52 protein-coding genes and 2 pseudogenes (2 of these 54 only partly in view) are annotated in these 57,339 nt (G+C 56.8%); 14 read left to right on the top strand and 40 right to left on the bottom strand.

The window, feature by feature from the left end; genetic code table 11:
• The 4 genes in view from AB4N91_RS27100 to hflK (AB4N91_RS27085) are tightly spaced (each overlapping or abutting the next) and all read right to left on the bottom strand, a layout consistent with a single transcriptional unit that may run on beyond the window.
• Positions 1-571: the beginning of a cation-translocating P-type ATPase gene (locus AB4N91_RS27100; protein WP_460111931.1), read on the bottom strand. The gene continues 1,340 nt to the left of window position 1, outside the view; 571 of the gene's 1,911 nt are visible here — the first part of the coding sequence; its start codon is at positions 569-571; its stop codon lies off the left edge, out of view.
• A complete protein-coding gene (hflK, locus tag AB4N91_RS27095; protein WP_102594439.1) occupies positions 568-1,626 on the bottom strand; it encodes a protease modulator HflK in 1,059 nt (352 codons plus the stop codon). The genes AB4N91_RS27100 and hflK (AB4N91_RS27095) overlap by 4 nt, the downstream gene beginning before the upstream one ends.
• Positions 1,623-2,660 (bottom strand): protease modulator HflC, encoded by a 1,038-nt coding sequence (gene hflC / locus AB4N91_RS27090; RefSeq protein WP_010465405.1) that lies wholly within the window; start codon positions 2,658-2,660, stop codon positions 1,623-1,625. The genes hflK (AB4N91_RS27095) and hflC overlap by 4 nt, the downstream gene beginning before the upstream one ends.
• Positions 2,657-4,615, bottom strand: coding sequence for a protease modulator HflK (hflK, locus tag AB4N91_RS27085; RefSeq protein ID WP_200667332.1), 1,959 nt, complete (start codon positions 4,613-4,615; stop codon positions 2,657-2,659). Before hflK (AB4N91_RS27085) ends, hflC begins: the two co-directional genes overlap by 4 nt.
• Positions 4,616-4,832: 217 nt before the next feature.
• Between hflK (AB4N91_RS27085) and lpdA the strand changes: the two genes are divergently transcribed.
• The gene (gene lpdA, locus AB4N91_RS27080; RefSeq protein WP_010465410.1) at positions 4,833-6,233 is read left to right on the top strand and encodes a dihydrolipoyl dehydrogenase; all 1,401 of its coding nucleotides are present in this window, start codon (positions 4,833-4,835) and stop codon (positions 6,231-6,233) included.
• A 70-nt stretch (positions 6,234-6,303) separates the two neighbouring features.
• On the opposite strand, the gene AB4N91_RS27075 is transcribed toward lpdA, so the two are convergent.
• A complete protein-coding gene (locus tag AB4N91_RS27075; protein WP_010465412.1) occupies positions 6,304-6,777 on the bottom strand; it encodes an Lrp/AsnC family transcriptional regulator in 474 nt (157 codons plus the stop codon).
• 145 nt (positions 6,778-6,922) lie between these two features.
• Here AB4N91_RS27075 and AB4N91_RS27070 point away from each other — a divergent pair, with 145 nt between their 5' ends.
• Positions 6,923-7,552: a LysE family translocator gene (locus tag AB4N91_RS27070; protein WP_138739040.1), complete on the top strand. Its 630-nt coding sequence runs from the start codon at positions 6,923-6,925 to the stop codon at positions 7,550-7,552.
• Positions 7,553-7,555: 3 nt separating this feature from the next.
• Here the strand turns inward: AB4N91_RS27070 and AB4N91_RS27065 are convergent, their stop codons facing one another.
• The 6 genes from AB4N91_RS27065 to AB4N91_RS27040 form a co-directional block, all read right to left on the bottom strand.
• Complete coding sequence (locus AB4N91_RS27065) at positions 7,556-9,673, bottom strand: hypothetical protein (RefSeq protein ID WP_460111930.1); 2,118 nt, start codon at positions 9,671-9,673, stop codon at positions 7,556-7,558.
• The gene (locus AB4N91_RS27060) at positions 9,660-10,853 is read right to left on the bottom strand and encodes a DUF3142 domain-containing protein (protein ID WP_102594443.1); all 1,194 of its coding nucleotides are present in this window, start codon (positions 10,851-10,853) and stop codon (positions 9,660-9,662) included. Before AB4N91_RS27060 ends, AB4N91_RS27065 begins: the two co-directional genes overlap by 14 nt.
• 114 nt (positions 10,854-10,967) lie before the next feature.
• The gene (locus AB4N91_RS27055; RefSeq protein WP_077748515.1) at positions 10,968-11,795 is read right to left on the bottom strand and encodes a class I SAM-dependent methyltransferase; all 828 of its coding nucleotides are present in this window, start codon (positions 11,793-11,795) and stop codon (positions 10,968-10,970) included.
• Positions 11,789-12,946, bottom strand: coding sequence for an acyltransferase family protein (locus AB4N91_RS27050; protein ID WP_010465422.1), 1,158 nt, complete (start codon positions 12,944-12,946; stop codon positions 11,789-11,791). Before AB4N91_RS27050 ends, AB4N91_RS27055 begins: the two co-directional genes overlap by 7 nt.
• A 52-nt stretch (positions 12,947-12,998) precedes the next feature.
• Entirely contained in the window at positions 12,999-14,297 is a 1,299-nt protein-coding gene (locus AB4N91_RS27045; RefSeq protein WP_460111929.1) for a glycosyltransferase, read from the bottom strand.
• The gene (locus tag AB4N91_RS27040) at positions 14,291-15,856 is read right to left on the bottom strand and encodes a glycosyltransferase (RefSeq protein WP_304818316.1); all 1,566 of its coding nucleotides are present in this window, start codon (positions 15,854-15,856) and stop codon (positions 14,291-14,293) included. Before AB4N91_RS27040 ends, AB4N91_RS27045 begins: the two co-directional genes overlap by 7 nt.
• A 428-nt stretch (positions 15,857-16,284) precedes the next feature.
• Between AB4N91_RS27040 and AB4N91_RS27035 the strand changes: the two genes are divergently transcribed.
• From AB4N91_RS27035 to AB4N91_RS27000, 8 genes are read left to right on the top strand one after another with little or no spacing between them, the layout of a single operon-like run.
• Positions 16,285-17,199, top strand: a complete 915-nt coding sequence (locus AB4N91_RS27035; protein WP_424480504.1) for a GDP-mannose 4,6-dehydratase — start codon at positions 16,285-16,287, stop codon at positions 17,197-17,199.
• A complete protein-coding gene (gene gmd, locus AB4N91_RS27030) occupies positions 17,196-18,167 on the top strand; it encodes a GDP-mannose 4,6-dehydratase (RefSeq protein ID WP_010465433.1) in 972 nt (323 codons plus the stop codon). Before AB4N91_RS27035 ends, gmd begins: the two co-directional genes overlap by 4 nt.
• 3 nt (positions 18,168-18,170) lie before the next feature.
• Complete coding sequence (locus tag AB4N91_RS27025; RefSeq protein ID WP_077748510.1) at positions 18,171-19,613, top strand: mannose-1-phosphate guanylyltransferase/mannose-6-phosphate isomerase; 1,443 nt, start codon at positions 18,171-18,173, stop codon at positions 19,611-19,613.
• The gene (locus AB4N91_RS27020; RefSeq protein ID WP_083375406.1) at positions 19,614-20,411 is read left to right on the top strand and encodes an ABC transporter permease; all 798 of its coding nucleotides are present in this window, start codon (positions 19,614-19,616) and stop codon (positions 20,409-20,411) included.
• On the top strand, positions 20,411-21,661 hold the full coding sequence (locus tag AB4N91_RS27015; protein WP_460111928.1) for an ABC transporter ATP-binding protein: 1,251 nt from the start codon (positions 20,411-20,413) through the stop codon (positions 21,659-21,661). The genes AB4N91_RS27020 and AB4N91_RS27015 overlap by 1 nt, the downstream gene beginning before the upstream one ends.
• On the top strand, positions 21,658-23,025 hold the full coding sequence (locus AB4N91_RS27010; RefSeq protein ID WP_077748508.1) for a glycosyltransferase family 4 protein: 1,368 nt from the start codon (positions 21,658-21,660) through the stop codon (positions 23,023-23,025). The genes AB4N91_RS27015 and AB4N91_RS27010 overlap by 4 nt, the downstream gene beginning before the upstream one ends.
• Positions 23,009-24,139, top strand: a complete 1,131-nt coding sequence (locus tag AB4N91_RS27005) for a glycosyltransferase family 4 protein (protein ID WP_077748507.1) — start codon at positions 23,009-23,011, stop codon at positions 24,137-24,139. The genes AB4N91_RS27010 and AB4N91_RS27005 overlap by 17 nt, the downstream gene beginning before the upstream one ends.
• Complete coding sequence (locus AB4N91_RS27000) at positions 24,140-25,270, top strand: glycosyltransferase family 4 protein (protein WP_102594452.1); 1,131 nt, start codon at positions 24,140-24,142, stop codon at positions 25,268-25,270.
• Between the two features lie 101 nt (positions 25,271-25,371).
• On the opposite strand, the gene AB4N91_RS26995 is transcribed toward AB4N91_RS27000, so the two are convergent.
• The 6 genes and pseudogenes from AB4N91_RS26995 to AB4N91_RS26970 form a co-directional block, all read right to left on the bottom strand.
• Positions 25,372-25,746 carry a DUF6124 family protein gene (locus AB4N91_RS26995; RefSeq protein ID WP_077748505.1) on the bottom strand — a complete coding sequence of 125 codons (375 nt, stop codon included), beginning with the start codon at positions 25,744-25,746 and terminating at the stop codon, positions 25,372-25,374.
• Positions 25,747-26,225: 479 nt separating this feature from the next.
• A complete protein-coding gene (locus AB4N91_RS26990; RefSeq protein WP_042932463.1) occupies positions 26,226-28,256 on the bottom strand; it encodes a 2Fe-2S iron-sulfur cluster-binding protein in 2,031 nt (676 codons plus the stop codon).
• Between the two features lie 63 nt (positions 28,257-28,319).
• On the bottom strand, positions 28,320-28,946 hold the full coding sequence (locus AB4N91_RS26985) for a glutathione S-transferase family protein (protein WP_010465449.1): 627 nt from the start codon (positions 28,944-28,946) through the stop codon (positions 28,320-28,322).
• Positions 28,947-29,061: 115 nt separating this feature from the next.
• Positions 29,062-29,979 carry a LysR family transcriptional regulator gene (locus tag AB4N91_RS26980; protein ID WP_010465452.1) on the bottom strand — a complete coding sequence of 306 codons (918 nt, stop codon included), beginning with the start codon at positions 29,977-29,979 and terminating at the stop codon, positions 29,062-29,064.
• A gap of 259 nt (positions 29,980-30,238) precedes the next feature.
• On the bottom strand, positions 30,239-30,631 hold the full coding sequence (locus AB4N91_RS26975) for a DUF6957 family protein (protein ID WP_160767953.1): 393 nt from the start codon (positions 30,629-30,631) through the stop codon (positions 30,239-30,241).
• A 188-nt stretch (positions 30,632-30,819) separates the two neighbouring features.
• Positions 30,820-31,289: pseudogene (locus AB4N91_RS26970) on the bottom strand (N-acetyltransferase family protein); the annotation flags it as partial.
• 91 nt (positions 31,290-31,380) lie between these two features.
• Here AB4N91_RS26970 and AB4N91_RS26965 point away from each other — a divergent pair.
• Entirely contained in the window at positions 31,381-31,524 is a 144-nt protein-coding gene (locus AB4N91_RS26965) for a hypothetical protein (RefSeq protein ID WP_460111926.1), read from the top strand.
• Between the two features lie 86 nt (positions 31,525-31,610).
• On the opposite strand, the gene AB4N91_RS26960 is transcribed toward AB4N91_RS26965, so the two are convergent.
• From AB4N91_RS26960 to AB4N91_RS26935, 6 genes are all read right to left on the bottom strand, one after another.
• Positions 31,611-31,832, bottom strand: a complete 222-nt coding sequence (locus AB4N91_RS26960) for a Rho-binding antiterminator (protein ID WP_236248977.1) — start codon at positions 31,830-31,832, stop codon at positions 31,611-31,613.
• Positions 31,833-31,891: 59 nt separating this feature from the next.
• The gene (locus AB4N91_RS26955) at positions 31,892-32,434 is read right to left on the bottom strand and encodes a YkgB family protein (RefSeq protein ID WP_160767951.1); all 543 of its coding nucleotides are present in this window, start codon (positions 32,432-32,434) and stop codon (positions 31,892-31,894) included.
• A gap of 110 nt (positions 32,435-32,544) precedes the next feature.
• On the bottom strand, positions 32,545-33,081 hold the full coding sequence (locus AB4N91_RS26950; protein ID WP_056854380.1) for a carboxymuconolactone decarboxylase family protein: 537 nt from the start codon (positions 33,079-33,081) through the stop codon (positions 32,545-32,547).
• A gap of 167 nt (positions 33,082-33,248) precedes the next feature.
• Complete coding sequence (locus tag AB4N91_RS26945) at positions 33,249-34,202, bottom strand: alpha/beta fold hydrolase (protein ID WP_160767950.1); 954 nt, start codon at positions 34,200-34,202, stop codon at positions 33,249-33,251.
• A 93-nt stretch (positions 34,203-34,295) separates the two neighbouring features.
• Positions 34,296-34,811 (bottom strand): RidA family protein, encoded by a 516-nt coding sequence (locus tag AB4N91_RS26940; protein ID WP_160767949.1) that lies wholly within the window; start codon positions 34,809-34,811, stop codon positions 34,296-34,298.
• A 13-nt stretch (positions 34,812-34,824) separates the two neighbouring features.
• Positions 34,825-35,913, bottom strand: a complete 1,089-nt coding sequence (locus AB4N91_RS26935; RefSeq protein WP_460111925.1) for a quinone oxidoreductase family protein — start codon at positions 35,911-35,913, stop codon at positions 34,825-34,827.
• 76 nt (positions 35,914-35,989) lie between these two features.
• Between AB4N91_RS26935 and gcvA the strand changes: the two genes are divergently transcribed.
• Complete coding sequence (gcvA, locus tag AB4N91_RS26930; protein ID WP_177336571.1) at positions 35,990-36,934, top strand: transcriptional regulator GcvA; 945 nt, start codon at positions 35,990-35,992, stop codon at positions 36,932-36,934.
• Positions 36,935-37,753: 819 nt separating this feature from the next.
• Here gcvA and AB4N91_RS26925 read toward each other — a convergent pair.
• Positions 37,754-38,236, bottom strand: a complete 483-nt coding sequence (locus AB4N91_RS26925) for a YkgB family protein (RefSeq protein ID WP_056854291.1) — start codon at positions 38,234-38,236, stop codon at positions 37,754-37,756.
• A gap of 116 nt (positions 38,237-38,352) precedes the next feature.
• Positions 38,353-38,892 (bottom strand): carboxymuconolactone decarboxylase family protein, encoded by a 540-nt coding sequence (locus AB4N91_RS26920; protein WP_056854290.1) that lies wholly within the window; start codon positions 38,890-38,892, stop codon positions 38,353-38,355.
• Positions 38,893-39,017: 125 nt separating this feature from the next.
• On the opposite strand from AB4N91_RS26920, the gene AB4N91_RS26915 reads away from it, so the two are divergent.
• Positions 39,018-39,932: an AraC family transcriptional regulator gene (locus AB4N91_RS26915; protein ID WP_160767947.1), complete on the top strand. Its 915-nt coding sequence runs from the start codon at positions 39,018-39,020 to the stop codon at positions 39,930-39,932.
• Between the two features lie 262 nt (positions 39,933-40,194).
• Here AB4N91_RS26915 and AB4N91_RS26910 read toward each other — a convergent pair whose 3' ends face one another.
• The 9 genes and pseudogenes from AB4N91_RS26910 to AB4N91_RS26870 all read right to left on the bottom strand — a co-directional run bounded on the left by AB4N91_RS26910 (position 40,195) and on the right by AB4N91_RS26870 (position 49,247).
• The gene (locus tag AB4N91_RS26910; protein WP_056854288.1) at positions 40,195-40,815 is read right to left on the bottom strand and encodes a LysE family translocator; all 621 of its coding nucleotides are present in this window, start codon (positions 40,813-40,815) and stop codon (positions 40,195-40,197) included.
• Between the two features lie 207 nt (positions 40,816-41,022).
• Positions 41,023-41,280: pseudogene (locus AB4N91_RS26905) on the bottom strand (transposase domain-containing protein); the annotation flags it as partial.
• A complete protein-coding gene (locus AB4N91_RS26900; RefSeq protein ID WP_082557577.1) occupies positions 41,253-41,429 on the bottom strand; it encodes a transposase in 177 nt (58 codons plus the stop codon). The gene AB4N91_RS26900 and the pseudogene AB4N91_RS26905, both read right to left, overlap by 28 nt.
• A 301-nt stretch (positions 41,430-41,730) precedes the next feature.
• A complete protein-coding gene (locus AB4N91_RS26895) occupies positions 41,731-42,081 on the bottom strand; it encodes a copper-binding protein (RefSeq protein WP_460111923.1) in 351 nt (116 codons plus the stop codon).
• The gene (locus AB4N91_RS26890) at positions 42,078-45,236 is read right to left on the bottom strand and encodes an efflux RND transporter permease subunit (protein ID WP_460111921.1); all 3,159 of its coding nucleotides are present in this window, start codon (positions 45,234-45,236) and stop codon (positions 42,078-42,080) included. The genes AB4N91_RS26895 and AB4N91_RS26890 overlap by 4 nt, the downstream gene beginning before the upstream one ends.
• On the bottom strand, positions 45,233-46,714 hold the full coding sequence (locus AB4N91_RS26885; protein WP_460111920.1) for an efflux RND transporter periplasmic adaptor subunit: 1,482 nt from the start codon (positions 46,712-46,714) through the stop codon (positions 45,233-45,235). The genes AB4N91_RS26890 and AB4N91_RS26885 overlap by 4 nt, the downstream gene beginning before the upstream one ends.
• A complete protein-coding gene (locus AB4N91_RS26880) occupies positions 46,711-47,967 on the bottom strand; it encodes a TolC family protein (RefSeq protein ID WP_460111919.1) in 1,257 nt (418 codons plus the stop codon). The genes AB4N91_RS26885 and AB4N91_RS26880 overlap by 4 nt, the downstream gene beginning before the upstream one ends.
• Before the next feature lie 99 nt (positions 47,968-48,066).
• Positions 48,067-48,408 (bottom strand): hypothetical protein, encoded by a 342-nt coding sequence (locus tag AB4N91_RS26875; RefSeq protein ID WP_460111918.1) that lies wholly within the window; start codon positions 48,406-48,408, stop codon positions 48,067-48,069.
• 206 nt (positions 48,409-48,614) lie between these two features.
• Positions 48,615-49,247, bottom strand: coding sequence for an antitoxin Xre/MbcA/ParS toxin-binding domain-containing protein (locus AB4N91_RS26870; protein ID WP_460111917.1), 633 nt, complete (start codon positions 49,245-49,247; stop codon positions 48,615-48,617).
• A 221-nt stretch (positions 49,248-49,468) separates the two neighbouring features.
• On the opposite strand from AB4N91_RS26870, the gene AB4N91_RS26865 reads away from it, so the two are divergent.
• On the top strand, positions 49,469-50,017 hold the full coding sequence (locus AB4N91_RS26865; protein ID WP_056854282.1) for a 3'-5' exonuclease: 549 nt from the start codon (positions 49,469-49,471) through the stop codon (positions 50,015-50,017).
• 28 nt (positions 50,018-50,045) lie between these two features.
• On the opposite strand, the gene AB4N91_RS26860 is transcribed toward AB4N91_RS26865, so the two are convergent.
• The 6 genes from AB4N91_RS26860 to AB4N91_RS26835 form a co-directional block, all read right to left on the bottom strand.
• Complete coding sequence (locus AB4N91_RS26860) at positions 50,046-50,528, bottom strand: Mov34/MPN/PAD-1 family protein (protein WP_056854281.1); 483 nt, start codon at positions 50,526-50,528, stop codon at positions 50,046-50,048.
• Positions 50,525-52,309, bottom strand: a complete 1,785-nt coding sequence (locus tag AB4N91_RS26855; RefSeq protein WP_460111916.1) for a ThiF family adenylyltransferase — start codon at positions 52,307-52,309, stop codon at positions 50,525-50,527. Before AB4N91_RS26855 ends, AB4N91_RS26860 begins: the two co-directional genes overlap by 4 nt.
• Positions 52,293-53,543, bottom strand: a complete 1,251-nt coding sequence (locus AB4N91_RS26850; protein WP_056854279.1) for a nucleotidyltransferase domain-containing protein — start codon at positions 53,541-53,543, stop codon at positions 52,293-52,295. Before AB4N91_RS26850 ends, AB4N91_RS26855 begins: the two co-directional genes overlap by 17 nt.
• A complete protein-coding gene (locus tag AB4N91_RS26845) occupies positions 53,544-54,710 on the bottom strand; it encodes an SAVED domain-containing protein (protein ID WP_460111914.1) in 1,167 nt (388 codons plus the stop codon).
• Positions 54,711-55,125: 415 nt separating this feature from the next.
• Positions 55,126-56,757 (bottom strand): TniQ family protein, encoded by a 1,632-nt coding sequence (locus AB4N91_RS26840; RefSeq protein ID WP_460111913.1) that lies wholly within the window; start codon positions 56,755-56,757, stop codon positions 55,126-55,128.
• Between the two features lie 396 nt (positions 56,758-57,153).
• Positions 57,154-57,339 carry the 3' portion of a TnsD family Tn7-like transposition protein gene (locus AB4N91_RS26835; RefSeq protein ID WP_460111912.1) on the bottom strand. The gene runs 1,482 nt beyond the window's last position, so 186 of the gene's 1,668 nt are visible here — the last part of the coding sequence; its start codon lies off the right edge, out of view — the gene reads right to left on this strand; its stop codon occupies positions 57,154-57,156.

Below are 57,339 nucleotides of genomic sequence, written 5' to 3'. Positions count from 1 at the left end.
CACCGGTGATTGATGCCGTGTCGAGGCTTGCCTGACCGGACAACACCCGACCATCGGCCGGCACTCGGTCGCCCGCACGTACCTCGACAATGTCGCCGGTTTTAAGGGTGCCGTTGTCGACTTCGACGATGGCTCCGTCAGCCTGAACCTTGCGAGCGTGACTGCGGGTCAGTTTGCCGAGCGCACGAATCGCTTCCTGGGAACCGATCACGCTGCGCTCTTCCAGCACGTGGCCGAAGATCATGATGATCGGCAACAACGCAGCAGTCAGCAGATCACCCGTCGCCCAGGCACCGAGCATGGCGAGGGCAATCAGCTGATCGGTGATCCCGTGCAAGCTTGGATATCGCAGGCTGTACCACGCCGAACGCATCACTGGCACGGCCACCAGCAACGATGCAAAACCCAACAGCAATTGACTGACGCCCGTCTGCTCCGGTGACAGCCAGCGCCAGATCAACCCGAGGCTGAGCAAGCCAAGGGCAAGCATGGCCAAGGTCAATTGGCGTGCAGCGCTGCGTTGTTCAGCCGAGGACAACAGGCTGGGTGCGGCGGCGGTTGGGGTGGTCATTGCGCTGCTCCCTGAATGATCAGGCGGGAATCATCTTTCGGATTGACCGTCGTTACTGAGCCGGCCTGGCCGAGAATCTTCGGCATCCGCTCGCGGTAGATACGCAGCAACATTTGCGGGTCAGTGCCCTGTTGTTGCGCTTGGGCCAGGCTCAACACCGTGGCCGTATCAGCCGAAGCTTTGGCCAGCCGTTCGCTCGCCTGGGCGTGGGCGACTTGCAGTGTCCGGTCGCCTTGTTCATTGGCGGCCTGGGTCAGTTTCTCGGCCTCGGTGCGCGCATTGGCGACGGTTTTGTCCGCTTGCTGGCTGGCGGTCAGCACCGCATTGAAAGCGTTCACCGCTGGGCCGGGCAGACTCGATTGCACGTCGACTCGCGCCACTTCGATACCCAGGCCCTGTCCCGTCGCGGTCAGCTCGGCCAGACGCTGATTGATGCCCTGCACCAAATCACCGCGCAGACGTTCGCGACGTTCTGCCGCCTGATTGTCGCTACCGATCAGTTCCGGTCGCGCCACCAAAATGGTGTCCAGGTCTCGCGCGGCCGTCAGGGCAACGGCGCTGCGGGTGACCAGCCGATCGAGTGCCGGCAACACATGTTCACCTTGAAGCACGAAGGCATAAGGTTCGGTGACCTTGTAGAAAACCCGCACATCCAGCTGCACCACGCCCGCGTCACCGGTCAGCAGGTAGCCCGATCCAGCGAGCGTATCGCTCAGCGGTGTCGCGAAAGACGCCACCCGATCGGCCTGCAACGCAGCATCGCTACGAAGCAGATTCTCCACCCGACGTTCGATCACCCGATCAGCTGCCGGCAGCAAAATCACTTGCTCAAACGGGCGCGGCCAGGCCAATAGCAAACCGGCATTCTGGATGCGATCCAGCGCGCCGAAGTGCAGGACCACCGCCCGATTCTGAGGATCAATCTGCCGCACATTGGAGAATGCCCACGCTAACGCAGCCAGAACGGTCACGCCGTAAAGCGCCAAAAAAGCCAATCGCCCAGCCTGAATCCAGGGGCTGCTTAACTCATGTGTTCCACGTGGAACTAAATTCATGGCTGTGACCCGGACTTGTTATCGAGGGTCGGTGGACCGTCAACCAGCACCCGGAAAGGTGCAGCATCAGTGCGCAATATCAGCTTGGTGTCCGGGGTGACGATCGTGCCCAATGTATCGAGGGAGCGCAGCAAGTTGTAAAGCTGTGGCGAACCGGCGTAGGCACGGCCGTAAATCTGCGCGGCTTCGACGCGGGATTGGGCTTCGATATCGGCAGCTTTCACCGTCGCATCAGCTTGCACGATGCGCGCATCTCGTTCAGCCGCGGACCGGATTTGCGCGGCTTCACGCTTGCCGATGGCGGTGCGCTCGGTGGCAATTGTTTCACGCTCGGCGCGCATGCGATCGACGGTGGCGGTGAGCGTCACCGACGGCAGGGTCAAACGCTCGATGCCCACTTGCAGCACGCGAACGCCATACGTGGTCAGCAACTGCTGATCGATCTGTTTACGCAACTGCGCTTCGAAGTCGGCAATGTGCACCTGATTGGCGTCGGTGTTGACCAGATTGGCCAGGTCGAAACTGCTCGCGGTGGTTTCCAGTGCCGACCCCACAAACGTGCGAATCTGCCGCGCCGCTTCGTCCGGCTGATTCTGCACGGCGCGCATAAAGCGCTGCACATTGTCCGGGTCGCCCTGAACCTGCCACGCCACGTAGGCCTGAACAATGATGCGCAATCCGTCGCGCGTGCCCACATCCTGCAAACCGCTGGAGGTGGTGCGCAGCCGTAAGTCGACCGGAATGGCCGCTTCAAACGGTGCCGGCCAGCGCCAGCCGAGACCCGGCTCCAGCAACACCCGCGACGGATTACCGAAGCGAGTAATCACCGTGGCCTCCCCCGAGCGAACCTGCACCAGACTCGCTGCCGCGATGGCGAATGCCACGAGCAACGCCGCCCACCCCATGCGCCGCCACGGGAATGGACCGGCTTCCTGTGAATCACCGTGATGATGGTGGTGACCGTGGTGATGTCCGCCATGTCCGTGATCGTGGCCGGCGTGGTCGTCATGATCGTGAGAGTGCGACTGGCTCAATGGGTAGCTCCTGGCTGAGCGCTGTTGCGCGGCGACGCAGGATCGGCCGGCAGCGTGAAGGTACGTAGGTCGATGGTCGGTGCATTGCTGGTGCCGCCCAGACGATGATCGAGCACCAGCAATTTGGCGTTAGCCAGACCCTGGGTCAGTTGGCTGAAATACTGCTCCAGCAAGAACGCTTGGCCGGCACTGGCATAGGCTTTTTGTTCGGCGGTGAATTTCAGATCAGCCGCCTGCGCGGCGGAGTTGATTTCATGCGCGCTGGCGCTCGCCTGATCGCGAGCGATGCTGGCCTGCAACTGCGCTTGATTGGTCGCTTGCGCTGCTGCCCCGCGCTCACGCGAGATCAATGCCTGGGCACCAATCTGCGCCGCCTGAACGCCGTGATAAGCGTTGGCTGCACCGGCCGGCGGATGGATCGCCTCCACCACGGTGGCGAGAATTTCCACACCGCTGTCGAGCTTCTGCAGATCAGATTGCACGGCGCGGCCGATCTCCTCGGCCAGCCCTACCCTGTCCTCGCCAAGCAAACCGTCGAGGGTCCGCGAGGCAAAGTCGTGCACCAGAATCCGGCTGGCAGTGCTGCGAATCAGCGTCGGTACATCGGCGCTGTTGTACGTCGCAGCCAACGCCGCTTGATCGGTCAGACCGATGCGGTACACAAAACGCACGTCCATGTTAACGATCTGAAAGCTCTGCTTGTCGGCACGGCTGCTGGCGATCACCTGGGATTTATCGTTCACATGGCTGGCGTCCCACAAGCGATTGGCAATCGCCGGCGCCGGGCCTTCTGCAGGTTCCAGGACGACCGGCACCGATGTTTCGCCAACGCTTGTTGCCAACTCGTGAACCACGCCGTTTTCAACGCTCAGTACCCGGCCCAATGGCCACGGCAAACCGGCGTGCAACCCCGGACCGAACACTTCCACCGGTTTGCCGAAACGTTCGTAGATGCCCCGCCCTTGCAGGGGTATTTCGTGAACGCCGGTGAGCGACCACCCGACAATCGCCACCACCGCCATCACCGGTAAAAACGCCCGACGCATATAGGTGAAGGCCCAGATCTGCCGCAAGTCGATACCGAAGCGGTTATGCAGTTCGTGCTGCAACGCCAGCAACGGTTGTGGCGGCCAGCGCAGCATGTCGGCGACAACACTTCGTGCCAGCAACGTCGGTTCAAAGTGTTCACGGCGAGGACTGAACAACGACAACATGGCGCGTAGCAGCAACTCGGCCGCGACCAGTCCCGGCAGCAACCCGATCAACACGGCAAGGCGTACTGGCCAGACCGAAGTTTCGCTGCCAAACAACAAACACAACGCGCTGAGCACCAGGCAAATGATCGCCACCCGGCTCAGTTGCGCCAACTGCCCCGCTTCTGGCCATTGGGCGATGTTTTCCTGGGCGAGCTGACGCTCAAGCACCAGCAAACCGAAGGCCAGCAACAACGACAGCACGGCACCGACGCTTGCCGATAATCCCAACGCTGCGGGCGCCAACGCGAGGCTCCAGAACTGGCTGATGCTGTAGATCGCCAACAGTGCCCAACCGGCGAGCCATAGGGTCGGTGCGCCGATCTGCCCGAGCAAGCGCACCCAGCGCTGACCGAGCCGCTCCAGCAGTCGCTCATACCAGCCATCGGGGGCAACGGTTTCATCCGAAACAACTTCTGGCAGCGGCGGATTCATCGCTTGCCCGCGCCACTGAGTCACCCACCATGCCGATTGCAGGCCGGCAATCAGCACCAGCAAACCGGCGCTCTGATTCACCAGCAACGGGGCCCACAGCGACAACGGCGCAAACAGCCCGACAAAAAACGCCAACACCAACCCGACCGCCGCCAAGGCACTCAGGCCGATGGCGAACTGACGCAATCGCCGCCCTTGAAAAACCGCCTGCTGAAAGCGCGGCAGCCCGGCTACCTGCGTTCCATCGACTTCGAGATCGACTTGCATACCACCCCAGTGCTTATCATTGGCCACATCGCAATTCGTTACGATATAACGAAAGTGGTGAAATTTTTGTACTAAATCGCTCTATCTAAAGATGCCCAACCTGTCGCTACGCTGAAGCCTTGACCGAAATAGCCGTAAACGCACATATTACGCTCATAATTTTAATCAAAGACTACGTTTACCCAGCCCATTTCCCTTTCAGTCCAGGAGTACATCCATGAGCACTTATGACGTCGTGATACTGGGCGGTGGCCCCGGCGGTTACAACGCAGCGATCCGCGCGGGCCAACTGGGCCTGAAAGTAGCGTGCGTGGAAGGTCGGGCGACCCTCGGCGGAACCTGCCTGAATGTCGGCTGCATGCCCTCCAAGGCACTCCTGCATGCCTCGGAACTCTACGACGCCGCCATGGGAACGGAATTCGCCAACCTGGGGATCGAGGTCAAACCCACTCTCAACCTCGCCCAGATGATGAAGCAGAAAGATGAAAGCGTGACCGGGTTGACCAAGGGCATCGAATTTCTGTTTCGCAAAAACAAAGTCGATTGGATCAAAGGTTGGGGCCACATCGACGGGCCGGGCAAAGTGACGGTGACCGACAGCCAGGGCGGCAAGACCGAGCTGAGTGCCAAGGACATCGTCATCGCCACCGGCTCCGAGCCCACTCCCCTGCCCGGCGTCCAGATCGATAACAAACACATCCTCGATTCCACTGGCGCGCTGTCGCTGGCCGAAGTGCCGAAGCACTTGGTAGTGATCGGCGCCGGCGTGATCGGCCTGGAACTGGGCTCAGTGTGGCGCCGCCTGGGCGCCCAGGTGACCGTGATCGAATTTCTCGACCGGATCTGCCCCGGTGTGGATGCTGAGGCGGGCAAAACCCTGCAGCGCTCGCTGAGCAAACAGGGCATCAGCTTCAAGTTGAGCTCAAAAGTGACCAGCGCCACCCCGTCCGCAAACGGCGTTCAGCTCAGCGTGGAGCCGGCGGCGGGCGGCACTGCCGAGACGATTGAGGCCGATTACGTGCTGGTGTCCATCGGCCGTAGGCCTTACACCGAGGGTTTGGGCCTGGAAAACGTCGGCCTCACCACCGACAAGCGCGGCATGCTCGCGAACAAGGGCCATCGCACCGACGCTGCGGGCGTGTGGGTGATCGGCGATGTCACGTCCGGGCCGATGCTCGCCCACAAGGCCGAAGATGAAGGCATGGTGTGCATCGAGCAAATCGTCGGCAAGGCGGGCGAGGTCAACTATGACTTGATCCCCAATGTCATTTACACCAAGCCTGAACTGGCCAGCGTCGGCAAGACTGAAGAGCAGCTCAAGGCAGAAGGTCGCGCGTACAAAGTCGGCAAATTCCCCTTCACCGCCAACAGCCGGGCGAAGATCAACCACGAAACCGAAGGCTTCGCCAAAGTGCTGGCCGATGAGCGCACCGACGAGATTCTCGGCGTGCACCTGGTCGGACCGAGCGTCAGCGAAATGATTGGTGAGTATTGCGTGGCGATGGAGTTCAGCGCTTCGGCGGAGGACATCGCGTTGACGTGCCATCCGCATCCGACGCGGTCCGAGGCGTTGCGTCAGGCGGCGATGAATGTGGAGGGGATGGCGACGCAGATGTGAGCCCGCCTGCCAGATGATCGTTCCCACGTCGAGACGTCGAACCGTCCGCGTGGGATCGATCCTGCTCGGTCTAAAGCGGCAAATGCCCCAACGGCAACGCCCCCGGCGTCTTCACCGTGTGAATCGCAAAGTTGCTGCGGATATCACTTACACCCGGCAATTTCAGCAGGCGCTCGGTGAGAAAGCGGTCATACCCGCGTAGATCCGGCACCACCACTTGCAGCAGAAAATCCGATTCCCCTGAAACCAGGAATGCCGAAATCACCTCCGGCAGTGCGGTGACGGCCAGGCGAAAGGCTTCGGCCTGCTCATCGTTGTGGCGCTCAACCTTGACCCCGACAAACACCGTCAGCCCAAGCCCCACTTCGTCACGATCAAGGTTGGCCTGATAGCCACGAATCACGCCGGCCTCCTCCAGCATCCGCACCCGACGCAAACAGGGGGAAGCGGACAAACCGATCTCGTCGGCCAATTGCACATTGCTCAGGCGCCCGTCCCGTTGCAGGGCGGCGAGAATCTTGCGGTCGTAGGCATCCAGCTTCATGGCTTGGCAGATCCTGATGGTTTTATCGTCACAAAGTGGCAGGTTATGCCAATTACCCAGCATTTAGAAGCTGACTTCGCAAGCACCTGCCCCACCCTTCAACCCTAGACTGGCGCTACCGAATCAACAACGAATGGGGTGCAACGTGGAAGGACTCTGGCTGTTTTTCATGGCGCTGGCAGTGGTGTATCTGTTGCCCGGCCCGGACATGATTCTGCTGCTGCAAACCGGCGCCCGTCAGGGCAAAGGCGCGGCGTTGGCAACGGCGGTGGGTCTGGGCATTGCTCGTGGATGTCATGTGGCGCTGGCCGCGCTGGGGCTGGCGGCGCTGTTCAAGGCTGCGCCGTGGACCTTCGACGTGGTGCGCCTGGCGGGAGCCGCCTACCTGTTGTGGATCGGCATTCAGTGCCTGCGAACCACGATGTTGCCGAACCTGAATGGCGCAGACGCAACCGGCGAAAAACCATGCTGGCGGGCCTCCATCCAGCGCGGCTTGCTGACCAACCTGCTCAACCCCAAGGCGTTGCTGTTCTGCTCAGTGTTATTGCCCCAGTTCATCAACCCTCACGCCGGACCGGTGCTCGCGCAATTTGCGGTATTGGGCATGCTGCTGGTCGGCGTCGGTTTGCTGTTCGACAGCGCCTATGCCTTGACCGGCGCCGCGCTGGGCCGCTGGCTGCAACGCAGCCCCTCGGCCCAGCGCCTGCAACAATGGGTGTTCGGCAGCCTGTTGATCGGCTTCGCGGTGCGGCTGACCTTTGTTCAACAGGCATGAGCCTTACTGCGCTTTACGGCGGCGCCGGTTGATCAATACCAGCGCCGCGGCCGTCACCGCGATAACACCACCGATCTGCAATGGCCACTTGTACGGCCGCAGCGCCGAACGGGCGGCGTCAGTCGCCTGGGTTACATATCGTTTGCTGGCATTCTCGAAGTCGGGATACGGGCACTGGTGGCCGAAATCCACCGCCCAATCCACGTAGGGCCCTTCTTTGACATAACGCTGGTACAGCGCACTTTGGTCTTGAAGGCTGCTGTTCCACCCTGCCGCCGAACACAACACAGCAGCAAAAGCCTGGCTGGTGTGAGGCAGGTTATCGGCGGCGCGGTTGGCCAAGGCCGTGGCGACGAATCGATAGTGGTAGCGCTCGTCGGGCTTCGCGGCACTGGCTTGCTGGCGCTGGACTTCACTTTCGGCCACCAAGGGGCCGACCTTCAGTTCAGTCGTCTCCAGGCTGTAATTGCCGCCAAACGTGGCGTAGTCCGGGGCCATTTCATAACCCAGAATGTCCATGCCCCACTCGCGTGCCGTCCAGGCTGCGTTGAACAGAGCAGACGCACGCTTGGTCGGCCACCACGCTGAATCAGCGAGCTGACGCTGTTGCGCATACAACCGGGCCTTTTTCTGTAGATCGGGGTTGTCGAAATACACCAGCGCCTCGTCGTAGCGCTCTTCACGCAGTAATCGACGCCCGAGCAGATTGCGCAGTTGCGCCGCCACCGGCAACGGCACGTAGTTGTCGCGATCCTGCTGGCTGAGCGCTGGCGGCGCCGGCACCTGGGTGTCAACGTAATGCTTGAGCTCATCGACGGTCAGCACGCGCTCGGCAACGGTCGCGGCATCGAACCAATAGATACTTTGGCTGCGATAAAGCTGATCGAACGCTTGCAGGTAATCCCCGCGTTGCAGCGCCAGGATCGCGCTTTCACCCTCGACCCGGCACTTGGGTTGCAGGCTTTCGAAATCATAGTCAGGCGTGCGTCGCTCGCCCCACGATTCGTTCTGCGGGAAGGCCTGGGCCGCCTTGGCATACGCCGCAGCCGCTGCGCTTTTGTCACCCTCACGCAACGCCAGTTTCGCCCGCAGCCACCACGCCAGACCGCCGTCCCCGGCATGCTCAAGGAACGCTTTGGCGCTGGTGTAATCGCCCTGTTGATAATTCATCGCCGCCAGTCGGTCCGCGTTGTCCAGACTGCCCCGGGTGCTGCTTTGCAGGAGTTTGATCAGCTTCAGTTCATTCGGCGGTTGATCACCGAATGACCAGCCCAGGCGACTGATCAGCGACGCCGTCACCAGTTGTTGCACCGGTTTGCCCTTGAGCAACTCGGTCAACTGATCTTCAGGCATCGCCAGCAAATCCGCCATCAACAGCTTCAGCGAGGTGTAACCCACCGCCGAACCGTGGCGATTTTGCGTGGCGTACAGATTGATGGCGCTGTTCCAGTCGCCAGCGGTGCGCGCCACGCGGGCCTCCTCGCCGAGGCTGGCGACACCGAGTTCCAGCGGGTCGCTGAAGCCGTCGATGCTCAGCTGACGGGCCTGCTCGAAGGCTTTGCGCGACTGTGCCAACAGGTCAGGCGCTGCGTCTGCTTCGGCGCTCTGGGCAAACAGCGTCCGGCCCAATGAATAAGCGGCCCAGGTGCTGCGCAAGGCGCGTTGATCCGCCGGCAGCGCCAGCACTTTCTGGAAGTACTCGGCGGCCAGCGCATGATCACCGGCGTTAAACGCCACCGCACCCGCCAGATAGAAACGAAGCTCGGCCGGCAGGCTCGCGCCCTGGGTCTCGACTTGACGGGCATCGGTCAGCGCGCGCAACTGTTTGACCAGGGCTTGCTGCTCCGCCGTCAACCCGGCCTGTTCGGCCTTGTCCCGCTGCTCGGCGTAGTCGGTTGCCTCCAGGCCGTAAGGGGACGACTCGACGTTCTTGAGCCCTGCGATCACATGCCCCAGGCGATTGATCTCGAACTGGAAGTTGCCTTCCGGCAGCTCCGCCAGCGACTGGGCGCGGTTGTCCAGCAAGCGCATCGGGAAGTCCGGCCCGCAGGCCAACGCCGAACCCAGCGGCAGGCTGAGGCTCAGGCAAAGCACATGGCGGGGCCAGTTACGGGTGAACATTCGAACCTCCTTGATCAATGTGTGCGCAGCGAGCCCAACCGATGGCGCGCTGCTCGCCGGCCGGTATCCGGCCGTCGCGCAGGCGGGTGAAGGTAAGCAGATCCGGGCTTTGTTGCAATGCGTAACCGGCCAGCGCATCGGCACCGTCGCAGCCGCGAACCGCCAGCGTGACGCGTTCGGGCCAGGCGTTGTCGAGGTTGCCTTGATTGCTGACGCTGATGTCATAGAGGTCGTCTTGCGCGATGAGTTTCAAACTTAACCGACTATTGAGCGAATCTCCGCGAGCAACGGCCCTCAGCGTGTTCAGGCTCCAGGCCCGACGATCACCCGCCAGCGGCAGACGAAACCAGATCAGACCGGTCAGATGCGCCGGTGGATCGGCGCGCAACTCGGCGGCGAGTGCGCTCAGTTGCAAGGGATCCGCCAGCAATTCCCGGCGTTGGCCGGCTCGCCCGACAGGCACTTCGCTTTCCACGACCGGCGCACCGCTGGCGCCCGGCAACAGGGCCACGCCATAGGCGGGCAGCGCCAGGTAAAAGGGTTTTGAGGTGATGAGGCTCCAGGCGTTTACCCATTTCCTGGCTTGTTCCGGATCAAACAGACCACGACGCGGATCACTCACCGCATGCACCTGCAACACGCTGCTGTCGACGGTCGCCAAGAGTGCCGGCAATTCAGGGCTGTCGAGCCAGGCAGGCAATGCGGTGATGCTTAACGGCAAAGCGGTGGGTAAAGCCGTGCGCAGGTGAGTAAGAAATTCGCGGTAAGCCGGTAGCCGGGCGCTACCGGCGTCGTGGTCGATTTCCACGCCAGAGAGCGTCAGCCCCTGCCCTTGCCACTCGCTGAGCACTTGCTGGATGTGCGTCGTGACGTCGTCCTGATCCAGCGACTTGAGCTGGCCGTCGAGGCGAATCACCGCAATCAGCGGTCGGCCATCGCGCTTGAGCAGCGCCGGATCGACTCGCGCCCGGCTCCAGCCCGCCTGAGGAAACGCCTGCAAGGCCAGCACCCGCAAGGTCGAAAAGTCCGCGCGACTGTCTTGCAGGGCGGCGTCATGGGCTGACGTCCATTGCCGTTGCCAGACGTAGAGTTGCTGATCGAGCGGCGGCGCGTCTGTTTGCTCGCAACCGTTGAGCAGTGCCAGAGCAACAAGCAGGACAGAAAGACGAACTAACAACATGAAATCCCTGATCCTGGAAACACAGGGCTACAGGGTACACAAAACCTGTGGGAGCGAGCCTTTGTGATGAGGGGATTTATCCTCTCACCACAAGGCAGCGGCTACAGAGAGTGGCTACACCAAGGGCTTGCGGGCAATGATCACCTGACTTTTCGCCACGACCGCGTCCAGCGCCTGTTTGATCTGCGCGCCACGGGGCGACGCCAGAATGGCCTGCCAGGTGTCGGCCCAGTGGTTGAGCAACGGGTGGTCAGGATTGCTGAAATCGACCTTGGCTTCCCAGAACAACAGCATCCACATCGACCAGTAAAACCCGTACTGGCTGTGGCTGAGCACTTCCAGGCCAGCGTCGCTGACCATCGCCTTGAACTGCTCTTCGCTGATGATGCGAATGTGGTTGGGCTTCTGAAAATACTCGGGCGCGGCGATGTCTTTTTGCAGGTCTTCGGAGCTTGGGTGCGGGACGCTGAGCAAATACAACGCGCCCGGTTTGCCGACACGCACCAGTTCAGCAAGGAACTGCGCCGGATCGTCCACGTGTTCGATGACTTCGGTGGACACCACGCGAGTGGCCGTCGCATCGGCAATCGGCAGCGGGTTGCAGTCGGTGACGTGGCATTCGATGTCACGCGCCGGTGTGTCGCTCAGGCGCTGTCGGGTGGCTTCGACCTTGGCCGCGTCGATGTCGGCGATGATGATCTTCGCCCCGCGCATGCCGCAGAAATGCACGTTACCGCCGTCACCGCAGCCGACGTCCAGTAGCGTGTCTTCGGCGGTCACCGGGAACCCGGTGAACAGCTCGCCGGTTTGCTGATTGAACCAGCCGCTGAGCATCGCGTCGTGCAGGCCGAGCATGTACGGATCGACCTTCTCGACCGTGTCCGCCACAGGCGCCACGGGAACGGGCGTACCCGCCGTGAGTTTCTTCAAAAGGCTCAGCATGAGGTAGCTCCAGAGGTTTGGGCGGCTGTTCGGGACGTGCCCAGGCGTTTGACCAGCGAGGCACCGCGGTTACGCATGGGCATTTCGATGAAGCGGTAGTTGAGTTCGCTCAACAAAGCGATCAAACCGCCAGCAATCATCAGTGTCAGGATCGGATGGCCGCCGGGATTGGGCAGACCGGCGCCCTGCAAGCGGAACGTGAATTCGCGCACCAGCAAATAAGCCGGTATGTGGATCAGATAGATCCCGTAGGAGCGACTGCCGACCCACGTCATCAGGTTCTTCAACACGCCCCGTGGCAGCAGGTAGTCGCGATTGTAGGAAGCGATCCAGACCAGCACCGCGCACAACAACGCGATCGTGCCGATGCGGTAATGAGTGAACGTGAAGCGATCCGTCGCCATGAAACTGAGCACCAGCGACAGCGCGACCAATGCTGTCACCCCGGCCCATGGACGGCGCAGGAACGTCGGCTCCCAGCGCAGATACGAGGGTTGCGCGCTCCACATCGCCAACAGGATGCCGAGTGCCAGCGCATCGGTGCGAACCACCATCAAGATCGGTGTGCGCAACGTGAACAACTGCACCGCGACCAGCGCCAGCAAGGCCCAGACCAGGTGCTTGCGACAGATCAGAATCAGCAGCGGAAACAACAGGTAGAACTGCTCCTCCAGCGACAGGCTCCAGTACACGAAACTGGTGCCGTACTCATAGTTATAGAAGCTGTCGGCGAAGCGGAAGTTCGCGTACTGCGCGACCCCGGCCAGGGTCGCCTGAAGGTTGGCGTGCAGCGTGCCGAACGCTCCGGAGCGATTGAGAAAAATGCAGCCCAGCAACATCAGCGCCAGCCACAACCACGCCGACGGCAGCAATCGAAAGGCCCGGCGCAGCCAGAAGTTACGCGTCTGCTGCCAGTACTCCTGACGGGTACTGCAACCCTGCAACGCCGGGATCAGGCTGCGCGCGATGACAAACCCGGAGATGGCGAAAAACAGATCCACGCCCCACCACGGCTGACCCCACGCGGTGATGGCTTGCAACAGCGGCACCGGGGCCGCAAACAGGCTGTCTTGCAGGTGATGAAACAACACACCGAGCACCGCAATGCCGCGCAACAACTCGATGTCCATGATCCGTCTGTCGTTATTCATGCCGTCCTCCTGGACGTTGCCCTGTTTTCCACCCCATTCAACACTGCGCGGATCATGCTTCGCGGGTATCCGGAGCGACGCGGGTTTCAAGGAGCTGCGCGAAGAAGGCTTTCAGTCGTTGCTCGGCGGTGGCCTGGCTGCAGAATTTTTCGAGGCTGGCCACCGAATGCGCGGACATCTGCGCGTAACGCTCCGCGTCGTTTTTGGCGACGTCATAGCTGGCCCGATAAGCGCGGCACAACGATTCCCAGTTCGTCACGTAACGCAGGGTTCGGAACGCCCTGCGCGGGTCGTGGGGCCAGGCCGTCAGCTCGTCGGTGGAGTCGATCAGAAACGCATTATCGGCATCCAGGTAATCGATCATCGCCGTGGTGCGTGGCGCGACCGCCGGTATACCGCAGGACATGAACTCCATCAGCGGCAGGCACTGGCCTTCGCCGTAAGAGGTGTTGACCACAAAGCGGGTTGCCTGCACCAGGTGCTCGTAGTCCGAATCCGCGAGGTAGCCGTAGATCAGCACGATGCGGCAGCGATAGGACTGGTTTTTGTACAAATGGTGAAGGATGTCGGTCAGCGCTTCTTCGGCATCGTGGTGGGTCAGTTTGAGCACCAGCGTCGCGTCATCCACCTCGCGGAACGTCACGCAGAAGGCACTGAGCATGTCTTCCCAATTCTTGCGCCCATCACCCGGGTTGAACACCGAGGTGTAGATCACGCCGTCGAGCACCAGTTCGTGTTCACGGGGCGGTGCTTCGAAATCGATACCTTCGCCTTCGCGTAACGACGCCGGCCCAAAGGCTCGCAAGTCCAGGGTGCGGCTGTCGGCCACCAGGCCTTTGATCTTCAGGCGCACCTGACTCGCCAGTGGCTGACGTTGCAACTGGGCGCCGCGTGCCGAGAATCGATCCCACACCGGCGCCGGCACCGCGACGATCGAATAGTCGGCGCCCATCGCCTCGCGCACGGCGTTTACCGTGTAGCTGGAATGGGTAATCGCCGCGCCTGAAGCGCGCAATACCGTGCGCCAATCATTGCGCGGCTCACCCGCGAAGGGTTCGTTGGGAATGGTGCTGAATTCCCACGCAAACACCGGCAAGGTCGGACAGGCGAAGTGCACCGGCGTGCAATGCGGCGGCGAGAACGACAGGAACACGCAGTCTTCACCTCGGGACAGCGCGTCGCGGTACAAGGCATCGACTTCGGTCTGCGGGTCTCTGACTTCCACCACGCGCCCCAGACGTTCCAGCACCGGCCGGTATTCCTTGAGCACGAAGTAATAGCTGTACTCCGAACGGCCAAGGTTCTGGGCGATGGTGTGCTGGTTGGTTTCCGAATGAATGATGATCAGCATGAGGCGTTATCCGTCACGGCCGCTGCCGGCAAAGCCTGCGGCGTCAGCCCGAAAAAATCCGCCAGGCGCTTCTGCACCGGGGCGAAGGCGCAGTAGTCGTGCATGCGCTCGACCGCATCGCCCGACATGCGCCGGTACTCCAGCGGTTGCTCCTTGGCCGTCCGGTAGCTGTTTTCGTAGGCGGTTTTCAGCGAGCCCCAGTCCGGGCGATAACGCAGGGTCCGGTAAATGATCCGGGTGTCTTGTGGCCAGATGGTCAGCTCTTCGCTGGACTTGACCACAAACGCCACACGCTCATCGATGTAATCCTCCATGGCGGTGTGGTCCGGGGCGATCACCGGCTTACCGCTGGCCATGAACTCCATCAGCGGCAGGCACAACCCCTCGCAGCGCGACGCGTTGACGTAATAACTGGCGGCTTCGTACAACCGGGCGTATTGCGGATCATCCAGGTAACCGTGCATCACCACCACCCGACAGGCGAACGGCGAGAGTTGCGCGAGCAAGGTCATCAGCTCGTCGTAGTAGGACGACAGGTCGCTCTGGGTAATCTTCAGCACCAGCGTGGCATCATCCGTTTCGCGAAAGGCCCAGCAGAATGCGGTGATCAATTGATGCCAGTTCTTGCGACCGTCACGGGGGTTGAACACCGTGACGTACACCACGCCATCCACCTGGGTTTCAACCCGGGAAGTGGTGTCCGGCCAATCCCGCGGTGCAGGCTCCGGCACGGCCATCGTCTGCGGGCCAGCGATAGCCGGCAGATACTCGGCGAGCCGTGCATGAGCGGTATCGGAAAGAAGATCGCGGATGCCTTCCCAATACCACTGGCTCAGAAAGTGCGTGCGATGCACCGGGACGGGCAGCGTTTTGCCCATGTCCCGACGCCACATGTGCAGGTAATGGCGAGCGATGACGAAGCGACGTTTTAGCGTCAACGGCGGCGGCTTCAATGCCTCCAGTGCCGCCAGTTCCTCGGCGCTCGGCGGTACGGGAATCAGCGCGTCGGCAGACAGCCCAAGCGTGCGCGTATCGAAGATGCAGCCTTTGATCTCCAGCGTCGAACCGGCATTCACCGGCGCGCTGGCGTGGTGGCTGCGAATGGCCGCGAAGTTCTCCCACAAGGGCGTGGGCAACACCAGCACGGGGAAATCTTCGCCCATGGCCCGCCGAATCGCCCGGGCCGTGTGGCTGGAAAGCGTGATGACCCGGCCCTGGCGTGCCAGCATCTGCGTCCAGTCCTGACGTGGGTCGTTATCCCATTGCTCATCGGGAATGGAGTCGAACTCCCAGGCCACCACGCAGATCGTCGGGCATTCAAGATCGTTCGGGGTTTTCTGCGGCGGGGTGAACGACAGGAACAGGCTGTCTTCGCCGGTGGCCAGCAATTGTCGATAGAGAGGATCGACCTCGGCGGTGGAGGACACCACATGCACCCGCCCGAGGCTTTCGAGCACCGGGCGATAAGCCTTGAGCACGAAGTAATAACTGTATTCGGGACGACCGAGGCTCTGACTGATGGAGCTGTCGTTGACGTCCGAGTAAAGAATGAAGTTCATGGCATCCCACGATGAAACCGCCATCCCGGCAGCCCCACTCTATGACGGCAAAACCACGGATCGACCCGGCGTTTGCCAGTCGTCGTCCAGCGCCTTCTTGCCCGTCTACGTTCTTGTTTTAATGGTCAGCTTCGCGGGGTGTGAATACCACCCGGCCGAACCCTGGGTAATCGTGACGAGGGGCATTCTAAACACATCCGCTGAGGATTCGTGAACCGCCCGGCGAGAATAAATCGGGCTTCGCTGACGAGAACTGACCGGTCACGGTGGGACCTGTTGAAATTGCCGCGCAATTGGCACAGATTGGCTACCAAACAACTACAACAAACGTTTCGCCTGTCTTTCGACCAAGGAATCCACCCGGTCTGTCAGACATCTCCATAAAGCCTGTGGGGAATGGACGAAATGCACGACCAAGGGGCCGCTGTTTGAAAAAGCGTCTGTTCGTTACGGGTCTCAGTGGATTCGTAGGACAACACATCCAAACCCGCCTGAAGGCTGATGCCTCGGAATGGGAGCTTCTGCCTGTCGCCGCCCGCTACGATCTCGGCGAGCCAGGCTCCCTCGACGGCCTCTGGCCGGACATGCCCGACGCGGTCATTCACCTGGCCGGCCAGACCTTCGTTCCCGAAGCCTTCCGCGATCCGGCACGCACGCTGACAATCAACCTGCTCGGCACCTTGAACCTGCTTCAGGCACTCAAGGCCCGTGGCTTCAACGGGACCTTCCTGTACGTCAGCTCCGGCGACGTCTACGGGCAAGTGACCGAGTCAGACCTGCCCATTACCGAACACCAGCCACCCTGCCCGCGCAATCCCTATGCCGTCAGCAAACTGTCGGCCGAGTTCCTCAGCCTGCAATGGGGCCTGAGCGAAGGCTGGCCGGTCGTGGTCGCCCGCCCGTTCAACCATATCGGCACCGGCCAGAAAGACAGCTTCGTCATCGCCAGCGCCGCCCGCCAGATCAACCGTATCAAACAAGGCCTGCAAGCCCCGCAACTGGAAGTCGGGGACATTGACGTCACACGCGACTTCCTGGACGTGGGCGATGTGGTGTCCGCCTATCTGGCGCTGCTGGAAAAAGGTACGCCGGGACAGGTCTACAACATTTGCTCGGGGCGCGAGCAGAGCATCCGCAGCCTGATCGAACAACTGGGGGACCTCGCCCAGGTCGACATGCAATTGATTCAGGATCCTGCGCGTTTTCGCCGCGCGGATCAGCGTCGCGTTTGTGGCAGCTCTGCCAAGCTTGCCCAGACCACAGGATGGACGCCTGAAATCACAACACAACAATCCCTGCGGGCGATCCTGTCCGACTGGGAGAAGCGAGTAAAAGAAGAATGACAAAAAGTGCATTGATCACGGGGATCACCGGTCAGGACGGCGCGTATCTGGCCAAATTGCTGCTCGACAAGGGCTACAAGGTCCACGGTCTGGTGGCGCGTCGCAGCAGCGATGCACGCTGGCGTTTGCGTGAAATGGGAGTCGAGGGGGACATCGTTTACCTGGACGGTGACATGGCCGATGCCTGCTCGGTGCAGCGCGCGGTGATCAAATCCGCTCCGGACGAAATCTACAACCTGGCGGCGCAAAGCTTTGTCGCGGCCTCCTGGGATCAACCGGTCACCACCGGCATCGTTGACGGGCTGGGCGTGACTCACCTGCTCGAAGCGATCCGCCAGTTCAGTCCGCACACGCGTTTTTACCAGGCGTCTACCAGCGAAATGTTTGGCCTGATCCAGGCCGAGCAGCAGGACGAGAACACGCCGTTCTACCCGCGCAGCCCTTACGGCGTGGCCAAGCTGTATGGTCACTGGATCACCGTGAACTATCGCGAAAGTTTCAACCTGCACGCCAGCAGCGGGATCCTGTTCAACCATGAATCGCCCCTGCGCGGCATCGAGTTCGTGACCCGCAAAGTGACCGACGCCGCCGCCCGCATCAAACAGGGCAAACAGCAGGAACTGCTGCTGGGCAACATCGACGCCAAACGCGACTGGGGGTTTGCCGGTGATTACGTCGAAGCCATGTGGCTGATGCTGCAACAGGACAAGCCTGACGATTTTGTGGTCGCTACCGGCGTGACCACCACCGTGCGCGAGATGTGCCGCATCGCCTTCGATCACGTGGGCCTGAACTACCGCGACTTCGTGAAGATCGACCCGGCGTTCTTCCGCCCGGCCGAGGTCGAAGTGCTGCTCGGCAACCCGGCCAAAGCTCAGCGCGTATTGGGCTGGAAGCCAAAAACAGACCTGGATACCTTGATCCGCATGATGATGGATGCGGACATGAAACGCGTCGCCAAGGAGTAGGCCATGCTGATTCCTGTGATTCTCTCCGGCGGTGCCGGTACTCGCTTGTGGCCGGTGTCCCGCGAGGGCCATCCCAAGCCGTTCATGACCCTGCCCGACGGTCAGTCGCTGCTGGGCAAAACCTATCGGCGAGCGGCCGGTCTGCTTGATGGCTGGGGCGATATCGTCACAGTGACCAACCGCGACTACTACTTCCAGAGCAAGGATCACTATCAGGAGGCGCAGCTCAGTCGCCATCGCGGGCACTTTCTGCTGGAGCCGACAGGCCGCAACACGGCCCCGGCCATCGCCGCCGCCGCCCTGTCACTGCAAGCCCTGCACGGCGATGACGCGATCATGGTGGTGATGCCCGCCGACCATTTGATCCTCAACGAAAACGCCTTGAAGTCTGCGGTCGAACACGCCGTGGCACTGGCCAAGGACGGTTTCCTGGTGACGTTCGGCGTGGTGCCGACGGCCCCGGAGACCGGTTTCGGCTACATCGAGACCGGCGCGGCACTGGACGAAAAAGGCGCCGCCAAAGTGCAGCGTTTCGTCGAAAAACCGGATCTGCAAACCGCCACCCATTACCTGGAAAGCGGCAAGTTCCTGTGGAACTCGGGGATGTTCTGTTTCTCAGTGACGACCGTGCTGGCCGAATTGCAGATCCATGCCCCCGAGCTGCTGGAACAGACGCAAACCTGCATGGCGCAAAGCGCCCCCGTGGAAACGGCCGGGTGCCTGCAGCAGGAATTATCCCCGGCGTTGTTTGCCGAGATCACTGACATTTCCATCGACTACGCCTTGATGGAACGCTCTGACAAAGTGGTGGTGGTGCCCGCCGGTTTTGACTGGAGCGACATCGGCTCCTGGGGCGCGGTGGCCGCGCTGGTGCCGGCGGATGCGCAAAACAACCGCGCCAGCGGTGACGCGGTGTTCGTCGACAGCCACAACAACTTCGTCCAGAGCGAAGACCGGCTGGTAGCCGCGGTGGGTGTGGATAACTTGATCATCATCGACACCGCCGACGCGGTGTTGGTGGCCCACGCCGATCGCGCGCAGGATGTGCGCCGGGTGGCCAAGCAGCTCAAGGACAAAAAGCACGAGGCCTATCGCCTGCACCGCACGGTCAGCCGGCCTTGGGGCACCTACACCGTGCTCGAGGAAGGCCCGCGCTTCAAGATCAAGCGCATCGTGGTCAAACCAGGCGCCAAGCTGTCGCTGCAAATGCACCACCACCGCAACGAACACTGGGTGGTCGTCGAAGGCATGGCCAAGGTCACCAACAACGGCGCCGGCACCCATCTGGTGGCCAAGAACGAATCAACCTTCATTGCCGCCGGTCACAAGCATCGCCTGGAAAACCCGGGCGTGATCGACCTGGTGATCATCGAAGTGCAAAGCGGCGAATACCTGGGAGAGGACGATATCGTTCGCTTCGAAGACCAATACGGCAGGACGGTTTGAATGCTGCTTTCCCTATACCGCACGCTGCGTAGTTATCGAGGGTTTATCTTCGGTAGCGTCCAGCGTGAGTTTCAGGCGCGTTATCGCAATTCGCTGTTTGGTGCTCTGTGGCCGGTGCTTAACCCCCTGTCGATGATCATCGTCTACACCGTGATTTTTTCCCACATCATGCGCGCGCGCCTGCCGGGCGTGGATGACAGCATGGCCTACAGCGTTTACCTCTGTGCCGGCCTGCTCGCCTGGGGACTCTTTGCGGAAATCACCCTGCGCAGCCAGAACATGTTTCTGGAAAACGCCAACCTGCTGAAGAAAATCAGCTTCCCACGGATCTGCCTGCCGGTGATTGTGCTGTTTAACGCGGGCATCAACTTCGCAATCATCATGGCCCTGTTCCTGGGCTTTCTGCTGATCACCGGGCGTTGGCCGGGTATGGCGTTGTTCGCCTTGATACCGCTGATGGCGTTGCAAATGATGTTCTGTGCCGGGCTGGGAATGATACTCGGCGTGCTGAATGTCTTCTTCCGGGATGTCGGGCAACTCTTCGGCATCTGCCTGCAATTCTGGTTCTGGCTGACGCCCATTGTCTACCCGATGAGCATCCTGCCGGACTGGGTGCAGCGCCTGCTGCAACTCAACCCCCTGACCAACCTGATCGTCAGCTATCAAAACATGTTTCTTTATGGGCAATGGCCGGTCTGGAGTTCGCTGCTGCCGATTTTTGTCACGGGCTTAGTGTTCTGTCTGATCGGGCTGCGTCTGTTTCGCCAGCGCGTCGGTGAAATGGTGGATGAACTCTGATGGGGCATATTCGCGTCACCGGCCTGGGCAAGGCCTACAAGCAATACCCGACCCGCTGGAGCCGACTGGCCGAGTGGCTGATTCCGTTTTCGCCCCTGCGCCACCACCAGCACTGGGTGCTGCAAGACGTCGAATTCGAGATTGCCCCCGGTGAAGCGGTGGGCATCGTCGGGGTCAACGGCGCAGGCAAAAGCACCTTGCTGAAGATGATCACCGGCACCACCCAACCTACGTGCGGCAAGATCGAGCTCGAAGGCCGGGTGGCGGCCCTGCTGGAACTGGGCATGGGCTTTCACCCGGACTTTACTGGCCGACAGAATGCAATCATGGCCGGGCAATTGCTGGGCATGCAGGTCGATGACATCGAAGCGCTGATGCCACAGATCGAAAGTTTCGCGGAAATCGGCGAAGCCATTGACCATCCGGTGCGAACCTATTCCAGCGGCATGCAGATGCGCCTGGCGTTCAGCGTGGCCACCGCGCAGCGTCCGGACATCCTGATCGTCGACGAAGCCCTCTCCGTGGGCGACGCCTACTTCCAGCACAAGAGCTTCGAACGCATCCGCAGCTTCCGCAAGGCCGGCACCACCCTGCTGATCGTTTCCCATGATCGCTCGGCCATCCAGTCGATTTGCGATTCGGCGATCCTGCTCAAAGACGGCCGCATGGCCATGTACGGCAAACCCGAAGCGGTCCTGGATTACTACAACGCCCTGATGGCCGAGCGTGAAGGCCAGGTGGTCCGTCAGGAAATGCTCGCCGGCGGCGAAGTCCAGACCGTTTCCGGCACCGGTGAAGCGGCCATCCTCAGTGTGCGGATGCTGGACGAGAATGAACGTTCCATCGACGCCGCCGAGGTCGGTCAGAGCGTGGTGCTGGAAGTCCAGGTCGAAGTCCGCCAGGACATCGAGCGATTGGTGCTCGGTTTCATCCTCAAGGACCGCCTGGGTCAGATGATGTATGGCATCAACACCCATCGCCAGGACAAGGCCCTGACCGATCTGCACGCCGGGGAGCGTTACACGTACCGTTTTTCCTTCGTCATGGGCCTGGGCAAGGGCAACTATTCCGTGTCCCTGAGCTTGTCGCGGCTGGACTCGCATCTGGATCGCAACTACGAATGGCGCGATTACGGGCTGGTGTTCCATGTGATCAACAACCGGCATGAAGACTTCGTCGGCTGCTCGTGGCTGGCGGCGCAAACCACCATTACCCGCTCCGACTCGATTATTTCGGAGCGCACGCCATGACGCGCCTTCTGGTGGAATGCACCCACGTGTTCCTGCACCCCAAAGTCAATTCGGGCATCCAGCGGGTGGTGCGTAACGTCATCAATCAATTGCCGGCAAGCGTCGACGGTGTTGAGTGCATTCCAGTGGTGATGCTCAAGGGCAAACTCTATCGGGTGCTCAAACTCGGTGCGTTGAACATCCCGTTTTTTGATGGGCTGATGACATTCGGTGGGCGACTGGAGCGGCTGGCTCATCGTTTCTGGCAACTGCATCAACGCTTGCACAATCGCAGTCACTCGCGAGTGGTCAAGCGCCTGCTGCACGTGGCCTACCGCCTCACGGCGATCACCTGCTTCAGCATTCCTTTGCGCCTTATCGACGCCATCAACCAATATCAACTGCCCAAACGGTGCTCGCCATTGCAGCATCAGCCGGGTGATCAACTGGTGTTGCTGGATTCTTCCTGGCACAGCGATTTCTTCCCGTTTGCCGAACAGCTCAAGCGTGAAGGCGTGGGCATCGTTTCGGTGATCTACGACCTCATCCCGCTGACTCACCCGCAGTTCTACGACACGCGGCTGGTGCAGATTTTCAACGAGTGGTTCAACTGGATCACCCAGACCGCCGACGGCTACGTGGCGATCTCCGCCACGGTGCGCGATCAGGTACGCGAGGAATTGCAGCGTCGGCTGGGTCCGGCCAAAGCCGATACGTTGTGGTTCGATTATTTTCACCTCGGCTCCGAACTGGACCTGAGCGAAGCCTGCGCCGCCGTCGAGCCGAGACTGACGCACGTATTCAAAACACCGGAGCCGGTGTTTTTGATGGTCAGCACCATCGAGCCGCGTAAAAACCACGATTACCTGCTCGACGCGTTCGAACGTGCCTGGGCCTCAGGTTCGCACGCCCGGCTGTGCATCGCCGGGCGCATCGGCTGGAAGTGCGACGCCCTGCTCGCCCGCGTGCGCAACCACCCACAGCTGAACCAACGCCTGTTCATGTTCAACGACCTGAGCGACACCAGCCTCGAACACGCCTATTCCCACGCTAGCGCGCTGGTGTTTCCGTCGTGGGTTGAAGGCTTCGGCTTGCCACTGGTGGAAGCCATGCAGCGCGGTTTGCCGGCCATGGGCAGCGACATTCCGATCTTTCGCGAAATCGGTGGCGAGTTCATGGCGTACTTTGACCTCGCCGAACCGCAAAGCCTGGCGGACCTGGTCACCGGTTTCGAACGCTCCGGGAAATTCCCGGCCGCTCGCAGCGTGGCGGACTGGCAGTGGATCGGCTGGCGTGAAGCCAGTGCGCAACTGGCTGAACGCACCCTGCGCAATCTGGTAGACGCGCCGGTCGTACAAGAGAGGCAACATGCGAATTGCCCTTAACGCCCGGATCCTTCAAGCCCCGCGCACCGGCATCGGCCATTACGTCGCCGAACTGGCGAACGCGCTTGCTGATGAGCCCGATGTCGAACTCGCACTGTTCCACGGTTGGGGCTGGAGTTCGGACTTGCCAGAAGCCGCCATGCCCGGCTATTCGCGACTGACGCCGTTGCTGCGACAAATTCCGGGGGCTTATCAAGCCCGGCGCTGGCTGGAGCAGAAACGCTTCGATCAAGGGCGCTCGAAAACCATCGACCTCTATCACGAACCGAGCCTGTGGCCGCTGTCGTTCGACGGCCCGACAGTAATCACCCTGCATGACCTGACGCACCTGCACTACCCCGACACGCAACCCCCCTCGCGCCTGCGGGAAATCGAGCGGCGCCTGGCCGACGGCGTGCAGCGAGCGAGTCTGATTCTTACCGACTCGCAGTACATTGCCGACGAAGCCCAGGCGTATTTCGCACTGCCGGCCGAGCGTTTTGTCGTCGCACCGCTGGGCGTGGCCGCACGTTTCCACCCACGGGAGCCTGAAGCCATTAACGCGGTGCTCAAGACTCACGGCGTCGAGGCGCGGGAATACTTCCTGTGTGTTGGCACCCTCGAGCCGCGCAAGAACCTCACGCTGGCCCTGCGCGCCCATGCCCTGTTACCGGAAGCCGTGCGCCAGGGTTTTCCACTGCTGATCGCCGGCATGGCCGGTTGGCAAGGCGAACAATTCAGTGATGAATTGCGCGCAGCCCTGGCCACCGGGGATGTGTGCCTGCTCGGGTATTTGCCTGACGAACAGATCGCGCAATTGTTGGCCGGTGCCCGGGCACTTGTTTTTCCGTCGCTCTACGAAGGTTTTGGTCTACCGGTTCTTGAAGCCATGGCCAGCGGCACGCCGGTGATCCTCGCTCGACGTTCGGCCATGCCAGAGGTTGCGGGGGCTGCGGGCAATTACATTGAACCTGACGAACCGGAAGGCCTGCGTGATGCAATGACCCGTCTGATCGACGATCAAGCGTATTGGCAGGCTTGTCGGGAAGCCGGATTGCAACAGGCACGGCTGTTTACCTGGGAACGCTGCGCCAGCATTACGGCCAGCGCCTACCGCCAGGCAATGGGAGGTTGAATGCGAGTACTCCATTTTTTCAAGACGTACCTGCCTGACTCGGTCGGCGGTATCGAGCAAGTCATCTTTCAATTGTGCGAAAGCGGTGCCCAGCACGGCGTTGAAAGCCAGGTGCTGACACTCAGTGCCGATCCGACCCCACCCGTGATGCAACTCGGACAACACGAAGTCCACCGGGCTAAACTCGACATTCAGTTTGCTTCCACGGGGTTTTCCTGGAGCGTCTTCAAACAGTTTCGCGAGTTGGCGGCCGAGGCTGACGTGGTCAATTACCACTTCCCGTGGCCATTCATGGACTTGGTGCACTTCACCAGCAGCCTGAACAAGCCGAGCGTGGTGACGTACCACTCGGACATCATTCGCCAGAAGCACCTGCTCAAGTTTTACCGGCCATTGATGAACCGCTTCCTGGCCAATGCCGACCGGATCGTCGCCGCGTCGCCCAACTACTTCCACACCAGCGAGGTCCTGCAACAGTTTCAGCACAAGACCCGAGTGATCCCGTATGGTTTGAACAAGGCAGGTTATCCACAGCCCGACAGCGATCGCATGGCCCAGTGGCGGCAAACACTTGGGGATAAGTTTTTCCTGTTCGTTGGCGTGATGCGCTATTACAAGGGTTTGCACATCCTGCTCGACGCCTTGAAAGACCTGGATTATCCGATGGTGATTGTCGGCGCCGGCCCTCTGGAAACCGAGCTTCACGCCCAGGCTGCGGCTTTGGGCTTGCGCAACATTCACTTCCTCGGGCGTTTGGGGGAAGAAGACAAAGCAGCGTTACTGCAACTGAGCTACGCCATCGTCTTTCCGTCGCACCTACGCTCGGAAGCGTTCGGCATCTCGCTGCTCGAAGGCGCGATGTACGGCAAGCCGATGATCTCCAGCGAAATCGGTACCGGCACCAGCTACATCAACATCCACAACGAAACCGGGCTGGTGGTGCCGCCGAGTAATCCACAGGCGTTCCGAGAAGCAATGCGCACGTTGTGGGAAGACCCGGTGCGTGCGGCAGCAATGGGCGTGAAGGCCGAGGCGCGTTATCGGCAGTTATTCACCGCCGATGAAATGGGCCGCAAGTGGACGGCGTTGTACGAAGAACTGCTGGAAGAGAAATCCCTGTCCTACGCCTGAAATCTGTAGGAGCGAGGCTTGCCCGCGAAGGCGGTGTGTCAGTCGACATCAATGTTGAATGACACGCCGCCTTCGCGGGCAAGCCTCGCTCCTACAGGGGTTTAGCGATGTGGCGCGGGGTTTACGGCCACGTTGTCCAGCATCCGGTTCACCGCAAGCTCCGCGAGCATGACGATCTGCTGAATCGCCATCGCTGTGTGCCGGTGCGGTCCTTCCAGGTACCCCGCAAAATCACTCGCCATCACATTGGCCTGGGCCAAGGATTCACAGGTGTGGGCCAGCAGGTCTTCGTCTTTGATGTCCGGCGCGATCATGAACATCGTGCTGGGCTTGCGGGTCGCGGGGGATTTGAGGGCGGAGGGGTTGAGGTAGTGATCCAGCGCCCGCTCGGCGGCTTCGTTGAGCTTTTTGGAATCGATGGATTCGTAAGGGGAAACGTCGTCGGTTTCCGGGGGATTTGGTGTTTCTTTAATCATGGCAAAAGACCTTTTGAGCTATGGAAGTTGAACCGCCATGTTTCGTTTTCCAGACGAAAAGGTGGCAGCTGTACGCGGACTGGAAAAACCGAGATAAAAGGTCAAAACCCGGCAGACCCGAAGGTCTCCCACGCACAGCCGCCATAACTCAAACTGAAGCCAGAAAAAAGCGCCACAGTATGCCACGGGGGACAAGCCTATTATCTTCGGGTTTTCCAGACCCGATCGCTGATGTGCAGCGACCTCCAAAGCCTATCCCCCCGACTTCCGACACGACAACCGCTAGAACGTGTCGGAATCGTCCTCCCGAACACTCAAGTCTGTAGGACGTTCGCAGTATTTTTCAGGCCAACCCCGGCCCAATGTGGGAGCGAGCCTGCTCGCGAAGGCTGTTTAACATTCAACATTGAAGCTGGCTGATACACCGCTCTCGCGTGCAGGCTCGCTCCCACGAGGGTTTTCTGTGTTAGCCCGAAGGGTCACAAGTCCAGCACCAACGGCTGCGACCCCTGCGCCGGCACCGCGCAACAAATCAGCACCTCTCCCGCATCGGGCACTTCCGCCGGAGGCTGTGGATAATTCACCGCGCCACTGATCAGACGCGTCTTGCAGGTCCCGCAGGAACCCCCACGGCAACTGAATTCCGGGCGCAATCCGCGGCTTTCCGCCAACTCCAGCAAACTGCCGCCATCCGGCTGCCAGCGCGCTTCTTTGGCCGAGCGCTCGAACACAACGGGCACTGAAACCGTGGCGGCCGGTGGTTGTTCGATGACCACCGCATCCGGGTCTGGCGTTCGACGCAGTGTCGACGGGCCAAAGGTTTCGGCATGAATCCTCGAATCGCGAATGTCCAGTTCCCGCAGCGTGTCGTACAGCCCCTGGGTAAAACTGCCCGGGCCGCAGAGGACAAAGTCCACTTGGTCGTAGTCCTCCGCCTCAAGCATCGTCTTGAGCAAGTCGCCGTCAATCCGCCCGGTCAGGTCGAAATCTTCACCCTCGCGAGCCTCCGCCTCAGGCTGACTGAGCAACCGCCGCACGCGCACCGCGTCACCGAGGCCATCTAGCAAGCGGTCCAGCTCGGGACGAAACGGCTGATCGGCCAGGGTCCGCGAACTCTGGAAAAACCAGGTCGGACGAATACGCCGCGTGCGCAGGCCTTGATACACCACCTCGCGCACCATCGACAGCAGCGGCGTGATGCCGACGCCAGCCGCCAACAGCACCAGCGGCCGACGCTCATGGGGCGCCACGGTGAAATGCCCTTGGGGCGCGCGGGCTTCCAGCACATCACCGACCCGGATCTGCTCATGCAGGTGCGACGACACGAGGCCTTCACGCTTCACGCTGATGCGGAAAAAATCGTCGGACGGCGCGCTCGACAGGCTGTACGTGCGGATGTGCACATCGCCGGCAATATTGAAGCGCAGCGGCAAATGCTGCCCGGCCTGGAACACCGGCAACCCGGCGTCATCAGCGGGCTCCAGATAGATCGAACGGATGTTGTGGCTTTCCTGTTCGATGCGCGCCACCCGCAACGGCCGCCAGTGATCGCCCAGGGCCTTGGCTTGCAGGCGTGCATTTGCCTGCGCCCAGGTGCCTGTCAGCAAACTGGTGGGCGACACGCCGTCAAAGCGCCAGCGCAAGGCCAGCGCCGCAGGCCGGCGCACAACGCGCTCTACCTCAAAGGTCCAGAGCCGCTCGGCCCCCTGAAAAGCCTCGACCTGTGGGCCTTCGAGGATGACGTCCGCGCGGCCGCTGAGGTGCAGCAGATCGCCCGTATTGAAATCGATGAACAGCAAACCGGCCCGAGGATTGATCAGCAGGTTGCCCAAGGTGTTGAAGAACAGGTTGCCGGCGAAGTCCGGGATGGTCAGGCGATTACCTTCCACCTGTACGAAACCGGCCTGACCACCGCGATGAGAAACATCCACCGAGCGTTGGCCGTCGACGTCCACATAACTGGCGACAAAGAAGGTATCGGCCCCAGCGATCATGGCTTGGGCCGCGTCATCCAGCGCGTTGAGATGCTGCGCGACACGGGTCGACGGGTCCGCCAGGGGCACCGAGCGAAACTGGCGCAATTGAATGTATTGCGGGCAATTGCCGAACGATTGGTCCACCGTCACCCCGAAGCCGCTCGAAGTCACAGCACCGACCCGGCCATTCATACGGTTGCGACGCCGGGTGTGCAACTCGATACCGAGCAGGCCGATCGCCGCGCCGTCTTGCAATTGCGCTGGGTCGTCGCTGCCGGGCAGACTGTCGAACTGTAACAGCGCAGGCGCTGGAGAATGAGCAAAACCCGGCGGCCCTTCAAGAACACTGGCCCAAGGGTTGCCGTCAGCATCCACCGCGCCGTACAGCATGAACGGCAGTTGCTGATAGAACTGGCGGTGCTGATCGGGCATCTCGCCGCGAATCACCCTACGACCTAATGTGTCCATTCGCTCGGCTACACCTACGTGAGCCTGCAACTGTTTCTCGCCAGCGTGCCAAGGTGAACGGTCCATAACGGCTTCTCCCCTGCGCTTATCGCGCAACAAGAACGGCCCGACTGAATCGGGCCGTGAGCATCAGGCTGTTTTTTGCAGGCCGGCGACGGTGCGCGGCATGCCGACAAACCCTGGCAAGGCTTCGACGCGCGCCAGCCAGGCGCGGATGTTGGCGTAGTCGTCCAGCGACACATTGCCTTCCGGCGCATGGGCGATGTAGCTGTAGGCCGCGACGTCGGCGATGGTCGGCTCGTTGCCGACAAGGTATGGGCTGGCGGCCAGTTCCTGATCGATCACTTTGAGCACGGTGTGGGCGTAAGCGATCACCTCCTCAGCGTTGTAAGGCGCACCAAACACGGTGATCAGCCTTGCTCTTGCCGGGCCAAAGGCAATCGGCCCGGCGGCGACCGATAACCAGCGCTGCACCTTGGCCGCACCGACGGGATCGGTGGGCAGCCAACGACCGTTGCCATATTTCTGCGCCAGATAGACCAGGATCGCGTTGGAGTCGGCCAGCACCACGCCTTGATCATCAATCACCGGGACCTGACCAAAGCGATTGAGCGCCAGGTAATCCGGCTGCTTGTGTGCGCCCTTGGCCAGATCGACAAAGATCAGTTCAGTTGGCAGTTGCAGCAGGGACAGCATCAGCTCCACACGATGAGCATGGCCAGAGCGTGGGAAGTTGTAGAGTTTGATGGCTTGCATGGTCGACTCCGCTGGGTGGAGGCGCCAATTGGAAAGTGTCGGCGCCGATGGGTTGTCATCTTCCACCTGCTACCGAAACAACAGAATAACCAGCAAACGCAATCCATTATTTCAACTAGAGCAATAATGCCTCGTTCTTCAAAGCGGGATGCTCGCGCAGGGCATTCACCGTGAAGTCGACAAAACTGCGTACTCGCGCTGGCGCCTTGCGCCCGCCCTGATAAATCACATGAATCGGCAACGGCGCCAGTTCGAATTCAGCCAGGACGATTTGCAACTCACCCGCCGCGACTTTTCTCGCGACTTGATAAGACAACACACGGGTGAATCCCAGACCCAGGCAGGCGGCCGTGATGGCAGCCTGATTGGCGGTGACCACCAGCCGAGCCTCCGTGCGCACCGTCAGCGGATCGCCATTTTCAAGGAATGGCCAGTTACGTAACTGGCCCGTGGCCGATGTCGCAATGATCGGCGCCTGCACCAGATCCTGCGGATGAGAAGGCCGGCCATGGGCTGCGATCAGCGCTGGCGAACCGCAAATCACCCGCCGCACTTCGCCGACACGAATCGCATGCTGATTACTGTCAGGCAAATCGCCGATGCGCACCGCCACATCGATCCCCTCTTCGACAACACTGACCACACGATCAAGCAACAGCGCATTGATACTGACCTCAGGAAACTGCGCCAGATAATCAACCATCACTGGCGTGACAAATAACTCTCCGAACAATACCGGCGCGGTAATCGTCAATTGCCCACGGGGTTGTGCGTGACTGCCTGCCGCCGAATCCTCCGCTTCCTGCACCTCGGTGAGAATCCTCCGACAATCCTCCAGATAACGCTGCCCCGCCTCGCTCAAATGCACGCTGCGGGTGGTACGGGTGAGCAACTGCGTGCCAATGCGCGTCTCCAGCGCCGCCACCGCCCGTGTGACACTGGCCGCCGACATCCCTAAACGCCGCGCCGCCGCAGAGAAGCCTTGGTCCTGGGCGACGGCGGCGAAGACCTGCATTTCCTGGAATCTGTCCATGGGGCAATGTCCTTCATTCGGATAAAAAAAATCGCAACCATAGGCTGCGATTTTTAGTGTTGGGTACCAACAACATAGTTTGACACAAACCCTCGCCTAAATCGGGGTCTGTAGGATGATTCGGGATAAAGACATCAGCAACATAGATTGACCCAGATAGGCTGCGTTTGAAATACAGGGCCCGATTGCTCACAACATAGTTTGACACGAAGAGCTAGAAGTAAGCAGCCATGAAGGGAGAGCCCATAAACTGCTGTCTTCAGCACAAGCTCAGTGCGATATCTAAATCTGTACGCAACCTACGTCCGGCTCCCATGAGCACATAAACCGTGTTTTTCGTCTCAAATAAGCAGTTCTGGGACAAGGAAACCTCCAACGTTGATCTAACCCAATCACCAGGTGCAAAACGGCCTTTACTATCTTGGATAACAGTCAACGCGTAAACCAAGGCCGGGATAAGCCCTCTAGCGGCGATGGCAGTTCGCTGACGTGTTGTAACTTCTAGGTCCAAGATTACCCAATCCGCAACAAGGCAATAGGCACGGGAAGGAAAATGCAGATTTGCGAGTGCCACTGCATCTGAGTCAGTGAGCGGGAACCCGTCTATGGTCTCGCCTGCGGAAAGCAGCAAGGTAAACGCCGCCAAATTCATTAATTCCTCCGGCTGGTCGGTAAACCGTCTCGAACGTTAATCATCACTAAGCATAGCTCCCAGCGAACAGCCTGGTATTGATGGCGACAAAAAGTAGTCAAGTCATCTCACACCTTGTTCCTCTACTCTTCCTTTATCTCCCTGAACGGGATGATTGCTGTTAGCGGAGTGACCGCACAAAGCGGTTAGCGCCAATAGCCCACGCTTTGCCATTGACCGTGCTTGAAACCAACCTCCGGGTAGGTGCCGATTTGAGTTAGCCCGAGCGCTTTATGGATACCTGTGCTTCCAGCGTTGGGTGGGGCAATGCCGGCATAGGCTACATGAAAACCTTGTTTCTCTAGGCCTAGAAGAAGCTGCTTATAAAGCACACCTCCCTTCGGTGCAAAGCCGGGTCGACATATACGGTGACATCCACCGACCAGGGCGTTTCTCGCTCGATGCTGGCTTGCGTGAGCGTATCCATCGACGCTGCCTTCCACCCTGGGCTACCAGATAGGGATACGTTGGCAGTGTCGCGGCTATTCGTGCTTACATCTTTTTCGCAGTCGGTAGTATCAACGCGAACGAGATGAATGAGCCCGAAACCACTGGTCCATAGATTGGCTTGGATGGCAAAGGCATCAGTGGGTGAAGCACCCCTCACCTTATAATTCATATCTTTTCTTGCTGCCACTTGAGGAACCGCGTTTGAAGGGCTGAACGACTTAAGGCACAGCCTTCAGCTTGGATAATGGTGCTGTCCGCAAATGCGCTGCGACTCCGGAGAGTTGCGTCTTAAAGTCCTCAATCTGAGCGTGGCAGTAACTCACTTGCTGATCCGCGGCAACCAGGTCGGTCTGGTGCGCGCCAGCGGGCTCGTAATTACATATCGCCCCAGCCATCTGGAATGATATTTTATGAAAAAATATCATAAGGACTAAAATTTATAAAGCTGTCACCTATTCTAAAAAACCTACTAAACCTGAGCGACAATGTTTCAGATGGCGCAAGAACCTATAGTGAAGTCTTTTCGCTGATAACCCGCCCCCTCGTCCATAACTGTTATTGCAGATATCATATCCAACCTCACCTCTTGAAGTAAATTCGGGGACTCCAGTTGAAGATACTCTTCCTTGGAAGCGGAGGTTTTTGTAGTTAAAGCTCGTGCTTTTATACGTTGGCCGTCTAACATTTCCACATCGAGCAAATTATGTCGCATACAGACCATTTCAATAAAATCGTAGAGACCGCAGTCCAGTGGCTGATATGTCATATCAATTACCTGTTTTCAAATATTACGAAACCATCATCTTTGGATTCGAGTGCCGAAAGTGAATGACCGACGATAAATATTGATACTGCGAGAAGTGCAACATCCTTTAGCAAAAACTGTCCAAGAGAAACCGTAATAGCGGGAAAACCAAGGCCTTCTTCAATAACTCCAGGAGTAGAAAACATAAAGCTTATCGTGGTTAAAAATAACCCAATAGATAACACACCACCGAGCAATGAAATCTTTGGTGATACGATGCGACCGAGGATAAGGGCTCCAATCAAGACCTCTATATAACCAAGCGCACTAGAAAAATTACCCACGCTGAGCATTTCATATGTCCAACCTACCACCGGGCTGTTGCTAACAAGCGGTACTAAACCTTGTGCTTCGTATTGAGTGAACTTCATACCGCCAAACCAAAAATAGATTACAGCTAAGGCACAGTATAAACCATAAATACTAAGCTGCATGATTTTGTCGCCCCAAACGCGCAACTTCTCAATGCCAAATAATGAAGTTTGATTCTTGAGCTGTGGATTCGTCATTTTAGACACTCACGGAGAAATATTTATTTGCTAATAAGATACAATTTTGCACGAGGCAGAATAACGCCGGTATCAGTGCCGCACGGCGACCGTGCGGCACCGACTGATTTTCAGCTAACCGCTGGAAAATCTAGCGGAGTATCATTTATACGGTTAATTAAATTAGTAAATGTGATACTTGAAACAGCAAGCACGACATCCACAATCTGCTGATCTGAATAACCGACTTCTTTGACAGTATTAACGGCTTCGATCGCGAGGGTACCCGATGTACTAACGAGCGTTCTAGCGAACTTCGACAAAGCATCAAATTTGGAATTGCCAGAAGGCGTATTGTGTCGCGCCGCGAGTATTTCGTCGTCCTTAAGACCGGCACCTTTCCCGATCACAGTATGTGCTGCAAGGCAATAATCACATCCTGAAGCCTGGCTGACGGCGAGTTTGATTACCTCGATTTCCTTTACGCTTAGACTTCCCTTATGTAGAGCACTATCGAGTGCGAGCGCGGCTTCCAAAGCGAGAGGGCTGTTAGTGCCTGCGACTAGAAAAGCATTGGGCACTCCACCAAAAGCACGCTTAATAGAGGCGAATACTTCTGCAGAGTGACCGGTCGCGTCATCAACGCCCGTTACATTCAAACGATTCATAAAGTTACCTTTTGTCATGCATGAGTGAACGCTCAGCCGCCTCTTTTTAAAGAGGCTGTTTAATCATGCTGCGGCGTTCATAATTACGCCTGAGATCAGGCGATCTCCAATGTCAGCTTTCAAACCGACATTGGTGGATTCAGAGCGAAGAAAAATTACTATTACGCTTACAAGTTCTTCGAATTATTACCAAGAAAATTAAGCATTCTCTCGGCAATTACATCTCCATGAGTTTCAATTGCAAAGTGACCGGTATCGAGAAATACGATTTCTGCATTCGGAATATCCCGTTTGAACGCCTCAGCACCAGCGGGGAGGAAGAAAGGGTCATTTTTCCCCCAGATCGCTAACAGGGCAGGCTGCCTAGTTCTAAAGTATTCTTGCACCTCAGCATATTGCTTGATGTTTTCGCCATAGTTCATAATCAAGTCGAGTTGGATGTCGACGCCCAGACGCTCCACAGCTGCCTGTGCCAACAGGTAGCTCTCAGGCGCGATAAGCGCAGGATCATTTACTCCCTCGGTGTACTGCCACTTGGTCATTTCCAGCGTATTCAGTTTTCGCAACGCTTCGCGATTTTCAAGGGATGGATCCGCCCAGGCTTTACGCATATCTGCCCACCCTGGGCTAAGCCCTTCTTCGTAGGCATTCCCATTTTGAGTGATGATGGCTGTGATTTTTTCAGGGTTTTTAACAGCAAGACGCCAACCTACAGGTGCACCATAATCAAAAACATAGATGGCATATTTGTTTAAAGCTTTAGCTTCTGTAAACCTTTGTACTACCCCTGCAAGATTATCAAAATTATAAATAAACTTTCTTGTAGGATCGACTGTAGTCAAACCAAACCCCGGTAAATCTGGTGCGACCACATGGTACTTCGTAGCCAATTTCGGAATTAAATCACGAAACATGTGGGAGGATGCACCAAACCCGTGCAGCAATAAAACTGTCGGAGCACTCTTATCACCTGCCTCGCGATAGAAAACTTCTACTCCATCGATATTAATAGTCTGGTGGCGGGTTTGATTTAAAATCGGGGACGCCGAAGCGACACTTGCGATCAAGCCTAATGTAGTAACCAAACCAGCAATCAAAAAAGATTTCATATTTAGTTTCATAAATCCCTCTCTATTTTCTTTTAAGTTTAGTGCCTACCAACGTTTTAACTCCATAATAATCTGCCTTAGCAGTGGCGCTACAGCAACTTGCAATTAATCATTCGTCACTGCGAAGGTCACTGCTAGTTCTACAGATGCTCCAAGCGGTAGCTGCGTTACAGAGAATGCCGTCCGGCTATGGCTACCAAGAGACTGGCCAAAAACAGACACAAAAAGCTCTGACGCTCCATCCAGCACATGTGGCTGTGCAAGGAAATCCTGTGCACTGGCAACATACCCTTCCAAACGCAATAACCCGCCAAACCGTTGAAACCCACCTAAGGCCGTTTCAATTTGCGAGATAACATTGAGAGCTGCCGCTCTTGCAGCGGCGTAGCCATCGGCTTCACTTATATGGAAGCCAACCACACCAGGGTGGAAAAGTTTGCTGTTAACTAAAGGAAACTGCCCAGAAACAGCCCCTATGCCATTGCGAATCATCACCGCACTATAGGAACCGACCGGCTTAGGGGGCTCCGGTAACGTAATGCCGAGCAAGCGCAGTCTTTCAGCAATTTCGTCGCCACTTAGCGCGTCGGGCGATAATTCCAATGATATAGGTGTCTTCATGATCTACTCCGAATCAAGGCTTCAGCACTAGATTGCCCGACACACGCCCTTCCCCGAGTAGCTCATGAGCACGAGCTGCTTCAGAAAGCGGAATTACTTGATCCAGTACTGGGCGCACAGCGCCTTTCTTTATCAAATCCAACCCGAAACGCAGGTCGTCCAAATCCCCCATAAGCGTCCCAAGCAGCCGACGCTGGCTGAAGAAAAAGCTACGAATATCAAGATTCAGCTCAGACCCTGCGACGAAGCCCAAGGTAACCACAGTGCCAGTAGGACGCGTGGCTTCAATACTGCGGGCAAGAATTTCACCACCGAGGTTGTCGATCGTTACATCCATACCTTTACCTCCTGTCCACTCGCGAGAGACTGCTACAAAGTCTTCACGCTTGCTGTTGATGACCAGATCGGCACCGAGCTTTCGTGCGACTTCAGCTTTCTCATCGTTACTAACTGTAGTTACGACCCTGGCGCCAAGCGCCTTAGCGATTTGGATGCTCATCGAACCTGTACCCGAACCGCCCGCTTGGACCAAAACGGTGTCTCCCGCTTTCACCGCGCCTACGACTCTCACAGCGCGCACAGCAGTCACTAGGACCATTGGCAACGTCGCAAGCTCCTCTGGGGACAGGCCCGTATCGTCGCGCAGCAACCAATGCGCGGGAACTTCCATGTACTCAGCATAGGCCCCCCAACTCATAATGCCTGCAATGGCATAGCTGGGAGCTGCACTCATGGGGGAAAATGCATAGTCAGCTTTATCTAGCGGGTAACCAGGCATAGGTACTACACGTTCACCCAGTGAGAAGTCGGTCACACCGGCACCCAACTCGACTACCTCCCCAACCGCATCCGACCCAAGAATATGAGGCAAAGCGAGATCACGGGTGATAGCACCTTCACGCAGGTAGAGTTCAAGTCGATTGATGCCTGCAGCTAGTACCCGAATGACCACGTGTCCTGGGCGTGCGCTTGGCGTAGCAACGTCCTCGTAGCGCAGAACGTTCGGGCCACCGAACTCACGAAAAATAGACGCTTTCATAAAAACTCCGTTAAACAGAAAAATAAGAGAGATCACGTCGCCGGCATCGTTCATCTTGAACATTTACCCGCTTGAGTGGCTATTATGTGAGCGAACGAAGCAGCCGAATATTGGGATTTTCTTGCCGGAGCAATAAGCTGTGCTTAACGAAGAAGCTCGACGGATTGCAATTTATTTGAATGCTCTACGGGCATTCGAGGCAGCTGCAAGGCTGCAAACGTTCTCCGCTGCTGCGGAGGAACTCAACGTAACCCCTCCTGCGATCAGCCAATTAATCAAAACGTTAGAAGATTACGTAGGGCGTTCTCTGTTTGAACGATCCCGTAGTGGCGTGACGTTAACCCCTGAAGCCGCTGCGATTTATCCTCAGATCCGCGACGGATTTTCACTGCTGGCGGAGGGATTACAACGTTTGCGGACAGCGCTACCGGTTAATGTCGTCACGCTATCTGTAACGCCTGCTTTTGCTAGCAAATGGCTCTTGACCCGAATTTCTGGTTTCAGCGCTCGCTATCCACAATGGGATATTCGATTGCACACTACTGACCGTCTTGTCGATTTTCGCAGTGAGGGCGTAGACATCGGCGTTCGCTTTGGGATAGGCCGTTACCCCGATTTAACAGCGGAGCGAATGATGGGAGAGTACGTATTCCCGGTTTGCAGCCAAAATTTGCTAGACAAGCTGGGAAAGCCTTCATTAAGTCTTGACGATATTGCTTCTTTGACCTTGATACACGATGCAACCATAAGCTTCGATCCAAATTTCCCAACGTGGACTTCATGGCTGTCATCTCGAGGGTACAATAATATTCATGGACTGCGTGGCATGCATGTGAATGCATCTGCGCTAGCTATCCAGGCAGCTATTGAAGGGCACGGTGTCGCGTTAGCTCGCAGCCGATTAGTAAAAGAGGATTTGGTTTCAGGGCGATTGGTGCGTCCTTTCGATGGATACGAAACGTCTCACTCTTCCTATTTCGTGGTGTATCCCCACCACGCTACCCTGCGCCCCCAAGTAAAAGCAGTGCGTGATTGGCTGATGTCGGAAGCAGAAGAGGAACAAATACTGACAACTTACTACTAAACGAGGCGCCTTAAGAATTATTCGATCAGCATAAACTATTTAATTAAGGGTTTTTGTTGAAGGTGATGTTCGAATCCCGTGTAGCGCAAGGATGCCCTTCGTGATATCGATAATGATAGCGGCCTGCCTTTTCCAACTTCTAAAACGGGAGTTGTTAGGCCCTTCATACTTAATAGCGCAACGACTATTAAAAGCCCAAAAACACTGATCCTCCGGAAGCACGAAAAAGTATTAAGCCGTTGCATAGCAACTATTCCTGAATCGTGTAAGACGCTTACGACGTGTTCTCTGATGCGGCGTAAATGCGGCGTAAAAACAGCCTCGGTGAACTGAATTTATAGTAATTTGGTCAGTCCATGATCGCTGACAAAGCACGTTCTTTTCATTACCCTAGCAGGGCGTCACGACTACCCGCGTGCTCAAGTGCAATCATATAATCGAAGCCACTTACATGATGCTCTCCAACAAACATCTGCGGAACGTTGTGTCGTCCCACTTTTGATAATCCGTTCTCGCAAGCGCTGAGAATCAGCCTTAACATTAATTTCTTCCACCCTATTGCTCTCGCCTGTTAAGAATGCTTTGGCATAATGGCAACGAGAACCAACGCTGGGGAATAAACATTGTTACATTTTTCATTTTATCTACTCCCAAACTACTATTAAAGCTCTGGCAAACCGATCGATATTACTCGCCATAATATGTTTAGACAATTTTAAGTCCTAATTTCTGCAACGCCCTACTGACCGCCGCGGCGAGTTCACCGCGGCTGAGGAACAGAATTAGACAGTAACCACTTTCCGCTATTGAGAGCTAATCCTAAACTTTGAGCAACTTACCGAGATCTTGCTTCAGTAGATAGACAGAAGCCATCAATAAGACGAGATCTTTCAACAAGAAACCCGAAACTATGGTCATCGCTGGGAACCCGCCAGCTTCTGGGTGCCAAGCTCCTGGTGCAAACGGGAAAATCGTGAGTGTACCTATAAATGTTACAATCGAACCAAGAGCGCCAAGTACGCCAATTTTTTTGTTCCAGAACCCAAGGAACAATAACAGCCCGAAAGTCCATTCCGCAGTACCCAGCAAAATGCTCGTGCCGCTAACACCTAATACTGGAATTGTCCAAGAAAGAAGTGGCGCGTTGGTCAGCAAAGGAATTAAGTCTCTTATTTCAACATCGAACCACTTGTCATAGCCAAACCAAAGGAAGATAAGCACCATGGAGGCTCGGAGCAAGTGATAATCTAGGTCGTGCTTCATGATAAAGGAACGGCCAAGCAAATTAATAATGTAGTTCATAATTATTTCCTCTAGACGAATGATGGGCAACTGGCTATTAATAGTCGCTGGGGACTATAAGCAACATTACGGTGATTTTGTATACTGGGTGCTGCGCCTAAAACTTACTGGTCTTTTCAGGTTACTTTCGGAAACTCAATTACGGTGTCATTCACACGATTAAAGTAGTTAGTGAAAATACCAGACGAGATAGCAAGAAGGATCTCAACAATTTGCTTGTTGTTATAGCCGGCGGCTTTTATTGCATCCACATGCTCCGCTGGTAGAGTGCCTCGAGTTTGGTACAAAACTCGGGCAAATGACGCGAGCGCATCTAGCTTTGCGTTGCCCGATGATGCATCGCCATGGCGAGCAGCCAGGATTTGTTCTTTACTAAGACCCGCACCTCGACCGATCACCGTATGCGCGGCAAGGCAATAGTCGCAACCGGTCTGTTGGCTGATAGCGAGCTTGATTACCTCGATGTCTTGTGTAGTCAGCGATCCTTTTGACAAGGTGCTATCGACTGCCAGAGCTGCCTCCAGCGCTGCGGGGCTATTGGCACCGATATCTGCGAAGGTATTGGGTACAGCGCCAAAGGCAGTCTTGATAGCAACGAACAATTCGGCAGCGCGGCCGGTTGCCTGATCGACGGGGTGGGAAGTAAGGCGAGTCATACGATTTCCTTTTGCTAATGTGGACCGGCAGGAGCGCCGGATGTAGCCACTTTAGCGAGGTAATCGATCCAAATGATGATAGGTTTGGGCATCTTCTTGCCCTAGCGTCTCAATCTGGAAAGAAAATGGACCTATTAAGCCGCTTACTGCACCTCTATCCCGTCGAGGTCGCTCTAGACCATGTGTGCAAGCTCGGGGCTCCCTGGGCGCTCGAGAACCCGCCTACCAATTACGGAGTCGCTCCTTATCATATTGTTACCTCTGGAAGTGTGTGGCTTTACACCTCTGGCTTCGAGCCACTGCATCTGCACTGCGGTGACGTTATCGTTTTCCCTACTGGCGCTGCACATACCTTAAAAGCAGACCCTGATAGTTTGCCGAGCTTAGTACGGGTGGAAACCGGTTCAGCGCTGCCTGTTGCAGTAAATGATGAGGTGGGTGCGCAAAGCGAGATACTGTGCGGGTACTTTCATTTTGAGCCTGGCATTGCTGGCCCATTGTTCAGCTCTCTGCCTAGCTTGATGGTTGTTCGCGAAGCCGGCGGTAAAGACATGCAGGTTATGCAATCTTTGATCGCCATTCTTGGCTGCGAGCAACGGGCCACAGGTCAGGGGTCGGAAGTAATCCTGAGCCAGCTTGCCTCAGCCTTGTTCGCAATCATTCTCCGGGCATGGATGTCCCAGGCACAAACTCAACCTAGTATGCTGGCATTACTGTCGGATCCACGCCTCGTTCGCGGCTTATACGCTATGCTGGAGGACCCGGCTCGACAGTGGTCGGTGGAAGAGCTGGCTAATACCTGTCATTTATCGCGCGCTACGTTCGCACGTCATTTCGTGAAAGTAGCAGGAATGACGCCTGGAGATATGCTCGTGCGTATCAGAATGGCGAAGGCTGCGCATTGGTTAAGTCGTGACACGCGCAGCGTGGCCATCGTTGCAGAGATCGTTGGTTATCAGTCCGAGGCAGCCTTTAGCCGCGCTTTTAGTCGCTTCCATGGCAAGAGCCCTGGATCATTTAGGCGTGAAAACGGAAGATAAAAGTATCCGGGCCTGCGCTTTTCGCTGGACGCGTATATCGTCCACGTTCTTCAAAGACGTTTGTGAAAAAACTCCACACCACAATTTTTCCGTTAAAGAACCACCGTGGCTCCTAGCGACGACTTCATTTGAATCACACACTTCCTTGTAGAGCTCGACGCTGCGACATCTCAACTGAATGTTAGTAGTCACCAGAATGCTTGCGGCTCTGGTGGTTGAAACGTAAGCGTCCGGGCAATACACCGGCGCCTTACTGAAGGGCTTAACGTTTAGCGAAGGCGAGACGCGCCGCAAAAAGAACGAAGATCATTCCTGTTGCACGATCCATCCACGCGACCACCTTCTCACGCCGCAATATACCGGCCAGCGACTGGGTTGCGGCGATTAGAATAATCGACCATAGCAACCCAATTACCACGTGAATGCTTACCAAGCCGAACGTCCAAGCAACCAATGGTTGGCCTTGGGGAATGAATTGGGGCAAGAAAGAGACGTAGAAAATACCAATCTTGGGATTCAGGATATTTCCCATCATTCCCTTCAGGAACCAGTTATGGCCTGGCTTTGCTGCCGCTTGGACAGGCGACAATGATCTACGCGGGCGTAAGATCATATTCAGCCCGAGCCAGGCTAGATAGGCGGCACCGCAGTATTTCAAGACGTTGAACGCCAACTCTGATACGGCAATCAGTGCGCCTAGTCCAAACGCCACAGCGGCGCCCCACAGCAAGCAACCTGTATTGATGCCCAGTGCGGCGCGAAAAGCCTGTTGCCTACCTTCCACGGTGGCCGTTCTCAATATCAAAGCAGTGTCGAGGCCTGGCGTCAGGGTTAACAGCGTTGCTGCGAAGGTGAACGCAATAAGGTTGTCAGCAATTGACATAGGAAGATGGCCTCGGCGTGATTTAGAGGAGAAGTTAACCTCAAAAAGCTGTCTGTTAGAAGTCGCATCTCTAGGCAGAGTGGGCTCAGACTGACGACAAGGATGCTGTGAATCCGGACGAGGAGCAGCCTGACTGGGCAAGGAGCTGCCTGTTTTACCATAAGTCCGTACTCGCACCCGGTGAGCAGTAAGCATCCGCGTTTTGCTCTAGATGTGGGAGGCTAGCGTCCAGTTGTGGGGCAGCAAGACGTTGATGTCGCTCGCCCGCTGCGTCGGCAGACGAGCCAGAACGTGCTTAATATAAGCATAAGGATCGTGCCCGTTCATGCGCGCAGACTGGATCAAACTCATGATCGCCGCCGCCCGCTTGCCGCTCCGTAGCGATCCAGCAAACAACCAGTTCGAGCGCCCAAGTGCCCACGGTCAGATCTGATTTTCTACCTGATTGTTGTCGATAGGCACAGCTCAGTCGTCCAGGTAGGTGTCCACTTACGAACAGGGTTGGCGTTGATACCGTGTCGCAAGGCTACGCTAGCTATCGATACACCGGGTTGCAGGCATTCTTGAACGACTTGGGCTTTAAAAGGTTTTGGATAAGAGGTTCGCTGGCGCATGGCAATCCTAACGATAAGGGCGATGGTGCCCACGTATTTTTAAGTGGACACCATCGCCCTTATTGCAGAGATCGGGTAGGTGACTTTGCCGGACGCTTACGTTGAAACCTTCAAGCAGGGCTTTGCTTATCCAAATTGGGTAACCGCCGGCACGGGCATGCCGCTAGGTTCGATTCTCCCGGGTTTGGTGGATGACATTCCTTGTACCTTCGCCTATCCCTAACTCGGCGAAGAGTTTTTGACAGCCAGGTGAGTGGTGAACGCCTCATTGGCGACACCGGTTACCGGCAGCTTTAGTAACTCATTTCTTTATGGAGACAATCGTTCCTTTACCTCCCTCGACCCGAAAGGAGAATGACACACGATCTCCTACCTTCAACCCTGCCAACTGATCATCCGATGCGGAAAAGGACATGGTCATCGGCGGCCATTGAACAGCTGGAACGGCACCGTGAGCGAGTGTCAGGCTATGTTTCGCAGGATCAATGGCCTTGATCGTGCCCTCGGCATTGGCGACAGCCATCTGCTTTGATTCCTGCTTCATTTCCATGCCTTCCATACCGTCCATTTTCATTGCTGGCGTTTCTTGTGCATGGGCAGCGAGAGAGAACACAACCGCAGTGCTGGCAACTGTAATAAGGGTCAGTTTCATACAACATTTCCTTTCAGAGTTACGGGTTTGCTAGGTAGCTTTCGACGACGCATTAAGCGATAGGCCGCCGGGATGACAAACAGGGAAAGCAAGGGCGCAGTTACCATTCCGCCGACCATTGGCGCGGCAATTCGGCTCATCACTTCGCTGCCGGTACCACTGCCCAACAGTATGGGCAACAGGCCCGCGATGATGACAGCCACAGTCATAGCTTTGGGACGCACTCGCTGCACAGCGCCTTCACGGATCGACTCCACTAATGCACGTTCAGAGTTATCGCCAAGGTCTACACGTTCGGCCCAAGCATTTTTCAGGTATAGCAGCATGATCACGCCGAACTCTGCAGAAACCCCGGCTAGTGCGATGAAGCCGACCCCCGTTGCCACCGACAGATTGAACCCGAGCAAATAGAGGAACCACGCCCCTCCGGTGAGAGCAAAAGGGAGTGTGGCCATGATCAACAAGGCCTCATCGAATCGAGCGAATGTCAGGTAAAGCAGCACGAAGATGATCAATAGCGTGGCCGGTACGACCAGCTTGAGTCGTGCGTTAGCTCTTTCGAGAAACTCGAACTGCCCCGAGTAGCTCAGGCTCATACCAGGCTGCAACTTGACCTGTTGATTGACGACCTGACGAAGATCGGCGACCACGGAGGCAATGTCACGACCACGCACATCGATGTACACCCAGCCCGAAGGCCGCGCGTTCTCGCTCTTGAGCATTGGCGGACCGTCAGTGATTTTGATTTTTGCCACAGTACCGAGGGTGATCTGGATGCCTGACGATGTGTAGATGGGCAATTGTTCCAAGGCTCCCGGTGAGTCACGCCACTCTCGCGGATAACGGACGCTGATCGGAAAACGTGCGAGCCCCTCAACGGTCTCCCCGATATTTTCGCCTCCGATAGCACCGGCCACGATGGACTGCACATCAGCGATATTCATGCCGTAGCGGGCGGCTGCATTACGATCGATATCCACATCGATGTAGCGGCCACCGGTTAGGCGCTCGGCCAACGCGGAGCTGACACCGGGCACATTCTTGGCTGCCTTTTCAACCGCCTGGGTGACCGAATCGATTTCCGTCAGGTTAGTGCCGGCAACTTTCACCCCGATGGGACTTTTGATCCCTGTGGCCAGCATGTCGATGCGGTTGCGAATCGGGGGTATCCAAATATTGGTCAGGCCAGGCACGCGTACCACGCGGTCCAGCTCCTCCACCAATTTTTCCTGGGTCATGCCTGAGCGCCATTGCTCATGCGGTTTGAACTGAATCGTGGTTTCAAACATTTCCAACGGCGCTGGATCGGTAGCGGTCTCAGCACGACCGGCCTTGCCGAAAACGTGTTCAACTTCAGGGACTGTTTTGATTAGGCGATCGGTCTGTTGCAGCAATTGTGCAGCCTTCTGCGCCGACAACCCCGGCAGGGCTGAAGGCATGTAGAGCAGATCCCCTTCGTCCAGTGGTGGAAGGAACTCCCCACCTAAGCGAAACATTGGCCATAGCGCACTGACAAATACTAACAGCGCCACCAGCAGAGTGGTTTTCGGACGACGCAGAACTGCGTCCAACGCGGGTTGGTAGATCCGTATCAACCAGCGGTTTAAAGGGTTCTGTTGCTCACTCGGAATTCGCCCCCGAATCCAGTAACCCATCAGCACCGGCACCAGCGTCACCGACAATCCCGCCGCTGCCGCCATGGCGTAGGTCTTGGTAAACGCCAGTGGGCCAAACAGTCTTCCTTCCTGAGCCTCCAATGTGAACACCGGAATGAACGACAGAGTTATGATCAACAGACAAAAGAAAAGCGCGGGGCCGACCTCGGCCGCTGCATCGGTCATCACATGCCAATGCTGCTCACCCTTCAACTCCTGCCCAGGATGAGAGGTGTGCCAGGATTCTATTTTTTTGTGTGCGTTTTCAATCATCACCACTGCGGCATCGACCATGGCACCGATAGCGATAGCGATCCCACCCAAGGACATGATGTTGGCGTTGATGCCCTGGTATCGCATGACAATGAATGCAATCAACACCCCCACAGGTAGCGAAATGATTGCCACCAAGGATGAGCGCAGGTGCCAGAGGAAGATCCCGCACACCAGGGCAACGACGATGAACTCTTCCAGAAGCTTGTAACTGAGGTTGTCTACTGCGCGGTCGATCAGCTTGCTGCGATCGTAGGTTGTGACGATTTCTACGCCTGCTGGGAGACTGATTTTCAGCTCATCCAGTTTGCTCTTCACCGCCGTAATGGTCTCGCGAGCATTCTTACCGCTGCGCAAAATCACCACCCCACCGACGGTCTCGCCTTCCCCGTCAAATTCAGTGATGCCTCGTCTCATTTCAGGCCCAAGCTGAATCGTGGCGACATCGCCAAGGCTTACAGGCACACCGCCTGATTCCAACTTTAGCGGGATCGTCCGAAAATCGTTGAGCGTCTTTAGATAACCCGAAGCTCGCACGATAAACTCGGTTTCGGCCATTTCCAGCACGGCACCACCGGTTTCCTGATTGGCCTTGCCGATGGCTTCAGTCACCTGTGCCTGAGTGATCCCGAGATTGGCCATCTTGAGCGGATCGAGCTGTACTTGGTATTGCTTGACCATGCCGCCCACGGTGGCCACTTCCGCAACATTGGGCAGCGTATTGAGTTCAAATTTAAGGAACCAATCTTGAAGCGCACGAAGTTGCGCGAGATCGTGCCTACCAGTGCGATCCACCAATGCGTACTGATAGATCCAGCCCACTCCCGTAGCATCCGGCCCCAATGCGGGCTTTGCGCTGGCTGGCAACCGGCTTTGTATTTGACTCAAATACTCCAGCACCCGAGAGCGAGCCCAGTATAAGTCCGTATCGTCTTCGAACAGCACGTAAACAAAGCTGTCGCCGAAGAAGGAGTACCCGCGCACGGTCTTGGCTCCAGGTACTGAAAGCATGGTGGTGGCCAGCGGATAGGTGACCTGATTCTCGACAATCTGCGGTGCTTGTCCCGGATAAGGGGTACGGATGATCACCTGTACATCGGAGAGATCCGGTAGGGCATCGATGGGCGTGTTCTGAACTGACCAGATGCCCCAAGCTGTGACGAAAAGTGTCGCCAATAGCACCAAAAAGCGGTTGGCAACAGACCAACGGATGAGGGCAGCGATCATGGCTGACCTCCCGTTTTATCTAGACGCTCGACACGCAATCCATCGTCGGTTTGGCTCACCGCGACCCGAACCTTGTCGCCCGTTTTCAGACCCTGAATCAGGGTCGGATTGGCAAGTGGAAACATCATCGTCATGCCCGGCATGCCCAGTGTCTTGAAGGGGCCGTGGGCGAGTGTGACTTCTTTATCGTCGATTTCGACGATCTGCCCGTCTGCCTCATGCAAATTTGAGGCTGCTGCGATACGGGGTGATTCGTCTGCTGAACTGGCCACGATACCTTTGAGACTGGCCTCCGAGTCGAGCAGAAATTGCCCCGAGGTAACTACCTTCTGACCTTCATCCAGACCTTTAACGATTACTGTCTTGCCACTGCTTTCCTGCCCGAGCTGCACTTCAACGGGGCGATAGCGGCCAGCATCTTCGGCTAGCATCACCAAGGCACGTCGACCCGTGCGAATGACCGCCTCGCTCGGCACCCACAACACACTCTGCTCAGTTGAGCTGCTCAAGCGCACTTGCGCCGTCAAACCGGGCCTTAGGCGGCCGTCTGGATTGGGTAGTTCGACCCGTACGCGCAGGGTGCGGCTGTCCGCATTGGTGTCCGGCAGAATTGTGCTGACAGTGCCATTGACCTTGGTCCCAGGGAAGGCCGGCAACTGCGCCTCGACCTTTTGCCCCTCGGCGATGGTACCCGCGTCGGATTCAGGAACGGACACCGCCAGCCAGACACTGCTCAGACCATTGACTCGCGCCAGCGTCTCGCCCGCCGCGACGGTCATGCCTATGCGCAGGTTGAGCTCTTGCAGCACCCCGCCAATCGGGCTGGTCAACGTCAGATAAGGTTGGATCTTACCGCTACGTTCGACCTGGGCAATCACTCCCGGCGGCATTCCACTGAGCCCTAAGCGCTGCCGCGCAGCGGCGAGCAAGTCGCGATCACCGTTGTTTTTCAGGGCCAGGAACTCAGTCTGAGCCGCCGCCCACTCGGGCACCAGAATATCCGCCAGCGCCGCATTGGCTTTGAGCAGATCACCGGGTGCATGGGCGTAGACCCGCTCTACAAAGCCTGGAGTACGGGCTTGGATAACCGCGACATCCCGTTCGTTAAAGGCGAGGATGCCACTCACATCAAGGCTGGACGCAAACACTCCACGGCTGACCATCGCCGAGCGCAGACCGAGATTCTGCGCCACGCTCGGATCGATACTGACCGTCGCTTGATCGTTGCCGCCACTGGCGTATTGCGGAACCAGCTGCATGTCCATGAACGGCGATTTACCCGGTTTGTCGAACTTCTGTTGGGGGTACATCGGGTCATACCAATACAGTGCTTTGCGTTCATTTGGTGCGTTTAGATTTTGCTCAGGCGAAGCGCCCTTCACTTCGCTGATGCGTTGAAGCGCCAGCCAGTAACCACCGGCGATGCCCACTGCCATTGCAACGCCTGCCAACAACACCCCACTCTTTTTAAGGCTCATTGGCTGGCCTCTCCATACGCAAAATACAGTCGTGCATTGGTCAGTGCTCGCTGTTCCTCCACTTCGACTTGTTTGAGGCGAGCCTCGATGAGTTCACGTCGGGCGGCGACAACCGCATTCAAATCGCCTTTACCGGCGCGATAGCTGGCCATGCTGAGTTCGACTTTTTCTTTGGCCAGCGGCAGTAGACTTTGCGCATTGCGCTGGACCGCACGATTGAGCCGTTCATAGTCAGCCAGTTCACTTTCCAGTTGCTCGGTATGCTCGCGTGACAAGGCTTCGCGCTCGGATTCGAGTTGGTTGACTTCGGCTTCTCGGGCGGCAATTTTGGGGTTCTGCCGAGTCTGCGGAAACAACGGCAGATCCCAGGAAAGTTGCACGCTTACCATGTCGCCGAACTGCCGATCACGGTGCTGATAATCCACCTCCCAGCTCCAGTCGGACTTTTTCTCCGCCTGCGCCTCGCGCACCTTGGCTTGCGCTTCACGGGTCATCGGCCCGTACGCAGCCAGCTCGGGATGATGTTGCAGTTTCTGGGGCAAGCCTGACGTATCGATCGGCCACTGCGGAAGACTTCCCGCCGGCGTTGCGTTGGCGGCCGGACCAATCCAGCGTTTCAGCGCCGCGCGCGCTTGAGCACGCTGGCGTATCAGATCGTCCTGCTGCTCGGCCAGTTGCGCCGCTTCCTGCTTCGGTGTCACGGCATCGGCCGGTTGTGCGCGACCGCCGGCAATTTGCGCGCGGACGGTGTCGCTCAGCAGGCGGTTCTCCTTGTAGAAGTCCTGGAACAGCGCGTCTTTGCGCTCGATTGAATAGCTGCTTATCCAGGCCAGCGCCGTGGCTTGGCGCACGTTCAGGCGTTCGATCTGACGCTCAGCAGCGGCACGCTTAACCCCTTCGTTCGCAACCTCGATCCGCGCCCTCCGCTTGTCACTATTGGGCATATCTTGCCTGACCCCGACCATTTGCATGGTCATGAAGTCATCATTGACACTCCAGCGATCTGGACCGCCGATGGGATAGTTCTGCAGACCAGCGAGCAACTTCGGGTCAGGTAGCTCACCCGCTGGAATGGCCGCACTGCTGGCAGCCTGAATCTTTGCATCCTGTGCAGACAGCGACGGCGCGGTGTTTTCGGCCAGCCGCAAGGCTTCGTCGAGCGTCAGCGAGGTAGCGAAGCTCGGCAAAGCCAGTACGCTTGCCGCCAAGCCGGCCACTAGGGACCAACCTGTGCAAAAGTACCTGGGGTTCATGTTTGCGATTCCTGTGATGATCCGCTGCGCGCGGCAAAATATCTGCGCACAGCCATGCCATCCCGTTAAAACAGGATGAGGTTCAATAACGGATAGGAATCAGACGCGGGGCGGTCGCCATACCCCGGACGGGGTGGGCACAGAAACGGAATCACTGGAAAAGACCAGCACGACGGGGCTGAACAGTGTCACGGGCGGCTTGACGATCGAGACTTGCAGCATCCCGCCCGTCTTGCACTCCTGACCCGGTTTGCAGGGTTTCCCATGCTCGGTCGGGCTCTTCATGTCATTGCAACAATCCATGCCCATGTCGTCCATCATCGCCATGCCCATGGCTTTCATCGGGCACGGTTCTGTTGGTGCCTGCACCCCCGCCATCCCGCTGAGGGGAAGCGCCAGGCTGATCACAAAAATAAGGCAAAACCGCAGGTAGCGTTTCATGGGGTTGGAGTGTAGCCGTCAGAATTAGCGCGAACAATTAATTAGACACTGGCTTTCATCTAGCGCATGCAAGCCGCTTGATAACGCACGATATAAGCCCATCAGCATTAAGCCTGCATTATTTTGTTTTGACGCAAGACGCCCTATCTTCAGGAAAAAGCGATTCTCACTAATCGGCTGCGGCTGCGGCTGCGGCTGCGGCTGGATTAAGATGACATGCCCTCAGCCACCTGAATCAGCATTTCTTCGACTAGATGTGTGCCAATGGTTGTAGTGAGCATCGCCGATGGGCTCTCTCCCACAAAACGGGCTTTGGGTTTTGAAAGCCATCGTTTGGCCTTCCCTTTGTCACCGAAGATCACCTCGGCCATGGCAGTAATGTGTCCAAACCGGAACAGGCGGTCGCTCTCATGCAAAGTTAAGAGTTGATTGGCTGCCAATTTTTTTTTGAGCGTTTTGGGTTGAATGATTCTGTCGCGTTCTTCGTCGCTTAGGGTTCCATCATCATAGAGCACCTTGATCAGGCTGGCCGAGAAGCCAGCTACAATCTTGTCGTGAATGTCCAGATCCGAAGCATTGACCGAGATATGAAGAAGCGCCTCCAGACGCGTGCGGTAACCATGATAGACATCATGACGCAGGACGCCAGCGAACATTGGCCGCACTGATGTTGCGTTGTCCAGGGGCATCAGCACTAATGTGCCATTCGCTACCGTTAGCTCCAGGTCGTCCCCAACACCTAACCCCATTTGGTCAAGCAACTCTGGAGGTAGGTCAATGATGATGTCGCCAGTACCGTCCTCAGTATTCTGGCACTTGACTATCCAACGCTCGCTCATGATTGTCCGGCCCTCATCCGCGATTAGAGAATGACACACATCATTATGCTCGGGCGCAGAGCTGACCAAAGGAACGTGCACTCCTCCAGTAGACATGCACTGCCGCTGCTCGAACGCCGGATAGCGAGTAAAACAGCAAAAAATGGGTCAATGGCTTTGCCGCCTTTCCACCGTCACATGGTTACGAGCTTGATCTGGCAACTACACGAAAAGGATATGACATGAACCCTGTTGAGCTTTATGTTTCCGTCGACGTCGAGACTTCTGGACCTATACCAGGCGAATACAGTCTGCTTTCCATTGGAGCCTGCCTTGTAGATCAACCTGCCACATCCATCTATCTTGAGCTACGGCCTGACAGTCCAAAACACGACCCAGAAGCACTGGCAGTATCGGGGCTGAGTCTGGAGAAGCTGGAGCGCGAAGGACTCACTCCGCAACAGGCGATGCTGACATTTGGTGAATGGCTGAAATCTTCCTGCCAAACGGGGCAGAAGGTCATTTTCGTAGGACTCAATGCACCGTTTGACTGGTCATTCGTCAACTACTACTTCCATAAATACTTGGAAACCAACCCCTTTGGTTTTACCGCTATCGACATGAAGGCCTACTTCATGGGAGCTGTAGGTTGCAGCTGGCAGGAAACAAGATCATCCAAGATGACCGCTGCGCTGAAGCCGCTCAGCGAACCGAACCATAACGCATTGGATGATGCTCGCTTTCAGGCAGAGCTCTTCGCACTAATGCTGGCGGGTAAAGGTAACCGCTGACGTGCCTCCCATGGCACCGACTTGAAGCTTATCTAAGCCAGGTTGCCTCAACATACCTGCCGCCCCTGAACGACCACGCCTTGATGCCTTCTGGTTTTTCGGACTTGCCAACGATAACGGCTATTGGGTGCGGCAGATCCTGCGTGTAACGCGCAGCAAATCTGGAAAAACTTCCTATGTCTGCCGGAGAAATCACCGGAACAGATTGGGGATGCGTATGCCAATAGCCCACCAGACGTAACCCTTGTTGGTTAGCAGCTTGGATCTCCTGGCAGCACCGCTCCGCATCCAACTCTAGCCAAGACCAGCCTGACCGATCGGCGCGATGAGGCAACGTGGCCAAGGCCAGCAGCAACCCTTTCGGATTAACCGGGTTGACGAATAACTGTCCCCCTCGCTCCATGCCAAAGAGGCCTTGCCGATGACTATCCAAGATGTCCGCGACAGCTTGCGACACCAATAGCTCGGAATCCACCTCCGCCCATCTCCAGCGCCAAGCGATATCCGTCATACCATTTCATCCTTATGTTCCGGCCATCCGCGCTCGAGTAGGAGTTGCTGCGCCCCCTCTGGAAGTTTGGGCCCATGGTATTGGCCTCCTAGGCTCGGCACATCTTCAGGCCTGTAGATACTGCTGACCCAAGATGCAGTGGTGATGTTGCCGGTCAATGCACGTAAAGCCGTGTGCGACACCATAGAGGCGATATTGGTCATCCCCAACGATCCGCCTGGAATAAAGCTCTCCCCACAAGCGGGCAGCGGAACTGCACCTCCTCCCGGCCACTCTGTAAACTTATGAAGAAAATCGCCGATGTCCGTGAATAAATGACGGCCATCAAAGGTACCGGCTGGTGCGAATAGCGCGTGGCCTACCTGGGTATACGGTTCGCTCCAGGCTTGTAAAAGTCCCCAAGAAACGCCGCTGGATTTGGCTCGCCATACAGTGACCTCTGACTGCCAGTCCGCTGTCGTAATCACCACAAGATCTGCGTTATCGAACACTTCTGGTTTGCTACTCATAACTACTTCGGCGAAAGTCGAATAAGCGGTGCATTCTGTAGTCGGAAGATCTAACAGAATCTTGTCCCTCAACGCTGAGGCTTTCAGCCTCCCTAGGCTATCCGCTCCCAGAACGTGCCTACCCAGATTGGCTGACACCAGAGTGTCAGGATCGATGAGGGTAAGGTGGCCGACACCGGAGCGTGCCAATTGTATTGCCACCGCACTGCCTAACGAGCCAACGCCAACACAAACGACCCGAGCATTTTCAAGGTGCTTTGCAGTGCCGCTTATATCGCGGGACAGAATGGACGCACGATCAAGCACGTCTAGGGCAGTTGCGCGGACGAGTGCCGGAGGATGTGCATTTGCGATGGCCGGCCGGCGGCGCGCTGTGCGCAAGCCAAACTTTGCCCCCCGCTCTTGCTGTACGCCAAGCGAGCGCACATTGAGGCAATAAGTTGGAGCATCCGTCCCCCCAGGAAGCTCCAGGACAATCCATCGACTCGCCAACGTTCCATGCAGCTCAAACCATGCCAGTAATTGCTCGGCATCGTCTGGTTGAAGGTGTGGCGTGAGCCACAGCAATAAATCTTCTGGATCCGGGGTGCGGATATCCGGATAAGTCTGAAGCTTGACGTAAAAACCGGGAGTTTCGGCCGCGCGAATGACAGCGGAGCGCCCGACAACCCGTCGGTAATGCCCTTTGAGCGCAGCTATGTTCGATGCTAGCCAAACCGTTTCCTGACCGGATGGCACAGCCCGGCGCGGATCGCTGAGAGCAAACAACTGCGAGGCAGCCTGAGGTCGATCCAAAAGTAAAAGGTTCTGGTACGACTGTCCGTGCTGAAAAGACCAGTAGGTAGTGATCTCATTCTGAAATTCGATATCGCGCGTTGTCTGACTTGATCCCATCTTGGACAACGAAACGATCTGGGCCAAGCGAGCAAGACTGTCCTCTACCACGACCTCCGGGGAGCCCATAATGGGGCGTTCCTGAAAGCCATGAAGGCAAAGCCCCGACTTAGTGGCATGCGGCCAAACCAGCCATGGAGAAGGTTCGACGTTCAGCCGCAAGAGCCCACGAGGAAAGTTGGAGGGGAAACCAATACGCAGTCGCCGCTCCTGCCCCGTGTAATCAATGGGCAAGGGGAAGTGAAAGCACGCCGCTTCGTCAGTCCGCATGGGTGCGGGCTGGAGCAATGCATTGGCAGCATCCTGACCTAGGGTGTTTCGCAGTGCGGCGATTCCGCGCTGCAATGGCGTCTTAATAGGATCAGCCAAGGCGTCCAACTGGCTTTACGCTCGACTGAGAGGTTCCGCCACCGCTGGCCCCTCCGAAGAGCGAACCCATCGAAGCAGAGTTTCGAGTAGTGCCATCCGGTCGGCCGGGCATCGTCCAATTCGCAGGGATCTCATTGTTCACTGCCGTAATGAATGCCGGTGCAATACCGAAATTCTTTTTCACTGCCTCGGCAAAGGAATCGTTGGATTCAAAACTTTCCAAACCCAATGACACAGATGCACTGGCGTCCGCATGCCACTTGGTAAATGCTTGGCGATAGCCTTGCCCCTCGCCCGGTCGATTCCACTTCTCTGCAAAGTTTTCGCCGTTATCGGCAGGGTTGCAGACAAAGCAATCGCTACCTCTTTGCGCGATGTGCTGCGGCATTCTGCGAACGATTTCCAAAATTGCATCGAGCGGTGCCAAAGGCTTCGACTGGGACTCCTTCACGACATCCAGGTACGCGTGAGTGGCCAGAGTGGTGATAACTGCAGATATGGGGCGAGTATCAGCGCTCCTTGTTTTGATGGCCCATTCATCGCGATGCCGCTTAAGCAGCTTTATGGTCGCACGCAGGGGATCTTGATCGATGTAGTCCTGATAATGCGGCAAAGGATCTTGTGTCGCGGCATCAAGCATTCGCTGGCTTTTGGCAATCACCAAGCTTTCCAGGGAGATTTCTTGGGCAGATGCGACCTGCAACCAATTCGAGTAAGGAATAGGGCTGCTTGCTTTCCACCCTGTGACCCGATCCGGAACCTCCAGCTTACCCTCGCCGTTTGCTTCGCCATTTCCGTTGATCGCGCGGGCAGGTGTGACATCAATGTGGAAACCTGGATTTTCGTCGGCATAAACGATCCGAATACCACGACGTAGTTGCTTAACTTCTTCCTGAACGCGGGAGCCCTCTCTAAAACGCTGTTCAATCGCCTCTAGAACTTCCTTCGCACCAGCGCCTTGAGCGTGAGGGAGCCAGATAATCGCGTCCGCATCAATGGTGTCCAGATCCGCAGGCGCGCCGGGAATTGGCTTAATGGTGGTTTTCAGCCGCATTGAGCCCTGAACGAAGATATGGGCCTCAGCGAGCAACGGATTGTCAGAAGCCGAGAGGATTTTTTCCAGTTGGGAGTAGCGGTCATTGATTTTTTCGTACTGCGCTTCCGACAGCGAGATTTCCCGCGCGGCGCGAAGCAGAAAATATTCCCAACTGCTGCGCTTGGTTTGTTCGTTGCTCAAAAGCATTTACATAGCCTCCTGGGCCACCGAGCCCAATTGCAGTGTTTGCGTAAACCGATCTTGGTTTTCTTTGTCCCGATCGAAGATCAGGTACGTATGTTGATGCTGCGTTGTGAGCAACGCGCCAAACTCGATGGCCAGTGCCGCAGGAATGGCGGCGAAGACGTGGATAGGATCAGGAGTCAGAGCCTCAAGCTGGCTCAGTCGTATTTGGAGTGCGTCGCGAAAGGCATGAATCACCCGACGGTTCTGTACCATCGCGTAGCTAGGTTCCGGAATCAACAGCTCTGCAATGCGCGCACCTGGAATGGCGTCAGTCACGTCGCGAATTGGAACTTGCGCAGAAATGGAGAGCACTAGCGCCAGTGGGCCATCACCGTCCGGCGGAGGAGTAAACAGAAACTTGGGCGGCTCAGCGGACTGATCGGGCCAGCGCAGAAGATGCTCGCGGTTAAAAGAGAAGATCAAGCGTTTAGAACGGTCGCCGATGCTCTGACCCAACATCATCAAAGCTGGAATATCGGCCAAGCCCACTACAGCTAGTGCAGGCGCATCGCCATAGGTGCCGCCGCGACGCCTGAGTTGCTGCTCCAGCTCATACTGGACGCTGTCTTTGATGTTCTGCCAATAGGTCGCGTCTCTACCTCGCGGTCCGGGCGCAGGGAAAGTGATTTTGATGCCTTGATCGAAGGCCGTTAGTCCTTCAGCAGACATCGCAGTCAACAGATCGCGAACGGGAATGTCGTTGAAAGTCTGGAAATGCTGACTCTGGACAATTAGGGGAATGGCTCTGCCACCATCGGGGGTCGTTGCAGCGATTCGGATGCGTTCTATGTATGCTTGGTGCAAACCACTCAAGTCATTTTCAGGGTAACCATCTGCGTCACGATCAATTTTGTCATGACAGCCTGGGCACAGGAGCATCAGGTTAGCAGTATCGTTCGTGTGCCCCTCAGCATCATGATCCGCGCGTCCCCGAGGCCCCTTGGGACTGGCGGGTAGGATATGCGCCACTTCGCCCCATTTCATTGGCTTGCCGGCACGATAGTCGAACGTTAGATCTGTGCCGCACAGTTCGCAATGACCAGCGGTCTGTGTCCATACGATCCGCTTCGTCTCATCATTCGTGTTAAAGCGCCCACTCGCGGGCTTAGCGTCTTCTGGTTCTGCCATTTCGACCTACCCCCGAGAAACATCCATGATTGAAAACGATGATGGCAAGATAAGATCATATTAAGGTCATTTGCCGCGATTTCAAGAGAGATTTGAGGGTGATTAATGCCGAGCCGTCTTGACCAAGACGCTTTTTTTGACTCATCGAAACGGAGTGATGGCAGCTTTCGATTTCTGGCAAATGCTGATGGGTTATGGTGCTGACCAGAAGCGTATGTATCGAAATTAGCGATTTTATGCAGAAGACATAAACTCGCTAATTTCGATACATATCTCGCTCAAAAACCAAACGACATCAATCTCCATGCGCCCCCCACAAGAACCAGCTAAAGAACCCGATGCGCGATAATCGGTTCTTAAAGCTATCGCTCCAGCCCCTGAGGGCGTTTTCGGGGCGGATAGAGCGCAGATGCCCTCAGAAGCTAATCGCAATCGGCGGTCCCTCCCAGTCTCTCGATACTCCGGTAGACTTGAGCAAGGCCTCTGCATCCACGCCTGTTCTCGCCAAGCTTTCCAGATCCCACTCGAAGAAGCTGGAAAAAACCAAGAAAACTTTGCTTGCTACCGCCGAGGTCAATCTTACAGTCGAATAGTTCACCGGCAGCTTCATTCTTATGATTTCAGAGATGCTCCACACCAATGTCCTTAATCGGAAATACCACACTGACTCTTGGTGACGCTTGATCTGGTGATAAGTAAGAGGGAACCTCTGCTTACGCAGTTCTAGGCCGTGAGGTAACGAGTTTGGGAGCAGCGTCTGCAAATTTCTAATGTTCACCCTTTTAGGATCTTTCGCAACGCTATACAACTCATCCACGCCCGCTTCAATAAGGGCTGCATAACCAGCGTCTCTTGAGTCGATAGTCTTCTCAACCTTAACGGCAACCTTCTTAGGCATGCGAAGTTTTGCGATCAGCCATGCATTATCATTTTCCATTAGCCAATGAGTTGGTTTATAGGCTTTTTTCCAAAGGTACTCCACATCAGCCTCGGAGCGCAGCGCCAAAAGCATCTCGATTTTTTGACGGTACTTAATCATTTTACCGGAATGCGCATCTTCATTTTTAGAAGGTCGTGGCGAACTCGAAGCACTTAGCAGGATAGACTCATTCTTCAACGCTCCCTCGAAATCATCAGCACTGGAAAATAAATGAAGCGCGATAATCAAATGTCGCGCTAGTGGCATATTAAGCTGACCCTTGTCTGACTTCAGCCTAATCCATTGCTCATGCTTTCCATTATTGTAGGCCGGATCAATTTGCGCTAAATACTCATCGCCATAAGCACTTTGAATACTATCAAAAAGTTTCGCAATGCCCGCATTGTTTCCAAATACAAATCCACGTTTCTTACATTGCCGCACATAGCAAGAGCTCAATACCGCGCTACCTATTGGCGGGATCTTTCGTTGCAAGATATCATGCGCGAATAGCGCGACCTTCTTCTCCAGATCCGAGCCCTTATGCGTCGTCTTAGCGTTAAGTGGATTCCACCCGCATGCGCATGGTTCAGTCAGATTTGGAAGCAGCTTCAATTTTCGATAGAAAGGGTGGGAGCACTTGGGGCAAGCATGGATCAGCGAGTCCCCGTGGCGCCAACAGACTGAAACACCGGGTATATGGTGTGATCGATGCCAGTAGGCAGAACCGCAATCGATCAAATCCTCCTGAACGCAGGTAGGGCAAAGCTTAGCTTTCCCATGGATGGACTCTTCGCGGCGAGGAATTCGTACCACCCCATCAAAAGCGTGCGATCCAGAATGGTCCTCCGGTCCTTGCCTCACACCTAGAAAAGGTCTGTACGCAGGAAACGTCGTGTTGTTACTGATAAGTTCTGCAAGATTGCTCTCCAGCTGCCCTGGTAGCATGTCGGCAAGCTTCTCAATCTGCTGAGGCACGATGCCACCGATGCTAAATGGCTTAGATGCGAATAAATCACGGTAGGTTTCCGCCGCTGTTCTATTCCCTGACAGGTAGTGATAGCGGGTGACGCGAGAGTGCAGCATTTCATCCGGCATCGATACAGGGAAAAATAGTAGTTCAGACATCATTTACCGATTAACAAAGTAGGGTTAAAGAAAAACGCGGATCCAAGATGGAGTATATAGATTGCACATTAAATTTTGTACTGGGGTTAGGCTCTCTGAAATGACCACACGATAGGGTGTCACCCTGCTCCGAATTTTGATGGATTACCCAACCGCAATCGTAGCAGTATTCATTGAATCAAAAACACGTATCGATAATCCAGCTCCCGCAAGTTGAACGCGTGAGGAATATACAATCAAGATTATTCTGATCGCTAGATGAAACATACTTCTCATATCGCGACCTACGTAGCTTAATGCCAGCTATTTTTGAGAAGTAAACGGATTTTTGTGGAATGCCCTGCGGCACAAAGAGTTGAATGCGGGGTGTCGAATGATGATTTATTACCGGCTGGATCACACCGTTAGCCGTATGCTCGCGAGCCTGTAGAGCGAAGAACGCGTCACGGACTTGCCCTCCGAGAGCAGTTTGCGCCTAGCCCACCGTAAACGCCGTTCGTGAAAGCTTTCAACTGATTCACATACCTTGTCAAGCGCTGCTGCACAGAGAGGAAGCTTGCTGAGCTGCTTTTCGAAGCGAGA

The organism is Pseudomonas sp. H3_D04 (genome assembly GCF_054669175.1).
Note: the sequence above shows the minus strand (reverse complement) of the source record. Positions and strands in the feature narration are given on the sequence as shown.

What these genes read in the sequence shown, in the direction of transcription:
- lpdA (WP_010465410.1), top strand. Translation starts at nt 4,833, where the DNA reads ATGAGCACTTATGACGTCGTGATACTGGGCGGTGGCCCCGGCGGTTAC.
- AB4N91_RS26895 (WP_460111923.1), bottom strand. Translation starts at nt 42,081, where the DNA reads ATGAAACTGACCCTTATTACAGTTGCCAGCACTGCGGTTGTGTTCTCT.
- AB4N91_RS27055 (WP_077748515.1), bottom strand. Translation starts at nt 11,795, where the DNA reads ATGCTGAGCCTTTTGAAGAAACTCACGGCGGGTACGCCCGTTCCCGTG.
- AB4N91_RS27060 (WP_102594443.1), bottom strand. Translation starts at nt 10,853, where the DNA reads ATGTTGTTAGTTCGTCTTTCTGTCCTGCTTGTTGCTCTGGCACTGCTC.
- AB4N91_RS26915 (WP_160767947.1), top strand. Translation starts at nt 39,018, where the DNA reads ATGGACCTATTAAGCCGCTTACTGCACCTCTATCCCGTCGAGGTCGCT.
- AB4N91_RS26975 (WP_160767953.1), bottom strand. Translation starts at nt 30,631, where the DNA reads ATGAATTTGGCGGCGTTTACCTTGCTGCTTTCCGCAGGCGAGACCATA.
- AB4N91_RS26860 (WP_056854281.1), bottom strand. Translation starts at nt 50,528, where the DNA reads ATGACGGATATCGCTTGGCGCTGGAGATGGGCGGAGGTGGATTCCGAG.
- AB4N91_RS26995 (WP_077748505.1), bottom strand. Translation starts at nt 25,746, where the DNA reads ATGATTAAAGAAACACCAAATCCCCCGGAAACCGACGACGTTTCCCCT.
- AB4N91_RS26985 (WP_010465449.1), bottom strand. Translation starts at nt 28,946, where the DNA reads ATGCAAGCCATCAAACTCTACAACTTCCCACGCTCTGGCCATGCTCAT.
- hflK (WP_200667332.1), bottom strand. Translation starts at nt 4,615, where the DNA reads ATGCAAGTCGATCTCGAAGTCGATGGAACGCAGGTAGCCGGGCTGCCG.
- AB4N91_RS26910 (WP_056854288.1), bottom strand. Translation starts at nt 40,815, where the DNA reads ATGTCAATTGCTGACAACCTTATTGCGTTCACCTTCGCAGCAACGCTG.
- AB4N91_RS27075 (WP_010465412.1), bottom strand. Translation starts at nt 6,777, where the DNA reads ATGAAGCTGGATGCCTACGACCGCAAGATTCTCGCCGCCCTGCAACGG.
- AB4N91_RS26880 (WP_460111919.1), bottom strand. Translation starts at nt 47,967, where the DNA reads ATGAACCCCAGGTACTTTTGCACAGGTTGGTCCCTAGTGGCCGGCTTG.
- AB4N91_RS26900 (WP_082557577.1), bottom strand. Translation starts at nt 41,429, where the DNA reads ATGCGCCAGCGAACCTCTTATCCAAAACCTTTTAAAGCCCAAGTCGTT.
- gmd (WP_010465433.1), top strand. Translation starts at nt 17,196, where the DNA reads ATGACAAAAAGTGCATTGATCACGGGGATCACCGGTCAGGACGGCGCG.
- AB4N91_RS26950 (WP_056854380.1), bottom strand. Translation starts at nt 33,081, where the DNA reads ATGAATCGTTTGAATGTAACGGGCGTTGATGACGCGACCGGTCACTCT.
- AB4N91_RS26935 (WP_460111925.1), bottom strand. Translation starts at nt 35,913, where the DNA reads ATGTTCAAGATGAACGATGCCGGCGACGTGATCTCTCTTATTTTTCTG.
- AB4N91_RS26990 (WP_042932463.1), bottom strand. Translation starts at nt 28,256, where the DNA reads ATGGACCGTTCACCTTGGCACGCTGGCGAGAAACAGTTGCAGGCTCAC.
- AB4N91_RS26920 (WP_056854290.1), bottom strand. Translation starts at nt 38,892, where the DNA reads ATGACTCGCCTTACTTCCCACCCCGTCGATCAGGCAACCGGCCGCGCT.
- AB4N91_RS26940 (WP_160767949.1), bottom strand. Translation starts at nt 34,811, where the DNA reads ATGAAGACACCTATATCATTGGAATTATCGCCCGACGCGCTAAGTGGC.
- AB4N91_RS27045 (WP_460111929.1), bottom strand. Translation starts at nt 14,297, where the DNA reads ATGCTGATCATCATTCATTCGGAAACCAACCAGCACACCATCGCCCAG.
- AB4N91_RS26965 (WP_460111926.1), top strand. Translation starts at nt 31,381, where the DNA reads ATGCGCTGCGACTCCGGAGAGTTGCGTCTTAAAGTCCTCAATCTGAGC.
- AB4N91_RS27040 (WP_304818316.1), bottom strand. Translation starts at nt 15,856, where the DNA reads ATGAACTTCATTCTTTACTCGGACGTCAACGACAGCTCCATCAGTCAG.
- AB4N91_RS26980 (WP_010465452.1), bottom strand. Translation starts at nt 29,979, where the DNA reads ATGGACAGATTCCAGGAAATGCAGGTCTTCGCCGCCGTCGCCCAGGAC.
- AB4N91_RS26845 (WP_460111914.1), bottom strand. Translation starts at nt 54,710, where the DNA reads ATGGCAGAACCAGAAGACGCTAAGCCCGCGAGTGGGCGCTTTAACACG.
- AB4N91_RS27010 (WP_077748508.1), top strand. Translation starts at nt 21,658, where the DNA reads ATGACGCGCCTTCTGGTGGAATGCACCCACGTGTTCCTGCACCCCAAA.
- AB4N91_RS26875 (WP_460111918.1), bottom strand. Translation starts at nt 48,408, where the DNA reads ATGAAACGCTACCTGCGGTTTTGCCTTATTTTTGTGATCAGCCTGGCG.
- AB4N91_RS26865 (WP_056854282.1), top strand. Translation starts at nt 49,469, where the DNA reads ATGAACCCTGTTGAGCTTTATGTTTCCGTCGACGTCGAGACTTCTGGA.
- AB4N91_RS27000 (WP_102594452.1), top strand. Translation starts at nt 24,140, where the DNA reads ATGCGAGTACTCCATTTTTTCAAGACGTACCTGCCTGACTCGGTCGGC.
- AB4N91_RS26840 (WP_460111913.1), bottom strand. Translation starts at nt 56,757, where the DNA reads ATGTCTGAACTACTATTTTTCCCTGTATCGATGCCGGATGAAATGCTG.
- AB4N91_RS26955 (WP_160767951.1), bottom strand. Translation starts at nt 32,434, where the DNA reads ATGACGAATCCACAGCTCAAGAATCAAACTTCATTATTTGGCATTGAG.
- AB4N91_RS26960 (WP_236248977.1), bottom strand. Translation starts at nt 31,832, where the DNA reads ATGCGACATAATTTGCTCGATGTGGAAATGTTAGACGGCCAACGTATA.
- AB4N91_RS27015 (WP_460111928.1), top strand. Translation starts at nt 20,411, where the DNA reads ATGGGGCATATTCGCGTCACCGGCCTGGGCAAGGCCTACAAGCAATAC.
- AB4N91_RS26945 (WP_160767950.1), bottom strand. Translation starts at nt 34,202, where the DNA reads ATGAAACTAAATATGAAATCTTTTTTGATTGCTGGTTTGGTTACTACA.
- AB4N91_RS27005 (WP_077748507.1), top strand. Translation starts at nt 23,009, where the DNA reads ATGCGAATTGCCCTTAACGCCCGGATCCTTCAAGCCCCGCGCACCGGC.
- AB4N91_RS27050 (WP_010465422.1), bottom strand. Translation starts at nt 12,946, where the DNA reads ATGAATAACGACAGACGGATCATGGACATCGAGTTGTTGCGCGGCATT.
- AB4N91_RS26870 (WP_460111917.1), bottom strand. Translation starts at nt 49,247, where the DNA reads ATGAGCGAGCGTTGGATAGTCAAGTGCCAGAATACTGAGGACGGTACT.
- AB4N91_RS27025 (WP_077748510.1), top strand. Translation starts at nt 18,171, where the DNA reads ATGCTGATTCCTGTGATTCTCTCCGGCGGTGCCGGTACTCGCTTGTGG.
- hflK (WP_102594439.1), bottom strand. Translation starts at nt 1,626, where the DNA reads ATGAATTTAGTTCCACGTGGAACACATGAGTTAAGCAGCCCCTGGATT.
- AB4N91_RS26925 (WP_056854291.1), bottom strand. Translation starts at nt 38,236, where the DNA reads ATGAACTACATTATTAATTTGCTTGGCCGTTCCTTTATCATGAAGCAC.
- AB4N91_RS26850 (WP_056854279.1), bottom strand. Translation starts at nt 53,543, where the DNA reads ATGCTTTTGAGCAACGAACAAACCAAGCGCAGCAGTTGGGAATATTTT.
- AB4N91_RS26885 (WP_460111920.1), bottom strand. Translation starts at nt 46,714, where the DNA reads ATGAGCCTTAAAAAGAGTGGGGTGTTGTTGGCAGGCGTTGCAATGGCA.
- AB4N91_RS27020 (WP_083375406.1), top strand. Translation starts at nt 19,614, where the DNA reads ATGCTGCTTTCCCTATACCGCACGCTGCGTAGTTATCGAGGGTTTATC.
- AB4N91_RS27065 (WP_460111930.1), bottom strand. Translation starts at nt 9,673, where the DNA reads ATGTTCACCCGTAACTGGCCCCGCCATGTGCTTTGCCTGAGCCTCAGC.
- AB4N91_RS26890 (WP_460111921.1), bottom strand. Translation starts at nt 45,236, where the DNA reads ATGATCGCTGCCCTCATCCGTTGGTCTGTTGCCAACCGCTTTTTGGTG.